Raw genomic sequence first — 48,529 nt, 5'->3', positions numbered from 1 at the left:
CTGGAACGCACCCCGGAGAGGCGCGAACCGACGGACGAACATAGCGTGCGCACGCTAAGATTGGGGTCATGGTGACGGAGACGAGGGGCCGGGATGGAACGCGGATCATCGCCACGTTGGAACGGGCGTGGACGACGATCCAGGGTCACCATCCCGACGTTCCAGATGCTGTGATGATCACTGGAACGGGGCTGACGGGCCGTCGGCAGCGGGGCGGGGAGCCCGCGCCGCTCAAGCGCGGGCACCACGCGGCGGAGAAGTGGCTGAGCGAGGCCGGCCGGGCGCCGGAGGTGTTCATCGCGGGCGAGCTGCTGGCGCTGGGCGGGCGGGAGGTGCTGCAGACCCTGCTGCACGAGGCCGCGCACGCGGTCGGCGCGCGGCGGGGCATCAAGACCACGAGCAGCCAGGGCAACCGCTGGCACAACAAGCGGTTCGCCCAGCTCGCCCGCGAGCTGGGCCTGCAGCCGCCCGAGCGGGCGGAGCCGGTCCGGGGGTTCAGCCGCTGCACGCTGACCGAGGAGACCGTCCGCCGGTACGCGGCGGTGGTCCGCGGACTCGACCAGGCCGGGCTGCCGTTCCTGGACGGCGCCGGCGCGGCGGGGGTGGACGACCCGAAGCCGAAGAAGGACCCGGCCGCCAAGACCGGCGGGAAGCGGCGCGGCGTGGAGTGCGCCTGCGAGCCGCCCCGCCGCCTGCAGCTGACGCCCAAGAGCCTCGCCGACGGGCCGATCGTGTGCGGGCTGTGCGACCAGGCGTTCGCGCCGCCGCCCGGCGACGACGACCAGGCCGTCGAGGGCGGGGCGGACAAGCCGCCCGCCGAGGACTGACCACCCACCACCAGGGCCCTGCCCCCGCGCGAGCGGCGGGCGGGGCCCTCGCGCGTTCCTCGCGTGCACCCGCTAGGCACGGGGCGCGCGGCCGACCGTGGTGGTGGGTGGACTACGGCTCCTGACTGCCCGTGCCCTGCCGCCGGGCGCGCGGCCGACCGTGGTGGTGGGTGGACTACGGCTCCTGACTGCCCGTGCCCTGCCGCCGGTGGCGGCCGACCAGCCCACCCATCGGGGCGAGGCGGGCCGCCGTTCGGCGGGGCGCAGCGTCGCGGTGGGTGACCGGAGGTGGAGCGGGTGCACGCCAGGCCGGGGTGCCGGAGCGGGTGCCCGTGTGCCGCGCGGACAGGTCCGCGCCCGTGGGCGTTCCTAGCGGGTGCACGCTAAGCCGTCCGTGGGCTGCCGCCCGGTGGCTGATCACGAATTGTAACAGTCGCGCGCTCCCGGCGATGGGCTGGTGTTGTGTGTGCAGGTGGCCGCCGGCGCCTTCTGTGGGTGCCGCTGCTGTTGGTGGAGGGTTCTGGTGGGTGCCTGCCGATGGGTTGCTGGCGCCGTGTCGAGTGCCCTCCTGTGGCCGTTCTTCCTGATGGTGCCTCTCCTGCTGTGGCCTGCCTCTGTTCTGATCTTGGTTGGCCTTACTCCCCGTCCGATGTGCTTCCTGTAGCTGTAGCTGTAGCTGTTTCTGTGCCGCCCTTTTTAGGACTACACACCTTTGCCTCAAGAGCCGATGGTCCCGTACCTTGAGATCATGACTGCGACTGTGAGTGCCGGGGCGAGCCCCGAGTACTTCCTGTCGCAGGTGAGCTCCGGCGGGGAGAACTACTACCTCAAGGCCGTTGAGCTGGCCGGCGAACCGGCGGGCGTGTGGATGGGTTCCGGCGCTGCTGATCTTGGTTTGACCGGTGAGGTCGACCCGAAGCTGATGCGCGAGATGTACGCACATGTGACGGACCCTCAGCGCGTCGATGAGCTGCACAGCGTGATGAAGTCGCGGTGGGCTGACTACCGCGCCGAGCACCCCGAGCTGCAGGTGGGCACCGAGGCGTACCGCCAGGCCAAGGCCAAGGTCCACGCCGACACGAGGGCCGAGTTCCGGGTGGGGCCGGCGCTTCGCGACTACTCGAAGTCACGGGAGCGGAAGGTGGCCGAGGCGCAGGAGGAGCTGGGCCCGAACGCCACCCCCGAGCAGCTTCGGGCCGCGGAGGCGAAGGTCCTGCGGACCATGGACAAGAACCGCACCTTCTTCGACACGACCTTCTCGGCGCCGAAGAGCTGGTCGGTGCTGCACGCCTCGCTGCAGGTCGCCGCGATCGAGGCCCGCGAGTCCGGAAACACGGAGATGGCCGAGCTGTACACATGGCAGGCCGACCAGCTGTGGGGCAGCTGGATGGAGGGCGTGCAGGCCGGGCTGGACCACATGCAGGAGCAGGCCGGGTACGCGCGTGAGGGCCGCAACGCGGGCAAGAAGGGCGAGGTGTCCACGGTCCGCCGGGTCGACGCCCACGACTTCACCGCCGCCGCGTTCAGGCAGCACACCAGCCGGGACAACGACCCGCAGCTGCACGTCCACGTCGCCATCTGGAACCGGGTCCAGTACACGACCACCGACAAGGTGACCGGCGAAGAGCGTTCCAAGTGGGGCGCCATCGATTCCAAGCTGATCTACCGCGAGGCGAAGGCCGCCGGGCACATCAGCGAGCGCGTCGCGGAAGAAGCCGCAGTTCGCAGGCTTGGAATCCGGTTTGGAACGCGCCCCGACGGCAAGGCCCGGGAGATCCTGGGCGTCGACCCGGCGCTGATCGACAAGTTTTCCAGCCGCCGGAAGACCGTCACCAAGGGCGTCGCCGAGCTCGCCAAGGCGTACGAGGAGGAGTACGGCCACGCGCCGAAGGCCCACGAGCTGGCGAAGATGGCCGACCGGGTGGCGACCGACCCGAAGCTGCGTCCGAAGAAGGGCGAGTCGATCCCGCGCGAGGAACTGCTGCGGCGCTGGGAGGAGTCGGCCATCGCCGACACCCGGGCCTCGCTCGCCGGGGTGCCGGCGGCAGTCTCGGCGGCCGCCCTCGCGGCTGGAACGGACCGGATGGAATTCGACCCGGCGCAGGTCATCCGGGATTCCATCGCCACGGTCCAGTTGGAGAAGGCTGCGTTCACCCGTTCCAACCTGGTGGTCGAGGTCGCCCGGAACCTGCCCGACTGCCTGGGCGGGCTGGAGGCCCACCAGGTGAAGGCCGTGGTGGACGAGCTCGCCGATGCCGCGCTGACCGGCCGCGAGTACGACGTGGTGATGCTGACCGCGCCAGAGCTGATCCCCGTCCCGAAGAGCCTGCAGCTGGCCAACGGGGAGTCCATCTACAGCGTGCCGCAGGCCGACCAGTACGCCACCCGGCAGCAGCTGGGCCGCGAGGAGCGGATCATCCGCAGCACGACGCTGACGGGCGCCCCGGTGTTCAGCGAGGAGGCCATCGAGCAGGCGCTGGAGGGCCGCGGGCTGAATGCGGGCCAGGAGGCCGCTCTGCGGGGCATTCTGGGCTCTGATCGGCAGGCCGAGGTGCTGGTGGGCCCTGCCGGGTCGGGCAAGTCGAGGCTGAACGCCGCGATCCACGACGCGTGGACTGCCTCCGGCCGGAGCGTTATTGGCCTCACCACCTCTGAGCGGGCCGCCCGGGTCCTCGCGGAGGAAGGCGTGTCGAGTGTGGGCAACCTGGACCGGTTCATCGTGTCGAACCGGTCGCTGGCGGCCGGGCATTCCAACCCCGAGCTGGAACGGTTCCGGCTGCGTCCCAACCAGCTGGTCATCGTGGACGAGGCCGGCATGTCTGCGACGTGGCAGCTGGAGGAGGTCCGGCGCCTGGCGGAGGCCGCCGGGGCGAAGGTCATCTACTCCGGCGACCACCACCAGCTGACCGCCGTCGACGCCGGTGGAATGTTCCAGGAGCTCGCTACCCAGGTGGAACGCCCCTACCAGCTCGACCAGATCATGCGGTTCCACGCCGAGTGGGAGCAGGACGCGAGCCTGCGGCTGCGCGAGGGCGACGCCTCCGTCCTCGCCGAGTACGAGGACCGCGGCCGCCTGATGGGCGGCGACCGCGAGGAGATGATGGAGGCCGCCTACCAGGGCTGGCTGTCCGACACCCTCATGGGCAAGAGCACCCTGCTGATCACCCGCGAACAGAACCAGGCCGACGACCTCGCAGCCCGTGCGCGCGAGGCCCTGGTGCGGTTCGGCCAGGTCGAGCCGGAGGGCATCGAGGTGGCCGGCCGCAGCATCACCCTCGGTGTCGGCGACCAGGTCCAGCTCCGCAAGAACGACCGCGACATCCGCTCCCACTCCGGCGACCGGTTCGCGATCAACCGCGACGTGGTGACCGTGGTGGAACGCGACTCCGCCGCTGGAACTCTGACCGTCCGCTACGACGACGGCGAGCTGATGACCCTCCCCTCCGCCTACGTCCAGGAGAGCGTCGACCTCGCGTACGCGGGCACGGTGCACGCCGCCCAGGGCCGCACGGTGGACCGCTGCCGGGTCCTGCAGGACGGCGTTGGAACGCGCGAGAGCCTGTACGTCGCACTCACCCGTGGCCGCGAGGGCAACTGGGCCTACACCGTGACCGAGGTCGACCCGCGCGAGATGGTCGAGGGCATGGAGGCCCCGGACCACATGGCGGTGCTGACCGAGGCGCTGCAGAACAACACCGCCGAGAAGGCCGCCACGGCGGTCGCGCGGGAGTCGCAGGACGCCTCCGTGCACCTGTCCCGCTGGTCGTTCATCGTGGACGACCTGCAGCGCGAGCAGGCGGAGGCCGACTACGGCCGGGTCATCTTCGACACCCTGGGCGAGGCCGCGTACGCCGAGCTGCGGGACGCCGACTCCTACGGCCCGCTGATCCGCCTCGCCCGGCACACGCACGCCGAGGGCCACGACGCCGAGCAGCTGCTGCGCGAGGCGCTTGACGGCGAGCTGGGCGACGCCCGCGACCCGGGCAGCGTGGTCCACTGGCGACTGGAACGCCGGATCGAGGCCGCCGAGCGGACCCGGGTCCGGGCGGACGAGGCCGACGTGCGCCAGCACGTGCGCGCCCAGGAGCAGGCCGTGCCGGAGCTGTTCGGCGCCCTGCAGCTCGCCCAGGCGGTCGCCGACGAGGCGCCGGCGGCCGCGGTCGAGGAGGAGCCGGAGGCGTGGCTGATCGCCCCGCCGCAGGAGTTCCAGCCGGTGGAACAGCCCGAGTTCCACACCGCCGAACCGTTCCACACCGCCGCCGTGGTCGACGCGCCGCTGGCGGACCCGCAGGCCGAGGCCGCGTGGCTCGACCAGCTGATGCTGACCAACACCGCCGTTGAGGTTCTGCACGCCGGTCAGGAGGACCAGCGCCGGGCCGAGCTCGCCGACCAGCGGCGGGCCGAGGCCGAGGAGCGCGACCGCTGGCAGACCCGGGTCGCCGGTATCGAGGGCGAGAAGGGCGAGTACGCGGCCGCCGCCGCCGAGCTGATGGACCAGCGGCGCCTGCAGCTGGGCCAGGCCCTTGCCGACACCGAAGAGATGCCCGAGTGGGCCCGCCGTCTCGGACCGGTGCCGGGCACCGAGCAGGGCCGCGAGGCGTGGATCGAGCGCGCCGGCACCGTCGCGGCATACCGCGAGGCGCACGGCTACGACAGCGACAGCGACGCGATCGGCCCGCGCCCGGCCCGCGGCGCGGTCGACTTCCGGCAGGACTGGGACCGGGCCTTCCGCGCGCTCGGCGAGCCCGAGGACCGTATGGACCTGGTGGGCGCCAGCGACACCCAGCTGCGCGAGATGGTCGCCCGGTACGAGCGCGAGGAGGCGTGGGCCCCGGCCTACGTCGCCGAGCAGATCCAGGAGACCTACACCGAGCTGGAGGACCTGCACCGGGTCGCCGGTCAGCGCACGCTCGACCTCGCCGCCGCTGACGAGGCCGGCCGCGAGCAGCTGCACGCCCAGGCCGTCGCGGACGACGCGCGGGCCGCCGAGCTGCGGGAGGAGGCCGGGAAGCTGGAGGCGGTCCACACCGCGCGGCAGGCGTGGCACGAGCACACCGAGGAGACCCGCGAGCGCGCCCAGGCCGCCCAGCGGCAGCTCGACCTCCGTCAGCCCGAGGCCGCCGAGCCCGAGTTCCAGCCCGAGCCGGAGGCGTTCCAGGCCGCCGAGCCGGATGCCGAGCTGGACTGGAACATGTCCGAGCCGGACGCCGAGATCGACTGGCAGATGCCGGAGCCGGAGCCCGCGCTGGAACTCGACCACGGCCAGGTCCACACCGAGCCGCAGCCGGAGTTCCAGTACCAGGGGCAGCCGTTCCAGCAGCAGTCTTTCGCCCTGCGCGAGTACGCGGAGCAGGTGCTGAACGGCCCCGTCGGCGAGCACCAGGCCGCCGAGGCGAGCCAGCAGCGTGCCGCTGCCGAGCAGGCCCCGGGCGTCGAGCCGGGCAACGTTCGGCTGCACGGCGAGGCGCTGGACCAGGCGGTTGACGCTGCCCAGGAGGCGCGGGGCGTCATGGACACCCGGTCGCAGGAGCTGGACGATCGAGTTGCCCAGGCCCGTCTGGAGATAAGGGAAATCCAGGAGACACGGACCGCCGCTTTGGCCGCTTCGGAGATCGCGGCGCCCCAGCTGGGGCAGGGTTATGGCATCAGCATGTGATGTGACAGGAGGAGCAACGTCGTGAACGCCAGCCCCGGACCGTGGGAGATCGGACCCGTTCCACCCGGGACGGGCGGAGCGTTCCACCTCCCCCCGCCGACCCCCCGTCAGCCGTACACCGTCCCCGCCGGCGCCCCGCCGATGCCGTCCGCCCCGCCGGTCTACAGCCCCTCGGAACCGGCACCCCGTGATGCTGTTCCAGAAGGCGTCATCAGGACCCGGGCCGAGCTGGAATCCCTGCGCGACGACGCGCTGGAGATGCTGGAGGCCGGGCACAACGACGACTTCCGGATCATGTGGGTTGCCGGTCCGCACGACCTGCGCGAGGCCCTGCGGGGGATCCTGAACGCGGCCCGATGGCTACTCGGCGAGACGACATCGATGCCCATCATGGACGAACGGCCCGAGCGTGAACGGCGTGAGCGCCGCGGGGGCAACGACCCCGACGAGAACGGCCTGCCGACAAAGGGCCAGATCTTCTACGAGCGGCGCGACGCCGAGGAGGCCGAGGAGGGCTTCATCAGGCTCCAGCGGTACTACGCGGGCGGAGTGCGGAAGACCCTCAGCTGGGCCACCTACGAGCACGAGGACGACCCCCGTCCGATCGGACCGCCTCTCACCTGAGTGGAACGCAGAACGGCCCCGGGACCATCAGGTCCCGGGGCCGTTCCACGTTCTGGGGTCAGCCGCCCTGCTGGGGCTGCTGGGCGGCGCGGTGGGCGTCGCGCTGCTGGAGTCGCTGGAACTCCTCATTGAGGAAGGCGGACAGCTCGCCGTCGTCGGGGTGGGAGATGTTGTCCCAGGGGTTCCGGTGGCTGCCGTAGCTGCACTGGGCCATCGAGCTGGTCTCTCCGACCATCCGGGCGACGAGGGAGGGCCGCCAGCGGTCCAGCCACTCCGCCATCCGGATCGGGGTACCGTCTTCGTCTTCGTAGGCCCAGCGCCACGAGAGGTAGAGGCAGCTCATCAGCTCGACCACGTCCGGGTGCCGGAACCAGCAGGCCGTGACCGCGCGGCGGTAGTCGGCCGGCCAGCGGACGTAGAAGACCTCGCGGATCCAGGTCAGCAGCAGGGCCCAGGCGTCGCCCGCTTCTTCAGCGGTCATGGCGTTCCAGTTCCACACCGGCACTTCGGCGCGGGCCCGGCGGACCAGGCCGTCCATGATCCGCGACATCTCGATGATGCGCTCGGGGATGCGCAGTTCGTCGTACCGGTCGAGTCGGGCGCCGTGCTTGCCGACCTCCACGACGAGGGGGTTGACCTTCGCGTTGAGGGCTTCAACGCCGCCCCAGTTCTTGGAGATCTCGCCCTTGAGCCTGAGTTCCAGCTGCCGGAGCGTGTTGGTGTCGACGGGCACGGTGAACGGCGGCCGCGACGGCGGGGTGGTGGGAGTGCTCATGCGCTCTTCCAGACGTCGTTCTGCGCGGCCGGGGCCTGCGCGGGGATCGGCTGCGTGTGGACGGTCGGGTTGTACTCAGGCATCGGCGGGGCCGTCTGCGCGGGCACCGTGTTGACCAGGCCGCGCTTGACCGCCTTGGCGTACGCCTTGTCCTTCTTCTTCTTCTTCGCCTTGGCCATCGCCTTGACGTCCGCGCGGTCCCACACCGCCTGGAATCCCACCAGGACCGGGGTGGTGGAACGGTGGAACACGATGGCGGTACCCGGGTCGAGGGTCCGGACCTTGTCGGGGGTGATGACGCGCTCGCGCTGGGCGGAGATGTGGCGGTTGGTCTTGCCGTCCTCCGTCTCGCTGCGGGAGACGTCCTGCACCTCGCGCTCGCCGACCATGCCGGAGACCATCTCCTGGTCCTCCAGCACGGACAGGCCGGGCAGGACCGCCTTGTTGAGGTTCTGCCAGATGGTCTGGCCGCCCCACCGGCCCCAGCGCTGGTAGAGCTGGGCCAGGCTCTGGACGGACACCAGGATCTGGATCCCCCAGCCGCCGGCGTCCGAGGACCACCGGTCGATCGGCAGCGGGCAGATGATGGCCGCCTCATCGAGGACGAGCCGCAGGAACGGGTCGAGGCGGCCGGAGTCCGATTCCTTGGCCATCTCGCGGGCCACGGTGAACAGCTCGCCGGTCAGGCAGGAGAACAGCGGCGCGACGCTGCCGTACGGCCGGTCCTCGCCCAGCAGGTACAGGGTGCCCTTGGCGTGCAGGAACGCGCGGGGGTCGAACGGGGCGTCACCAGGTCGGGGCTGCACGATGTCGGAGACCTGCGGCAGGGACAGGAACTCGAAGGACATGCCCAGGGTCAGGTAGATCGAGTCGCGGGTGCGGTCCGGGGCGCTGACAGCCTGCTGCAGGTCGTCCGCCCAGCCCGCCGGGACGCGGGCCGCGTTCGCCTGCAGGATCTGCAGCGGCTGTGGGTCGGAGGGGCGGGAGACCCAGCGCCGGACGTCCAGCAGGGTCATGCCGCCGAGGGCCGCCGCCATGAGGTAGGTCCGCAGCACCCGGAAGGAGTTCGAGGTCCAGAAAGTTCCGTTCTCCATGTCGGTGCCGGTGGCGGTGCCAGCCAGGATGTACCCGGCGCGGCGGACCGCGACGTTGGGGTCGGTGCAGCCCTCCACCGGGTTCCAGCGCAGGGTGTTCGCGACGCCGGCGACGTCGCCGTTGAAGACGAGCACCGGGCCGATTTTCGCGCGCATCGCGGCGGTCACGTCGTGGAGGTCGCCACGGGTGGTGGTCACCACGCAAGCGCCGGGGGCGTCGATGACCGGACCGCCGAGGAACGCAGTCTTGCCCGCGCGCGGGGGCGCGAACAGCAGCAGGCCGTCCTCGCAAGAGACGTACAGCTCCCGCTGGTGCATCAGGTCGTTGCCCAGCCGCAGCGAGACCTGCAGCGGGTTGACCTTCCGCCAGGGCGTCTCGGCGAGGGAGGGCTGCAGGGTCGCCGCCCGGCGCTTCACCGCCGTGGCCGACAGGTTCTTGCGCAGTTCCTTCTTCGTTGCCCAGCCGTCCGCGTTCGGGCCCTTCTTGCGGACCGGGCCCACCTTCGGCTTCAGGTCCTTGGCGTACATGACGTACGCACCGAGGCCAGCCGCACTCAGGCCGATGCCGCCGAGGTGCCCGCCCGGCATGGCACCGAGGATGCCCCAGACGAGGTGGCCGAAGGTGCCCATGACCTCGCCGAAGCCCGCACCCGACGACGGGGCCGGGACGGGGTTCTGCTCGCCCGCAGCGAGCGGCAGGCCGGGGACGGCGGCCGCGGCGAAGGCGGGCCAGTTGCGGGCGTTCGTGCTGGTGGGCCAGCTACCGGTGTCCGTGGTGGTGTCGGTAGCCTGGGGGTCGAGCTGGTTCATCGAGGTTTCCTCTCGGTGGTCCAGGCCCCGGGTCGGCGGTTCCAGCGCCGCCCGGGGCGTTCCTGTTTTAGGCGGGGCTGGTGATCGGGACGATCACCGTACGCGTCCGCTCTGACACATTCCAGGTGTTTCCAGTTGCGGGTGGGACGAGAGTTCCACCCGTCCGGGTGGGCATCGTGCGTACCCGCCCCGGCGTCAGGTCAGCCGAGCCGACCGGACTTGATCTGACCGATGTACTTCCGGGTGGTGCCCACGGTGGCCCCGATCTTCGGCGCCAGCTTCTCCGCGAGCTGCAGGTCCGGCAGGGCCAGGTCTTCCGGGGACAACGCCCCGTAGAGCTGGACCAGGTGCAGCTTGTTGCTCAGCTTCGGCCCGTCGACCGGACCGGCCTGCGGCCCTTCCTCCAGCTGTTCCACCCCCGGCTCGGTGGGTTCCAGCACCTCCACCGGCTCGGCCTCCGGGACGGCGTACTCGAGGTCCGCCACCGGCTCGACCGGCTGCGGCTGCTCGACCAGCTCCGGCTGCTGCTGGGGGATCCGGGCGTGGACCTCCGGGCGGTGGAACTCTGCGGCCTGCGGCCGGGAGACCTCAGCCCACGGGTCGAACTGGGGCTGCGGGGCGGGCGCCTGGCCCATCTCCGCGAGGGCCGCCGCGTAGTCGGAGACCGGCTGCGGCTGCTGCGGGGCGCCGCCGAACCATGGCGACGGGGTGGTCGCAGGCTTGGGCGACCGGATACCGAGCGGCACGATGCCCGCGCCCTTGTTCAGCGCGGCCGGGCGGGACGGCTCCACCGCGACCGGCGCGGTGGTGGTCTCCACCCGCTCGACCCGCGTGACGAGGGCGTCCATCCACTCCAGCAGCTCCGCCGGGAGTCCGGCCGGAAGCGCCGGCGCCGCCGGGTCGGTGGGACGGTCGGCCCGTTCCAAGGTCACCTTGGGCGCGTACTTCGCGGAGAACTCCGTCTCCGGGGGTTCCAGCTCCGGAACAGCGCGGCCGTACTTGGCGAGCTTGAGCGGCAGCAGCGCGGCCATCGGAGCCTTCCGGCGCCAGCCGCGGCCGTACTCGTGCTTGAGGATCGCCCGGTAGGCCATGCGGTTCTGCTCCAGGTCCACGATCTCCCGGTAGCTGGTGATCTCCCAGAGCTTCATCCGGCGCCACAGCGAGAACGTCGCCCGCGGCGCGAGGAGCCAGCGGAAGAACCGCACGCCCTCCATCAGCTCGGTGCCGGCCTCCAGCGCCGCCATCCGCGCGATGGTGACCCGGGCGCCCTCCACCACCACGATGAACAGCAGCGGGATCACCGCGTGCAGGGCCATCGGCAGGATCTTCGGGTAGCCGCTGGCCGCGTTGAACGCCACGGTTGCGCCGGTCAGCAGCCACGCGGTCCGCCGCAGCAGCGCGAACTTGATGCCGAGCCAGGTCAGCACCAGGTCGAGTGCGAGCAGGACCACGATGCCGACGTCAACGCCGATCGGGAAGGCGTAGGAGAAGGTGCCGAGGTCGTTGTCCGCGCCGAGCTTCTGCAGTGTGCCGTAGGAGCCGACGAAGCCGATGCCCGCGATCGTCGCGGCGCCCAGGGCGACGACGCCGATCAGCAGGCGCATCCCACGGGTGATATTCGGACGCTTCCGAGCAGCGGGGTTCGCGGTCTGATCACCGCCTTTATCCTGATCGTGATGCACGTTGGTCTCCATTCCGGGGTCGACGTTCTGGGCCTCAGCGGTGGTCGCAACACCGCTGGGGCTGTTCATCAAAAGCCCCTCTGCGCGAGGAACGCGGCCATCGCTTCCTCTACCTGGGTCTTGAGGTCCTGCCCCGACTCGACCTTGTAGCGCGACATGCGCTTGTGCAGATCTCCGTCGATCCAGACCGTCAGCTGCTTGGCGCCGGCGGGTCGGCCCGCGCTGGTGCGGGCCGGGACGGGCGCCGCGGGTGCGGTGGTCATGGGGTCCTTTCCGGAGTCCGGAGACTTGGGGGGAAGTGCGGGTTCGCGCTGTGCGCCGGTGGACGACATGGTCAGTTCTCCTGCAGGTTGAGCCACGCGCCGAGGCGCCGGGCGTGGTTGTTGAGCTGGCGGACGTAGGCGCGGGCGCCGTTGTCCTTGATCTCCTGGACCGGGCGCTTGAGCCCGCGGGCGGTTTTGACGCTGGCCCGCTCGGACACCCACGGCGTCCAGACCTTCTCGCCGTGAGCGGCGATCAGGTCGTTGATGCACCGCTCGTGTTCGCCGACTGAGGGGTCGTAGCGGTTGACGATGACGCCGAGGACGTCGAGCTCCGGATACTGCGTCTCCCGGATGCTCTCCACTGAGGTGATCGCCTTGTCCGCGCCGGTCAGTCCGTCCGGCTCGGGGTCGGTGACGACGAGGACTCCGTGGGCGCCGAGGATCGCGTTCAGCAGCAGCACCCCGGTTCCAGGGGGCGTGTCGATGAGGACCGCCCCAAAGTCGGCCAGGTCGAGGCCGGAGCGCTCGCAGGCCAGGCGAAGCCGAAGGCTGGCCAGGTGCTCGCCCTCACCCTCGCGGTACTTGAGCGCCTCTTCACCGGCCACGACGTAGACGCCGGGCCAGGTGGTCGGGTGGATCGCTGGGCCCAGCCCGAAGGTCGGGTGGGTGAGGGTCCAGCTGTAGACGTCGTTCAGCGTCCGTGCCGGCTCCCCCTCCTTGACCCCCAGTCGGGCCGTGGCGTTGCCCTGCGGGTCGTGGTCGATCACCAAGACTTTGATCTTGTAGATGATCGTCAGCGCGATCGCCAGCTGCACCGTGGTGGTGGTCTTGCCCACGCCCCCCTTGCGGGCGATCACCGCCACCCGGCGGGGAGTCAGCAGAGTGGGAGTCATGAGTGCCACCTCCTGTCTGTAGGTCTGGTCATACGCCCAGTTGTACCGGTGTATGACCTGCCAGCTGTGCATCTGGCACTAATGATAGATCGTTGCCTGTACAGATGCAAAGACAGCTGTACCGCTGTACATCTGTATTGACAGACGTCTGTATCGCTGTACATTGGAAGCGTGCCAGGACGGCACGACGAAGGGGCCAGACCCGGCAAGGTCCAGCCCCTTCTACCCAGGCAGGCGTGCGACCGCCTCCTGGGCCCGACAACCCCTGTATCGGAGGGATCGTCATGTCCAAGTCTCTCAGGCCGCCCCGTGCGGGTCGGCGGGTGGGTGCCCGCCCCGGCCGTAAGAGCCTCCCGTTCGTCGCGTTGCTGGTGGAGCCGGTCCGGCTGCACAGCTGCTTCAACTGCTCCGGGTTCGCCTCGGTGCAGGTCCGGATCGACGGCGTGCTGCACACCGTGACGTGCCCGGCGTGCGACGGCCGCAGCGGGTCCGTGGTGGTGGCGCGATGAGCGACTACAACGTGAACGGCGGCTACGGGAACCAGCCCATCCCGACCCCGCCGCCCGCCCCGCCGGCGCCGCAGCCGCAGCAGGGCGGGGGCAAGTGATGAGCGAGCAGACGAACAGCGGCGGGCAGCAGCACAGCGCGCCCCAGCCGCGGGTCGCCAGCACCAGCGAGCTGATCGGGGCCTCCCACCAGCTCGCCCAGGCGACCCAGGCCCACCTGGGCACCAGCACCCCGTCGCCCGCGCCGGCCAACGGCCAGCAGCGCTGATCACCCGTCACCACGAGCCCGCCGGGCGGTGACGGACAACCGCCGCCCGGCGGGCAGCCCAGGAGGCTGACCCGCCATGCTCCACCCGATCGAGCGCATCCCGTTCCCCGAGCTGGGGATCACCGACCCCGACGCCCTGCGCCGGTGGGCCGCCATCGCGTTGTTCGAGAGCGAGGTCCCCACCGCCGACCTGCCGTGGGCGACCACGTCCCTGCAGATCCGCCCCACCGTCCGCACCGTGGCGTGGAGCCTGACCGAGCACGAGCGCGCCGAGCTGCTGCACACCGAGTACGGCGCCTACCCGACGGAGGCCGCGGCCCGCGCGAAGGCCCGCGCCAAGGCCGTGCAGGACGCCCCCGCGTGGATCCTGATGGACCGCTGGATGGTGGCCCGATGAGCAACAGCGCCTACCGGGCCCAGCTGCCCGAGATCCAGCTGTCCGCCATCGCCGCGCTGCTGTCCGCCGTCCTGGTCCTCACGTTCGCGCTCCGCCACCACCAGGACCTCACGCACGCGCTCCAGTTCGCCGGCATCGCCCACACGGCGGTCGTCGGGGCGGTGCTCTACCGCAAGGCCGAGGCCCGTCCGCTGGCCGTGTGGCTCGCCACCGCCCGGATCCTCGCCCTCACCGCCGCCGCCCGCCGCCCGTTCACCAGCCGCCAGGAGGTCTGGGCATGACCGTCATCTCACTCGACCAGCTGCTGACCCCGCGCCAGGCAGCCCAGCACATCAACCGCGAGGTCGCCCGGGTCATCCTGCTCGACCGGCTGCCGTCCGCCACCGCCTACCGGCTGGTGTGCGAGCGGATCACCGACGGCGACCCCCACGTCCTCGCCGCCGTCGGCCAGACGTGGACCATGCGCCCGGAGTTCAGCTCCCTGTGGGAGTGGCCGCGCGGCCGCGAGCTCCAGGTACACCAGCGCCTGCAGCAGCCCGCCTCCGTGGTCGTCACCGACGAGCACGGCATCACCTCCACCGCCCCGCTGACCGGCCTGCAGCAGATGTACGAGCTGACCGCGTGGCGGTGGACGGAGTGAAGGTCCGGCCGTTCGCCGGGGACCAGCTCGCGCTGTTCGCCCCCGAGGACGTCGCCGTCGAGGAGCGGCCGGCCGCAGGGTCGGCCGCCCCCCGGCGGGCAGCCCGGCGCCGCCGGACCGCCGACCCCGGCACCCAGCTGGCCATCGACACCGACCGGCCGCCGGACGCCGAGGCCGGGCCGTGAGGGAGCGCAAGCCCCCGCCCGCCGGGCCCCGGCTGACCATCGAGCGATCCGGTCACCAGGTCACGGTCGACGCCCGCGGACTGTGCATCGACGGGTGGACCGTCGACCCAACCGAGCTCACCCCGGCCGACGCCGTACCGGTACGGCCCACCGGGATGCCGGACTTCAACACCGCACTGGTCCTGCCCGGCGGAGAGGTGATCTACCGGGGACGGGTCCAGGCCCGCCTTCACCCCTCGCCGCCCGGCACCGCCAACCCCGGCCGGGTCGAGGTCTACCAGGTGGCCGACCAGCGCCCCTGGCCCCCGCCCGCCCGGCAGCCGAACGCCCGCCAGCCCCGGACCCCGGCCAGCCGCCAGCAGCGGCGCGCGGACGAGGAAGCCGACCGCCTCCGCCGCGAGGACCACCTGCTCGCCGAGCAGCGAGCCGAACCCCACCAGAGCCACGAGAGAGAGATCACCCGATGAACCCGCAGAACCTGCCCGTGTGGTCGCTGCCGCCCGCGACTGTTACGCCGCTGGTGCCCGCGACCCCGCCGCAGATCCAGAGCGTCGGCTGGTACCTGACCAGCCGATACGGCGGCCGGGTGCTGCCCGTCACCACCACCACCACCGCGCTGATCCTCGCCCGGGTCTGGAACGCCCAGGGCGCCGCCGGCAGCTGGGGCGACGCCGCGCTGATGATCGCCCTCGCCGCCGGCGCCACGTTCCACGGCGTCGTCTCCGCCGCCAAGCAGCACGGCCACGAGGTCATCACCGCCGTGGCGTTCGCCGCCGCCGGCGCCCTCGCGCTGATCGGCGTCGCCGCCTACACCGCAAGCCTCGCGCTCGCGCTGATCCTGTGGCTGGTCGCCACCGCCCTGGTCTACTCCGTCAGCGCCCGGCACTGGCGGGCCGCCCGCGAGAAGGCCGAAGAGCGGTACCACGAGCTGCAGATGGCCCAGGTCCACCGGATCGCCGACGTGCAGGTCGCGCAGATCCAGGGCACCACCCAGGCCCAGGCCCTCGCCTACGGGCTGCTGTTGGCCCAGGCCATCGAGCAGCGGCAGCAGGTCGACCCCGCGACGTTCCAGCCCGCGCTGCTGGGCGTCCACGCCCTGCCGCAGCTCGCCTCGTATACCGCGGCCGCCACGATCCCCGTGTCGGTGAAGACCAGCGAGCTGGAGTGACCCAGACCTCCCGTTTCCCGTTCCACCGCAGGACCGCACCCGCCCCGGGTACGGTCGAAAGTTCGGCGCCCACGCTGGGCACAACCCCCGAGGAGAACCCCGTGAAGCCCGTACCCAACACCGAGATCGTTGGCACCGTCACCCGGTTCGGTCTGGAGGCCAGCGCGGACGGCACCGCCGTCCTGGTCGCCTACACCGAGAACGACGAGGGGCAGATCGGCCGCAGCTGGCTGCGGTTCGACACCGACGCCGTCAAGTCGTTGAAGCGCCGCGCCGAGCGGCTGCCGATCCCCGCCCAGCACAGCCCGGTCGACATCACGTTCTCCGAGCCGAAGCCGTGGTCGGTCCTGGATTTCAGCGCCTGCACCAACCCGGACACCGCCACCTCGTACGCCGCCCACATCCTGGGCGTCGACACCTCCGGCCAGGACTTCTGGTCTGGGGCCACGCTCCGGATTCTCCGCGGCTACCTGATGGCCGCCGCCATCGTCGGCGCCGACGCCGAAACCCTTCTGCAGTGGATCACCAAGCCGACCGGCCCCGAGCCGCTCTCGATCCTCCGCAGCAACCCGGAGATTGTGCCGACCGGGTGGGACCACGAGGTCGAGCAGATGGACCGCGACGGATACACGCAGGACAGCCTGCGAGTGGCCATCATGGACGCGCTGCGGATCCAGATGATCAGCTGACACCAACTCGGGAGGGCCCGGACACCACCACGGTGTCCGGGCCCTCTTACGTGTCGACAGGTCCTCGACAGACTGTTCTCGTATAGCTGCGGCCAACGGACAAGTAGCTTTCCGTAGCCGATCATTGGCGCTGTCTCTGATTCTGGCTGTATAGACCCACACCTGTGGCGGGAGTCGGGCCGATCAGGCGTCTGGCCCAGCAGCTGCACTCAGGCACGATCACCAGTCTGTCCCAGCACCCACTCACCCCCGAAGCTCTGACAGCCGCACCCAAGCCGGTCTCGCGCAGCTTGCTCTGCATCGGTGCCGGGTGAGCAATGTGCGGCGATAGATCTAAGTACCAACTACTCGCATCATTTCGGGCAAAGCGGACAACTGTGGACGTCAAGGCCGCCGTGCGACATCCGGACCCATCTTTCAGCCTGCCGTCGTTCGGATTTCGCCGCGTTGCGGCGGCCGCACGACCGGGACCTTCAAGTGCAGCCACAGAAGCCCCAGGTCATCAACTCGCTCGCAGCCAATGCAGACAGAATCGAGCAAGCCCGTGGCCATTCACACGTCCAGCCCTGTTGATGCCGCCAAGAAGATGTACGACCTTTTCAATAGTGGCGACATATCTGAAGTTGAGAACGTTTTCTCTCCGGACTTTGTTGACCATGATCCCTTTCCGGGGATTTCCACCGGCTTGCAGGCGATGCGCGATCTGGTCGAGATGGTGGCCGGGGCATTCTCGAACCGCGACCACGAAATTCTTTTCTCTGCCGATCTTGGCGGCGGAGTGGCAGTGACCAACTGGCGGTTCACGGCGGTGCACACAGGGGAATGGCTCGGCATGCCTCCCACCGGGGAGGCGATCAGTTATTGCGGCATCGATATCTCCACGATTCGCGATGGCCGGGTTGCCGAACTCCGGCACGTTGAGCAGATCCACCATGCCAATGTCCAGATTTCTCAAGCGCTGAGTGCACAGAAGTCCAGTCGATCGTCATAGCCAGCCGACGTGTTCGTTGGCCGCCCGGCGTTCTCTGGGCAGAGATTTATCCCGCGAAGAGGCATCATGGTTCAGCTTGCAAACTTTCCGCAGCATGCGTGGAATGAAACTCGCGCGCCGTATCGCCGCGACCTGTGCATTCACCAACTGTTCGAATCTGTGGTGAAGCGGCAGGAGTCGGCTGTCGCTGTGCGCGACGGGAGCCGTCGGCTCTCCTATGGTCAGTTGAATTCCCTGGCCAACCATGTGGCACACGGCCTGCGGGAGCGGGGTGTTTCTCGGGGGGATCGGGTCGGCGTGCTGGGGGGCCGGTCGGTTGAGGCGGTGGCGGCCATGGTCGCCGTACTCAAGGCCGGCGGGGCCTATGTGCCTCTGGACCCGGGCTATCCGGATGCCCGCCTGGCGTACATGGCCGAGGCCGCCGATGTGCGCCATGTGGTGACCTGGGGAGAAGGGGCACATCGGTCGCTGTGGCCGTCTCCGGTGGTAGTCGATCTCTCCGCCGGCGTGTCCTCGGCTGGAAACCTTCATGCAGATGTTTCTGCCGCGGATCCCGCCTATGTGATGTTCACTTCAGGAACTTCGGGGCGCCCGAAGGGTGTAGCGATACCGCACCGCGGAGTCATGCGCCTTGCCGCGGATAGGGAGTTTCTTCCCGTGTTTCCGGGTGATCGCCTGACGCACGGCGCAACGCTGGGATTCGATGCCTCTGTTCTGGAAGTCTGGTGCGGCCTTCTGAATGGAGCCGAGCTCTGCCTGCTGGACAGCGATACCCTGCTCGACCCGGGGCGTTTCCAGGATTTCGTCCAGGCAGAGCGCCCGGCCGTGGTATTTCTGCCGACAGCGGTTTTCCACCACGTGGCAAGCGTTCGTCCTGCGGCATTTCGAGGCGTGCGGGACCTCGTGGTCGGCGGGGAATCGTTGAACCTTGATGTGGCCCATAGGGTCCTCGGGGAAGACGGATCTCCCCGGCTGGTCAACGCCTACGGCCCCACGGAGAACTCGGTGGTATCGTCGTTCCACGAGATCGCCGAAACGGATGCCGCGGGTAAGTCAGTACCGATCGGCAGGCCGATTCGGAATTCGACATGCTATGTGCTCCTGGAAGACGGCTCCATGGCTGCTCCGGGAGAAGTCGGAGAGCTGTGCGTCGGTGGGGACGGTGTCGCCCTCGGGTATGTCAACGATGGGGCATTGACCACCGAAAAGTTCCCGCTCGATCCGTATGGGGAAGATCCAGCGGCGCGAATGTACCGGACCGGAGATCTGGCGGCCTGGCGCGCAGACGGGATCCTGGAATTCCATGGCCGACAGGACCGGCAGGTCAAGATCCGCGGTTTCCGGATAGAGCTGGCCGCACTCGAGCGGGAGCTGGCCGGGCATCCGCGCGTGGCGGACGCGGCAGTCGTCGTACACCAGTCCGGTACAACGAAGCGGATCGTGGCGTATGCGGCCCAGCACGCCGGTGCACGCGCCTCGGAGACCGAGTTGTCCGGCTATCTGCGGGAACGGCTGCCCGGACATGAGGTACCTGCAGCCGTGGTGGCGGTGGACCGGCTGCCGCTGACTCCGAACGGGAAGATCGACTACGGGGCACTGCCCGATCCCTTCCCCTCGGGAACGCAGGGCCGCGCCCAAGCGCCCGGGCGCTCTTCGCGGGCGGAGACCTTGGCCCAGGTCTGCCGGGAAATTCTTGACCGGACAGAAATCGACCGGGAAGCGAGCTTCCTTTCGCTCGGCGGTGACTCGCTGACGGCGGCGCGGCTGGCCGCACGGCTGCCGGAGGTCGGCGGCCGGCCGCTCGCGGTCTCCCGCATCCTTGCCGCCGGCTCTCTTCAAGAGCTGGCCGATGAGATGGAACGGGATGCCTGCGAGGGGGACGAGGGCCTACAGGAGCCCGTCGCGGAGACGGCAGGCACCCTGGCCTCCTACGGCCAAGAAGGTATCTGGCGGGCCTGCCAACTGAACGGCTCGGCCAGTTTCAACGAGGTGGTCGCGCTGCGGATCGCCGGGCCGCTGCAGGCAGATCTCTTGGAAACCTGCCTGCAGGAGGTCGTCGCGCGCCACGACGCGCTGCGCATGACGCTGGAGGCCTCCCCAGACGGTCCGCCGCAGACGAGGGTGCGCCCTTCCCTGCGGATACCGCTCGACCGGCCGGACTACTCATTCCTGCCCCGGTGGTGCCGATGGTCCCGGGCCTGCGAGAAGGCGGCGGAGTTCGCCCGGGTGCCGTTCGACCTGGAATCGGGACCACTGCTGCGGGCATCGCTGAGCGCGCTGGAAGAAGAAGATCACCTACTGACGCTGGTGATGCACCACACGATCACCGACGGGCTCTCGTTCGCTGTCGTGATCGACGAGCTGAGCGCCCTGTATGCGGCCGCCGTCTGTGGCACCGACCGACCGGACCTGCCCACTCCCGTGCCGTACGGGCGGTATGCGGCACGGCAACGCTCCCGGGCCGTCGCCGGAGACTACGAGGAATCGCTGTCTTTCTGGGAACGCCACCTGTCCGGTGCCCCGCCGCGGCTGGATCTGCCGCGTCGCCGTGGCGAATCTCCCCGCGGGGAAGGTGGGATCGTCAGTACCGGCCTGGGCCGGGAGGTCTCCGAGGAGCTGCGCCGGGCCGCCCGGCAGGCCGGGGTCACGCCGTTCATGATGCTGTTCGCCGCGTGGAGTGTGCTGCTGGGACGGCTTGCCGGCACACAGGATGCCGTGGTGGGCACGGTGGCCGGTGGCCGCAGCCGGGCAGAAGAGACGCGCTCGGTCGGCTATTTTGCGAATCTCCTGCCGCTGCGGGTCGACCTGTCCAGGAAGCCGAGCTTCGAGGATCTGGTACAGCGGATCCGAACCGACCTGCTTGACGCCTACACGCATCAGGAAGCGCCGTTCGAACTGGTGCTGGAGCGCCTGGCCACGCGCCGGGATGCGGACAACCGGGGCCTGGTGCAGGTCGTGGTGGTCTCCGACGACGGCATCCCGCGCCACAGCGACTTCGGCAAGGCAACGGGCTCGGTGGTGTGCGTGGACCCGGAAACCGCGAAATTCGACCTACGGATCGGTCTGCGCACCACGGGCGACGCAGTGGAGATGGAAATCCAGTACCGGGCCGAGCTGTTCGACCGTGAGGACATCGAGCGGTGGACGGCCGCGCTGGAGCGGCTGCTGCAAGAGGCCTTCCGGCAGCAGCAGACTCCGATCACGGCACTGCCTGCGATATCCGACGCCGAGCAGCATCGGATGCTGGCACAGTGGGGAGTCACGCTTTTTGACGTCCCGCAGGACGTGTGTGTGCAGGATCTGATCGCGGACCAGGCACGCTGCACGCCACATGCCGTGGCCGTGGAGCTGGATGACCAGCGCCTGTCCTACGCGGAGCTCATCGACCGCTCCGACCGCGCAGCGGCCCGGCTGCGGGCCGCCGGTGTGGAACTCGGGGACCCGGTGGCGGTCTGCGCCAGCCGTTCCCCCCACTTGGTCGCTGTCGTGCTGGGCATTTTGAAGGCCGGGGGCGTCTACGTGCCGCTGGACGCACGCGGTCCGGCGCCGCGCCTGGTCTCGATCCTGGAGGAATCGGCGGCCACGGTGCTGGTCTCCGATGAGGACGCCGTTTTTGTCGAGGCGCCCGGCGTGCAGCGGCTGGATCTGGACCGGATCGTCGAGGAGCCGGCCCAGGAACTGCCGCTGCCCGACGTAGCGGTCCGGCCGAGCGATCTGGCCTATATCGTGCACACGTCGGGATCCACGGGACGCCCCAAGGGTGTGGCTGTGGAACACGGGTCGATGGTGAACATCGTCACCTATCTGACGGGCGCGGTGGGCCTTACGGGGCAGGACCGCTGTGCTGCGGTCAACCCGCCGTCCTTTGATCTGGGTATCTTCGACTTGCTCGGGCCGCTGACGGTGGGCGCCCGCATCGTGCTGTCACCGGCCGATGAGCCGGCCAATGCCGCTGGGCTGGCCGAGCGGCTGCACAGCGGCCGGGTCACGTTCATGCTGGCCACGCCGCTGGCGTGGCGGCTGCTGCTGGCAGCCGGCTGGCAACCGCCGGGCGGGTTCACGGCGATCTCCAGCGGAGAGGTGCTGCCGCGCGATCTGGCGAAGACGCTGCTCTCCAGCGGCCTGACGCTGTTCAACGCCTACGGTCCGGCCGAGACGACGATCTGGTCGACGCTGCACCGGATCACAAGGAGCGACACCGACGGCGACATTCCCATCGGCCGGCCTTGCGGCAACACCACCGTCTATGTGCTCGACGAGCACGGCCAGCCGGTGCCCCGGGGTGTGGTGGGTGAGCTGTACATCGGCGGGGCGGGAGTCTCACGCGGCTACGTCAACCGGCCGGACATCACCGCGGCCAAGTACTTGCCCGATCCTTTCACCTCCGACTGGGGCGGCCGGATGTACCGGACCGGGGACCTCGCCCGGTGGCGGGTCGACGGTGTCCTGGAGCTGCTCGGCCGCATGGACTCCCAGGTCAAGGTGCACGGCTACCGGGTCGAATGCGGCGAGATCGAGGCGTGCCTGCGCTCCCACCCCGGGATCAGTGACGCGGTGGTGCTGCTCGAGGACGGAGAAGAGCGGCACCTGGTCGGCTACTACGTCCCCGCAGACCCCAGCCGGCCCGATCCGCTGGAGGCAATCCGGGGCCACCTGGCCTACGCCCTGCCCTGGTACATGGTCCCCGCCCGGCTCGTCCCGGTCCCGCGTATACCGCAGTCTCCCAACGGCAAGGCCGACCGGGCGGCACTGCGCTCTGTGGCAGCGGCTTCTCCGGCTCCGTCGCAGCAGCCAGGTCACGCTGACAGTGTCGCGGCCCGGGTGCGGGCGATCTGGGAGGCCGTGCTCGGCCGGAGCGATATCGCCGACGACGTGAACGTCTTCGAGCTCGGCGGCCAGTCCCTGCACTTGGCCGAGATCCACGCCCGCGTCGTTGAGGAGTTCGGTCTCGGCGAGGACGTCACCTTGTTCGACCTGTTCCGGTACCCCACGGTGCGTGCCTACACCGAACACATTCGCCGACACCTGGCACCCGCCTCGCAGTCCGCCGGAAGTCCGGTCCAAGGAGAGATCCGATGAAGCCGTCTGACACCGCCGTGGCCCACGACGGCATAGCGATCATCGGCATGGCCGGACGCTTCCCGGGCGACATCGGCGTATTCGGGCTGTGGGATCTGCTGCTGTCCGGTCGGGAAGCCGTCCGGGATTTCACCGACGAGGAACTCCGGGCGGCCGGGCTGGATCCGGCCGCCACCGCCCCCGGTCATGTGCGGCGCGGCGGCGCACTCACCAATATCGAGGACTTCGACGCGGCGTTCTTCGGCATCGGCCCTGACGAAGCGCGCCTGATGGACCCTCAGCACCGGGTGTTCCTGGAGTGCGTCTGGCAGGCGCTGGAGGACGCTAATTGCCCGCCGGCCGTCCATGGCGAGCGCACCGGTGTCTTCGGCGCCTGCAGCCAGAATTCCTACCTGGTACGCAACGTCCTGCGCTCGGAGGAGTTCCACGGCCGGGAGTTCACCTACCCCGTGCTGCTGGGCGGCGACAAGGACTTCCTGTCCACGCGGGTGTCCTACCGGCTGGACCTGCGCGGCCCCAGCATGACGGTGCAGAGTGCCTGCTCGAGTTCCCTCACCGCACTCCACCTGGCGGTCCAGGCCCTGGATCGGCAGGACTGCGATGTGGCGATTGCCGGTGGAGTGAGCATTATGGTGCCGCAGACCGCCGGATACCTTTACCAGGAGGGCGGCAGCTTCTCCCGGGACGGGCACTGCCGGTCCTTCGACGCGGACGCCACCGGCATGGTCCCCGGCAGCGGCTGCGGCGTGGTGGTGCTCAAGCGCCTGCCCGACGCGGTCGCGGACCGCGATCACATCTACGCCGTGATCCGGGCCACCGCGGTCAACAACGACGGCGCCACCAAGCCCGGCTTCACCGCGCCCAGCATCACCGGCCAGGCGCGAGTCATCTCCACCGCCCTGGAACGCTCGTCCGTCGCCGTCGGCGACATCGCCTTCATCGAGGCACACGGCACCGGTACCCGGCTCGGGGACCCCATCGAGTTCATGGCCCTGGCCGAGGCCTACGGCCGGGCGGGCGGCCCGGCCCCGGCCTGCGCGCTGGGCAGCATCAAGGCCAACCTCGGGCACCTCGATGCCGCCGCTGGCATAACCGGCCTCATCAAGACCGCCCTGATCCTGTCCGAGCAGACCATCCCGCCACAGATCAACTACGCCCGGCCCAACCCCGCCCTCAACCTTGCGGCCACCCCATTCACCGTCCACACCCGGCTGCACCGGCCGACGGCACCACTGAAAGCCGCGGCCGTGTCATCGGTGGGCATGGGCGGTACCAATACACACTGCATCCTCTCCCAAGCACCGGCCCAACCCGCGCGGCCGGCACCGCCTTCGGGCCCGTACCCGATCGTCGTGTCGGGCCGCACCGAAGCTGGGCTTCGGCGGCTGGCTCACCAACTCGCCGACCACCTGGAGCGCCACCCCGACATCCGCATCGATGACCTCACCCTGAGCCTGAGCGCCCGGCCTGGTCGCCCCGGGATCGCAGTCGAGTTCCTCGCCGACAGCACCCAGCACCTCAGCGACCAGCTCAGCACCCTTGCCGCCGATCCCGCACCCCTGACAGCCGACGAGCCCCAGCAGACCGGCACGGACCACCGGCCAGGTCGTGGACCCCTCCTGGCCGCAGCCGTCAAGGTTTCGCTTCCCTGCACCGTCTTCGACCGGCACAGGTTCTGGATCGAGCCCACCCCTGCCTCCTCCGTACAGCGGCCTGTCGCGGTCGGCGCTCCCTCGTCCTACGTGCAGGTCCATGCCGCCGTCATGGAAACGATCACGAGTGTGTGGCCCGCACCCGATCTGAAAGACGACGGCGATCTGTGGGAGCAGGGCATCAGCTCCCTGACCATGCTCGAGATTGCCGCCCGCCTGCAGGACCGCCTCCAACGCCCGGTGTCGGTAGATGATCTGGCAAGCCTGCGGACCCCTCGCCGACTGGCCGCACACCTTGGCCGCAAACCGGCCGAGGACCACAGCGGGCAGGACGGCGGACCGCTCGTTGCCATCCGGCCGGACGGGGAGGGACCTGCCATGTTCCTCATCCACCCTGCGGCCGGCACCGTGACCTGCTTTGCCGAACTGGCCCGGCACAGCCAGAGCACCACCCCGCTCTTCGCGCTGCGTTACCGGCCAGGTCCCGGCAGCCCCCCATCTGTTGAACGCCTGGCCGGACATTATGTGGAGCACATACGCAGGCTCCAGCCGCACGGCCCCTACCTCCTGGGCGGCTACTCCTTCGGCGGACTCGTCGCCCTCGAGATGGCCCTGCAACTGCAGCGGGCCGGTGAGAGCGTGGCCCACCTGGTCGCCTTCGACACCGCCACTCCCGGCCAGGGCAGTGCGCTCGGCGCCTTCAACCGATCCGATGCCCAGCGCATCCTCACCGATCCAGCCCTTGCCACCGCAACCGTTGGGGACCCCTCCGCCATCCAGCACTCTGGGGAGACCGCAGCGGCCGGCGCCGTGCTCGAGGGACTCCTGAACGCATGGGAGGACAACCAGCGGCTCGCGGCGCAATACCGCCCCAGCGGCAAACTCACCGGGGCACTGACCCTGGTACAAGCCACCGAACCGTGGGAACCGGCCTTCGGCAGCGCATCCGCGAACGGCACTGTCGGACCGGCACTCGACTACAGCTGGGCAGGGCTGACCACCAGTGCGCCGACTGTGGTGCGCGTGGCCGCCAACCACTTCACCCTGCTGCAGCCGGGCGGGGCCGTCCGTGCCTCGGCGGCGGCGCTCGACCAGGCCCTGACACGCTCCCTCGCCCACACGCGGACCAGGCCGCGGGCAGTCGGCCAGAGCGAAGGCGCCGGTACACACGGCGCCGCCCCTCTTGCCGTCATGTTCTCCGGGCAGGGCATCGCCCGCAAGATCGACTACCGGCAGCTCCGTGACCAGGCACCCGACCTCGTCGCCACGGCAGAAGACGAGCTCGGGCGATCCCTGGACGCGCTTCTCCACGAGCAGTCCCCAGGCGCGTGGCTGGCCAAGACCACCCTGGCCCAGCCGCTGATCTACACCGCGAACGCGGTCGCCTACCGCAGCTGGCTGCGCGAGCACGGCCGCGCCCCGGACGCGCTGCTGGGCCACAGCCTGGGTGAGTTCAACGCACTGCATGCGGCCGGAGTCTTCGACTTCCGCACCGGCCTGCGCATCGTGATCCACCGCGCGCACCTCATGGCCCGGGTCCAAGGAGCCATGCTCGCCGTCCAGGGACTGCCGGCCCACGAACTGCTGGAGGTTCTCCAGCGCACTCGGCTGCACTCCGTCGACGTGGCCTGCTTCAACGCACCCACCCGGTACGTCCTCGCGGGCCACACTCCCCGCATCCGGCAGGCGCAAGCTCTCCTCACTGCACAGACCGGCGCCCGCACCCAGCGCCTGGTCATCGGCGGGCCCTACCACTCCCGTCACATGCACGCCGTAGCACGCCGCTTCAAGGGGTTCCTGAGCACCCAACACCTCGCCCGGCCACGCCTGCCCGTCCTGCTGAACCGCACCGGGCGCCCCCACGACCCGTCCCGTCTGGCCACCGACCTGGCCGAACAGATCGACCACCCGGTCCTGTGGTCCCGGTCCCTGCGATGGCTGCTGGAGCGCCGGTACGCCCTCATCGAGCCAGGAGGAGGCAACGTCCTGGCCCAGATGTCGCAGGAGGTGCGCCAGGCCCTCGGCCAGAGCAGCACGGCCGCAGAAACCAGCAGCCAGGGGAAGTGAGGACCATGAACGCCCAGTACGACGTATTCGCGGCGGACTACACCGCGGCCGAGGAGGGGAACAACCGTCTCTCCTTCCGGCAGGGGATCGTCTTCCCGAGCTATCTCGACGCCATCGGGCCCGTCCGGGGAAAGTCAATTCTGGACGTGGGCTGCGGATACGGCACCTACACCCGGATGTTTCGGCGGGACGGTGCCGCTCGTGTCGTCGGGGTCGACATATCCTCCGGGATGATCGCCCAGGCCCGTGCCCGCACGGCGGAATCCGAAGACATCGAATATCTCGTGCACGCTGCCGCGGAGATGCCCGTGCTGGGCAGATTCGACATCATCAGTGCAGCGTTCCTCCTGCCGTACGCGAAAGATCCGGACGAGCTGCGGGGGATGTGCGAAAGGATGGCCGCCAACGCCGCCCCGGGCGGCCGTATCGCCCTCCTCGTCGATGACTCGCACTACGATCCGACGCTGCCCATTCCTCAGGAATGCGGGCTCGCGATCCGCATTCCGGCGAACCCGAGGGACGGCGATCCCATCGAACTCGACGTCGGAGATCCACCGCCGTGCACCATCCGGTATCAGTACTGGCGCCGCGAGTCCTACGAATGCGCTCTGCGCGCTGCGGGATTCACCGATATCCAGTGGCACCCGCCCACCTGGCAGGACGACGCTGGGGCCGACCCGCCCGAGGCGTTCGCCGCATACCTGCGCAATCCCCACATCGCTGTCCTCACCGCGACCAGGGACAGCACCGACAACCTGCTCCAGACGGCAGAGTCCATCCAGGCTTCACCGCTCTCCGGCCGGCCGGAGGTGGTCGCATGAGGCAGCCACCGGCCGCGCCCGAAACGCGCCCGCTGCACATCGTGTGGGACTGGAACGGCACACTGCTCGACGATGTCCAGCTCGCCGTGCGGGCGACCGCCGCCGCCCTGGCCGGAAAACTGCGCGGCCGGCTGACCGTCGAACGGTTCCGGGGGAATTTCTCCCAGCCGCTGCGGAAGTTCTACGAGAACCTGCTCGGGCGGCCCGTCGACGACGGCGAGCTCAGGCAGATCATCGAACGCTACCGGGCCGTCTACTACGGAAGACATCTTGGATGCCACCTCAGGAGCGGCGCCATCGAAGTACTGGACGAAGTTTCCGGGCAGAGATGCCAAAACTCCCTCCTGTCCCTGGCCGACCACGACCATCTCTCCGCATCGGCCTCCCGCCTGGGCATCGCCGACCGCTTTGTCCTGATCGAAGGAAGCAGGCACCGGATATCAGCCGGAAAATCCCATGCCCTCACCCGTCACCTCGAGCAGCTGAAAATCTCCCCGCAGGACTCCCGCGTCATCGTGGTGGGCGACACCGCCGAAGACGCCGCAGCGGCGGCCGCTCTCGGCCTGGAAGCAATCCTCGTCGAGCACGGCTACGCCGCCCGTGCCGCCTTGAAGAAGGCAGGCACCACCATAGTCTCCGATCTGCGCCACATAGCCCAGAAGATCGAAGAGCTTTCCCACCTGGGGCCCGGCAGGAACAACTCCGGCACTCCGGACGGAATGTAAACCGCCTCCCCGGGGCCCAGTAACACTCCACACGAACGACTACTCCCACCCAAGTAAAGGATGACCGCCATGGTGCGATTCCACGGCAACATCACGCCTCCCTACGAGCTGACCTTCGCCGACGTCTTCCTGCGGCCCCAGCACTTCCCCGGCTGGTCCCGGCAGGACGTCGACATCACCGCGCCCGACCGCCTGGCCCTGCCGACCCCGCTGATCGCCGCGAGCATGGTCACGGTCACCGGCCGGCGCCTGGCCGAGACCCTCACCCGACGCGGCGGCCTGGCGGTCTTCCCCAAGGAACTCACCGTCGAAGACGTCGGCGACACCCTGGAATGGCTCAAGTCCCGGCACGCCGTCTACGACACCCCGGTGACGGTGCCCGCCGACACCACCATGGCCCAGGCCCGGCTCGCCATCATGCAGCGCGCCCACGACGCCCTCGTCGTCGTCGACCCCCAGCAGCGGCCCGTCCGGCTCCTCACCGGCGCAGACCTAGAAGCAGGCCAGCCCACCGACCTGCTCTCCCAGCTGCCCGGCCCCACCGACTTCCTCCAACTGCCCCCCGGCACCGAACCGCGCAAGGCCTTCGACGCCATGGTCGATGCGGACGTCAACGCCGCCGTCATCACCGACGGGGACACGATCGCTGGCATCCTCACCCGCGCCGGGGCGGTGCGGGCCACCCTTTACCGACCCGCCGTCGACGACTCCGGCCGACTGCTCACCGCTGTCGCGGTCGGCATGCTGGCCGACCCCGTGGAACGGGCCACCGCCCTCATCGCCCGCGGCGCCGACGTCATCATCCTGCACGCCGCCAACGCCAGTCAGGACCGGGCCGCCGACACCGTCCGCCGACTGCGCGACGCCATCGGGGACCGCTTCCTGGTCGCCGGCGTTGCCGCGACCGGCGACACCACCAAGGTGCTCCTGGAAGCCGGAGCCGACGCCGTCAAGATCGGAGTCGGCTCGGGAGCGATGTGCACCACCCGCATGGTCACCGGATCCGGCCGCCCCCAGCTGTCCAGTCTCCTGGAATGCGCCGAGGTGGCCCGGGAACTGGGCAAGACCATCTGGTCGGACGGAGGCGTGCGCTACCCCCGCGACGTGGCCCTCGCGCTGGCCGCCGGCGCCTCCACCGTCATGATCGGCTCACTGTTCGGCCGCAGCCTGGAAAGCCCCGCCCCCATCGCCCGCGGCGCCGACGGCCGCTGGTACAAGGAGGTCTTCGGCGTCGCCTCCAGCCGGGCCGTACGCCACCGCTACCGCGACAAGGACCCCTTCTACCTGCAGCAGCGACTCATGTTCGACGAGGGACTCAGCGGCAGCACCCTCTACCTGGACCCCCAGCGCCCCGGCATCGAGGACATCGTCGACCACCTCAGCGGCGGCCTGCGCAGCGCCCTGACCTACAGCGGCGCCACCTCCATCCCCGACTTCCAGAACCGGGCCGTCCTCGCCCTGCAGAGCCCGGCCAGCTTCGAGGAGGGCAAGCCCTCGCCCGGAGGGTGGTGACATCATGACCGCGACCGGCAGCAGCACCCGCACCGAGGAACACGGCCTGTCCCAGGACGTCATCCTCGATGTGGACACCGGATGCGACGACGCCCTCGCCATCCTCTACGCCCTGCGCAGCCCGCGCCTCAACCTGCGCGCCATCACCTGCGTGAACGGCAACGTTGACGTCGACACCGTCGTGTGCAACACCCTGCGCGTCCTGGACGCCGCAGGCGCACCGCACCTGCCGGTCGCCCGTGGGGCGGCCCGGCCCCTGGTCGAGCCGCCCCACGACGCCCGCCACGTCCACGGCAGTGACGGACTCGGCGACCTGCCCGTCCCCGCCCCCGTCCGCACCCCCGACCCCCGGCACGCGGTCGAAGTCATGCGGGACATCGTCGCCACCAACCCCCGGCCCGTCACTCTCGTCCTGCTCGCCCCCCAGACCAACGCCGCGCTCTTCGCCCGCATGTACCCGGAGGTGTTTGCCCGGCTCGGCCGCATCGTGATGATGGCCGGCAGCACATGCGGCGGCAACGCCACCCCGACCGCCGAATTCAATGTGCATGCCGACCCCGAAGCTGCCCACATCGTCCTCGACACCCCGGTACCCGCCCTCATGTACGGACTCGACGTCTACTTCCAGACCCAGGTCGACCCGGGCACCGTCGAAGCCCTCCGCACCTCCGACCTGCCCGCCGCCCGGCTGGCCGGCCTCCTCCTCCACGACCGCTACCGCAAGGCCGGACGCGCCTCACTCGGCGACGCCGGAGCAGTCGCCGCAGCCTCCGACCCCAGCGCCCTGACCACCACACCGCTTCCCACCAGCGTGGAACTCTCCGGCACGTTCAGCCGCGGCACCACCGTGGTCGACCGCCGGGACCCCAACCGGCGGCGGGCCACCTCAGGCCCGCGCCCGCCCATGGTCGAAATCGCCCACGGCATCGACGGGCCGCACTACACCACGCTGTTCCGCGACACGCTCCTGACCGAACCGCTCCACCAGGGGCAGGCCGCGTCCACCTGCCCCATGGAGCAACCCGGGCCGGTGCACGCCCGGAGGGCCGGCCGGTGAACCGCAGGACCGCTGTCATCCTCGGGGCCGGTCACGGCGTCGGCCGGGAGACCGCCCTGGCCATGGCCCAGGCCGGGATGAACGTCGTTGCCGTGTGCGACAACAACGCCACCCCCTCCAAAGCGCCGGCACGGCTTCCCAGGGAGTTCGCCGAGGCCACTTTGGCCTGTGATTTCCTCGACGAGCCGGCGGTCGCCCAAGCCATGCAGCTGGCCGCCGACCGGCACGGCGGCATCGATATCCTGGTCACCGCGGTCGGCGGCGCCACTCCCTGCCCGTTCGACCAGCTCTCCCTCGCCGACTGGGAAACCCAGCTCCACACCGGGCTGACCACGGTCTTCCTTGCCTGCAAACACGCCGTCGGCCACATGCGCAGCGGCGGTCTGATCGTCAACGTCGCCTCGATGGCCGCCAAGGAGCCCTACCCGAACTGGTCGGCCTACGTGGCCGCCCGGCACGGGCTCCTCGGGTTCTCCGCCACCATCCGCGAAGAACTCCGCGGCCGCGGGATCGCGGTCACCGTTATCGCCCCCGGTGCCACCGACGGGCTCCTGGAATTCGGCCAGCCCGACGAGTGGGACACCACTCGCATGCTCTGCTCATGGCAGGTGGCGGACATCATCGTCCACACCGCACGAGTCGCCCCGCACGCCGTGGTCGAGGAAATCCACGTGCGCCACCCTGCTGGCCGTCTGTGACGGGCCATCACACCCTTGGGAAGGAAACCATAGGCATGGTAACCACGACCGGCGAAGTCCCGTTCTTCAACACCTTCGACCCGGAGTTCAGCTTCGAATCCGCCGACCTGCAGCACGCCCGCGAATCCGCCTGGTACGCCACCACCCCGGCTGGCCTGCTCGTCCTGCGGCACGCCGAAGCCTGGGAACTGGCCCGGGATGCGCGCCTGGGCCACGACGGCCAGAAGTACATGGAACTGCACGGGATCACCGACGGTCCGCTGTACGACTGGTTCACCCACATGCTCAGCCAGATCAACCCCACCGACCACGACCGGCTCCGCAAGCTCGTCTCCAAGGCTTTTACCCCGCGCCGGGTGGAGGCCCTGCGCACCTTCGCCCGCACCGCCGCCCAGGACCTGGCCGACCGCATCACGCCCGGACAGACGTGCGAGTTCATCGAGACGTTCGCCAACCCCCTGCCGGCACGCGTCATCTGCGAAGCACTCGGCGTGCCCACCGAAGACCATGAATGGTTCCGCCACTACTCGGACGAAATCGGCCTGGTCTTCAACAGCAACCTCGCCGCCCTCCGGCCCCGTGTCGAAGCCGCCGTCATCCACCTCACCGAATACGTCGACTCCCTGATCACCCGCCGCACCGCCCAGCCGGGCGACGACTTCATCTCCGCACTGCTCGCCGCCCACCAGGACGGACAACTCGGCGAAGACGAACTCCGCAACCTCATCCTCACCCTCATCTTCGCCGGACACGACCAGGTCACCTGCCAACTCGGCAGAGCACTCGCCACCTTCGCCGACCACCCCGACCAGTGGGATCTCCTCGGCCGCAACCCCGCCCTGGCGGCCGGCGCCACCGACGAGGCGATCCGCTGGTGCCCTTCCTCCCAGGCACTCATCCGCTACGCCTTCGAAAACATCACGTTCCGCGGTCTGGACATCCCCGCCGGAACCATGATCATGGTCTGCAACCCGGCCGCCAACCGAGACCCCCGCGCCTACCCGCACGGTGACCGGTTCGACATCACCGCACAACACGAGGCCCACCAACTGGCCTTCGGTGGAGGCCTGCACCGCTGCCTGGGCATCATGCTCACCAAGCTGGAGATCAGCGAAGCACTCACCGTCCTCGCCCAGCGGTTCGGCGCACCCCACATCACCGAACCGGTGCAGTGGCGGCCGCCCGGCGCCATCATCTACGGAGCCGACAGCCTCCCACTCACCTTTCCCGGACGGCCGTGAAAGCTACCCATGGCCACTCGGCAATTCCCACCCGGCACCGCCAAACACCTGCCCTACCCGGCGTCCGACACCCTCGATATCTGGATCCTCCGAGTAGAGTCCGCGCTTCTCCCGCAAGCAGCCGAGCACGTGCTCGACACCGAGGAACGCCGCAGAGCGGCAGCCCTGCAGCGACCGGTCGACCGCTCCCGGTACGTCGCCGCCCACCTCGGCCTGCGCACACTGCTCGGCTCGTATCTGGGGCTGCACCCGGGTGAGGTGGTCCTGCGGCGCGAGCCCTGCCCCCTGTGCGGCGGACCGCACGGACGCCCGGCCACCACCGCCGACCCGGCACTGCACTTTTCCATGTCCCACACCGGCGACATGGTGCTCTACGGGATCGCTGGCACGCCCGTCGGCATGGACATTGAGGCCACAGCCACCCCCCAGGTCGTTGCCGAAGTAACACCCCACCTGCACCCCAACGAGCAAGCCGAAATCCACCTGTTGCCTCCCGGAGAACGCCCGGCCGCCTTCACCCGCTGCTGGACCCGCAAAGAGGCCTACCTCAAAGGCACCGGAACCGGCCTCGCCGTAGCCCCCGACTCCGTCCACCTCGGCACACGGCCAGCCCACGGACCCCACCACACCATCCCGGCCCCACCCGGATGGACCGTGATCGACCTCGACCTCGGGGACAACCACCACGCAGCGGCCGCAGTCGCACACACCACAGGCCACCCCCGCCCGCTGCAGACACGAACAAGGGACCTCCGCTGGGACTGTCTCGAAGGGCACTATCGGGGGTCCAGCCAAGGTACGTGTAAAAGGGGCCATGGTGTGATCTTGGAAGCGTGAAGGTGCTCAGGGCTGGAGCTCGGTATCGGTCTGATCGTCCGTGCTCTCCAGCGTCCCCGGTGCCTGGTCACCGGTGGTCCAGACACCGAACAGGCCGGGCTGGCCGTGCTCGTCGGCGCCGAGCTGGAGGGCGCCGCCCTTGAGTCGGTGCGGTCCGGGGATCACTGGGTACCTCCGTCGATCTGGGCCGGGATGTGGCCGGCGCGCAGTTCCTGCAGGTCGGGGATGTGGTTGTAGAGGGTGCCAGGGCTGACGCCGAGGAGCTTGGCGATCGAGGTGATCGAGTGCTCGGGGTTGGGGAGCATGTCGCGGGCGGCCCGGATGATGTCCGCGTTGACTACGGTGGGCCGGCCGCCGACTCTGCCGCGGGCGCGGGCGGAGGCCAGGCCGGCCCTCGGGGAGGATCGGAACGGCCAGTAGCGGGAGCGGTCAGCTGCCAGTGAGCTGGTTCGGAACGCGGCCGGAGGCGCGGAGCTCCTGCAGGTCGGGGATGTGGTTGTAGAGGGTGCCAGGGCTGACGCCGAGGAGCTTGGCGATCGAGGTGATCGAGTTCTCGGGGTTGGGGAGCATGTCGCGGGCGGCGCGGATGATCTCGGGGGTGGCCACGGTGGGCCGGCCGCCGACGCGGCCGCGGGCGCGGGCGGCGTCCAGGCCTTCGCGGGTACCGGAGACGATCAGCTCGCGGATGAACTCGGCGAGGGCGGCGAAGACGTGGAAGACGAGCCGACCGCCGGGGGTGGTGGTGTCCAGGCGTTCGTGCAGCGAGCAGAAGCCGATCTCACGGCGGCGGAGTTCGCCGACCATGTTGACCAGGTCCTTGAGGGAGCGGCCGTAACGGTCGAGCGCGGGGACCACCAGAGTGTCACCGGCGGTGAGGAAGGCGTGGCAGGCCTTGAGCTCGGGCCGCAGGTCATCCTTGCCGGACTTCTTGTCGGCGAAGATCCTGCGGCAGCCAGCGGCGGTGAGGGCGTCGATCTGGCGGTCGAGCTTCTGTTCGCCGGTGGAGACCCGGGCGTAGCCGATGAGGATCTCGGTGCGGTGGGCGGGTTCGGCGACCAGGAGGTCGGAGGCGTCGGGCTCGAAGGGGTTGCTCACGCCCGGATTCTGTCAGAAAACGGTGTGCCGGAGTTCTTGAACGGCCTCGGTTTTTGAAGGAGTTTTTGAAGGCCTTGAGGGGTCGTCGGGCGGTCCGGCCAGTGGTCTTCAGGAAACGATGGTTTTCTGAAGGGTGGCTGCGGGCAGCGCCGCTCCAACTCCATGATCGCTCCTGCCGATAACCACGGTTCCATTGATCCCCGAGGCCGTATACGAGAACAGGGCACACACCGCCGAGCGCGCGGCCCACGCCCGCCCCGTCGCCCACCCGGCCGACAAGATCGAGTACGCGAAGCTGCTCAAGAACCAGGGCAGCAGCCTCGGCCGGATCGCCGCCAAGACCGGCATCCCGAAAACCTCCCTGCACCGCTATCTGCGCAGGTGACGCACCGACGACGGGCTACGGTGAGTTCCCCGTCTCCCGGCCGCCTCGTGGTGCCTGTGCCAGCTGGCGTAGGAGCGCAAGGGCCGCGGGGCGTCCGGTGGCGGTGAGTGCGGTCGGTTGTCCGGGGCCGCGATCGCGGTGGAGGTAGTCCAGTTCCCGGCCAGTGTGCAGCCACTGCCAAAGGAGCCGGCCGGTGTCGTCGCGGGTGACGGGGGTTCCGTCGGCGTGGCACAGGGAGGCGTCGAGCACGCGGTGCACGGTGTCTTCGAGTTCGTCGTGGGGCAGCGGCCCGGGCCACAGCGCGCACGCCGCGGCTTCCGCGGCCTGGTGCTGGGCACGGCCGGTGCCGAGCCAGGCAAGAACGGCGGTGTTCTGGCGCACTTCGGGGTCGGTGAGGTGCATGCGGCCTGCGGAGCTGAGCTTGACGATGCGGTGGCGCTTGGTCAGCAGCCTGTGACGCCGGGCGAGTTCGTGCAGATGGGCGAGCTGGAACAAGTCGGCCTCGGAACGAGGGCCCTTCCCGATCGGGTACCAGTGCGGATAGCGGGCGAACGCCTCGGTCACGAGCCGGCTGGGCAAGTACCCGACCTGGGTAAGGGTCACACCGTCGCCGATCGCCCCCAGCAGCCAGCGCAACGGTTCGGCAGTATCCGCAGGAGCCGGAAGAGGGTGGTCCAGCACCTCCGGCACGAGCCGGCCCAGCAACCGCGCCACGCGATCGTCCGGCATCTCCGAGGGCGAGCCCTCGCCCCTGGATTCGGGAACCGATCCCACAGGGATTCACCTCGCTCCACAGCAGGCCAGGACGGAACAGGCGAAACCGGTCGGCCCGCTCCTCCAACCAGACCGACGACGCCCGGTCCGGCCGATCCTATCTGCACCAGCTACGGCACGTTTCTGACGTATTCCGGTTGGCGCCCCGCGAAGGCGTCGAGGCGGGTGCCCGTGTCGCTCATGGCGCCCACCCTGGCACAGCCCGCCGCCGCCCGTCGCCTGAACGTCAATCGGGCGTTGACCGGGGCCGGCTGAGAACCCGCAGCGAGGTCAGCATGGCGTCCCACAGCTCACGGGACGTCTCGGACGCCAGGTCGTCGCCCCAGCACACCACGTTGGCCAGCAGCGCGGCATGCTCCCAGCGCTGACGCTCCGCCGGGGTCAGCGCGGCTGCGGCCGCCCGCAGGCCCTGCAGATACGCCCGGTCCTCAGCGTCCACCCGCCCAGCCTGGCACGCCTGCCCGGCCCGGACCGTACGCGACATCAACTCCGTGCACCAGCAGGTCAAAGAGATGCCTCCGGCGGGCCACCCTGCGGAGGGGGTGCCCCAAGATCCGTGCCGGGACCGACCCACCGTCGGGGTGAGAAGTGGTGCCGGGGGGGGGGGGGGGGGGGGGGCTGGTCGGCCCCCTCGTCGGACGGCAGCCCAAGGGGAGCAGAGCCGCCGCCAGGCCGCAACCCCCGGGAAAAGCGCCCGGGGGTTGCACCCCGACGACGCCCCCGCTCGGCGGAGCCCTGCCGCCCAACGAGGGAACCACCCAGCTCAGGAGGGGAATTGCTGGCAGCGCCGGGGGCGCACACCCACGGAGAACACGCCCCGCAATGTCAGAGAATTGCTGACAGATAGTTCATGTCAGGAGTAGAATGACACTATGGCGAAGACGGAGACTCAGCCCAACCCCGACGACCGGTACGGCTACTCGCGCCAGGCGCTGGCCCGACTGGTCCTGTCCCACGACGCCGCCGAACTCGCGAAGTCCGCGATCAGCTTCGTCCCGCCGCGCAACGACGACGACCCGTACGAGGTGATCAGCAGCGCGCTGAACCTGGTGGAGTCCGCCCAGGACGTGCTGCGGGCCGCCGTCCTCTGGGCCCGCGAGCGCCACACCAGCTGGGAGGAGATCGGCGAGGCAGTCGGCGGGATCACCCGGCAGTCCGCGCACACCCGGTACGCCGAGGCCGAGGCCGAGTGGAAGCTGGGCCTGGTGGAGCCGATCGTGCCGCCGCCGGCGGACCGCCCCAAGGCACTGGCGTGGCAGCGTCTGCACGAGGCCGCGTACGAGCCCACCGCCACCGCCAAGCGGCTGGACCAGTGGGCGGCCGAGCACGGGCTGGGAGAGCAGGCGGTCAGCCGCAACCTGCCCACGCTGTCGACCGCGGACGAGCTGAACAACCTGCTCGACGCGATCAACCACGCGACGAAGAACCTCAGCAACTACAAGGGCGAGGAGCGGGCCAGGCTGCTGGACCGCAAGGCCGCACTGCTGGACCGCATCGCCATCGAGCAGGACCGGCCGGAGTCCGCCGAGCTCGCCGCCGGCGCCCGAGCGAAGGCCGCCGAGATCCGAGCCGAAGCCGCCACGCACGAGTGACCGAAGCGGAGCCGGGCCCCCAGCGCCGGATCCCGCCGTGCGGGATCCGGCCGGGGACGAATCAGGATGATCTACGCACGATTCGATGAGTGCGTGTCATCACCGGCACGGACGGTCAGAGTTGTGAAATGCTGCCCGATGGCTTAAACACACCGACCTTGGAGCCGCCTACACAGGCCGGAAAAGCAGAAGCGCCCCATCCGGGATTCCCGTCCCAGTGAGGCGCACGCCACGTACAACCACATATTCGCTTCTTGTCCTTCAGCCCCACCCAGGTCGCCAAACTTGCCGGGGTCGAAGGTCGGGAGGCCCGCGCTCTTGCACGCCTATCCGGGAGATGACTATAGCTGTCAGCTCGCCGGTCTGCACAGCACTGCCCCGATCTGACACGCCGCGTTCCAACCCGGTTTCCACCGGCTCAGTTCCGCGTTCCACGTCGAGCACGCAGACCGACTCCGCCCGTTCCATCCTGCGGTTCCCCCGCACCAACCGGACCACCTGGTACCGGCTGACCTGCCTCGCCCACTACCGGGGCGAGCACGGGGACGCCCTGCAGACCTTCCTGCAGCACGCCACCTACGAGGCCGGCCCCCGCGGTCGACTCGCTGACGTGCCCCGCCTGATCAACACCTACAAGGCCGCCCGGAACATCTCCGAGCGGTCCGCCTGGCGTGCCCTGAAAGCGGCCTGCCAGCGCGGGTGGATCCGCTGCACCCAGCACGCCGCCCCCGGCTACCCGGCCCGCTACGAGCTCCAGGTCCCCGTCGACCTGGTGGTGAACGACCTCCCCGACGACCTCGCCCAGGAACTCGAGCTCTGGAACGAGGAGGCCCTACCGGAGCCCGACCACGCCGACACCTACGCCGGGCACCTCTCCCAGGCGCCCATCACCCCGGTGTGCCTGGTCCCGCCGGCGGACCCGTTCCCCGAGCCCCGCACCGCCCCTGACGTCACACCAGACAACAGCTCTGATGTTGAGTGTCAGACGTCTCCTTATACCGCGACGGCGTTTTATCCCCTGTTGGATGAAACGTTCACCATCCCAGGGGCGATCAGCGAGCCCATCCCGGAACCCGCGCGGCGACCGTCCCACCGTCGGCACAAGCCGACCGCCCAGGAGCTGGCCGACGCGCGGCAGGTGCTCGCCCGGTGCGAGCGCTGGTGGAAGCACCAGCGGGGAGGGTCCGGGCTGCTGTCCGCGCGCGAGCTGGCCGGTCTGGTGGAGCCCGCCGCGCTGGCCCTGCGGCGGGCAACGCGGACCGAGGTCATCGAGGCCGCGACGTTCCAGACCCGTTCCGCCCGGTCCCTCGCCGAGCTGGTCGGGTTCCGGCTCTGGCGGATCATCAAGACCCGCCCCGAGTGGGGTCAGGCCAGGCCGACGCTGCCCGACGGGTACCGCGCCGACGACCAGGGCGTGGAGTACGCCCGGCTGGTGGCCCGCAACGTCCGCGAACGCGAGCCCATGACGGCCGGCCTCGCCGTGGCCCGCGCCGCCCTGCGGCAGAGCCAACAGCAGGCCGTCGAGGTAGGCCGCGCCGCCGAGGCACCGGCGAGGCGCTGGCAGCGCGAGGACGAAGCGGACTTCCTCGCCGCCCAGGCTGCGGTCGAGGACGTCGGCCAGCCCAGCCCATTGGAGATCTACCGGGCCCGCACGTGGCGGTCCCAGCAGGACCGGTAACAGTCGCTCCGTATCCGAACCCCCTCATTCGAGGGCCGAGATCTAGAACCACACATCATCCGGGCCGCCCGCGACATGCTCCCCAACCCCGAACACTCGATCACCTCGATCGCCAAGCTGCTCGGCGTCAGGTTGCGTCCAGGGAAGTGGTGTAACGGGCAGAGGGCCCTGTGATGGGCGTGTTGTCCGGGCATGAGAGCGGTCACCGGCTGATCCTTCGAGAACGCATTACTGATCTTGAAGGAGAACCGATGACCGCACTTGAGAGTGTGCCGTTCGCCGCCTGGCTGGAGGAGAACCTGGCCTCGGCGAGTCCCGATCTGCTGCGGCAGATGGTGAAGACGTTCGCCGAGGCGATGATGTCCGCGGACGTGGACGCCGTCTGCGGGGCCGAGTACGGCCGGCCGAGCGCGGACCGGGTCACCCACCGCAACGGCTACCGGCACCGGGAGTGGGACACCCGGGTCGGCACCATCGACCTGGCCGTGCCCAAGGTCCGGTCCGGCTCGTACTTCCCGGCCTGGCTGCTGGAACGCCGGCGCCGCTCCGGACAGGCCCTGATCAGCGTGGTGGCCACCTGCTACCTGCTCGGGGTCTCCACCCGCCGGGTGGAGACGCTCGCCGAGGCCCTGGGGGTGACCCGGCTGTCGAAGTCCCAGGTCTCCGGGATGGCCCAGACCCTGGATGTGCGGGTGGCCGAGTTCCGCGACCGGCCCCTGGACGCCGGCCCGTACACCTTCGTGTGGGTCGACGCGCTGACCCAGAAGGTCCGCGAGGGCGGCCGGGTGGTGAACGTGCACTGCCTGATCGCGGTCGGTGTGAACGCCGAGGGCCGCCGCGAGATCCTCGGCATCGACATCGCCACGGCCGAGGACGGCGCCGGCTGGCTGGCCTTCCTGCGCTCCCTGACCGCCCGCGGCCTGACCGGGGTGCAGCTGGTGGTCTCCGACGCGCACACCGGCCTGGTGGCCGCGGTCGGCGCCACCCTGCCCGGCGCCGCCTGGCAGCGCTGCCGCACCCGCTACGCCCGGAACTTGATCAACCAGGCGCCGAAGTCCGCCCAGCCCTGGGTCGCCACCCTGCTGCGGACCGTCTTCGAACAGCCCGACGCGGATGCGGTGCGCACCCAGATGGCCCAGGTCATCACCGCACTCGACGAGAAGTTCCCCGCCGCGGCCCAGCACCTGGACGCCGCCCGCGAGGACCTGCTGGCCTTCACCGCCTTCCCCCGCGAGGTGTGGAAGCAGATCTGGTCCAACAACCCGCAGGAACGCCTGAACAAGGAGATCCGCCGCCGCACCGACGTCGTCGGGATCTTTCCCGACCGCACCGCCGTCATCCGCCTGATCGGCGCGGTCCTGGCCGAGCAGAACGACGAGTGGACCGAGCAGCGCCGCTACATGGGCCCCGAGATCCTCGCCCGCTGCCGCCTCCGCCCCCTGGAGACCACCGCCCCCGCCGACACCGACAACTCCGCCCAAGCCCTGACCGCATAGCCTGACCCCGGATCACCGAGTGACCGCGGCTTCGTTACACCACTCCGCCGGACGTGACCCGGCGTCAGCCCCGGCACCCTCTACAACCACATCTCCGACCTGCAGGAGCTGCGGGCCCGCCACATCCCGGCCCAGATCGACGGAGGTACCCGATGATCCCCGGACCGCACCGACTCAAGGGCGGTGCCCTCCAGCTCGGCGTCGGCGAGCACGGCCTGCCCGGCCCGTTCGGCGCCTGGACCGATCAGGACGGCCGGGAAGACGAGCGCAACCCGGCCGAGAACGCCCTCCCCGAGCCGCACTGCTGATTCACCAGGATCATCCCATGGCGGCTTTGGGGCTCACCTTGGCTGGACCCGCACAGCATTACCGGCGAGACCCCAGGTCAGCCCAAAGATCAACGCGCACTTGTTGAGTATCAACTACTCATGCTTGGCGGCGCCCCTTCGCGACGGTAGATATGTCCGATTTGCCAGTTATTTCCGAATGAGTGACGCGCCCGGCGGAAGGCAAATCTGTCTGCCGGAGGCAATTGAAGATTGAGGGGGCTCTGGCAAGCGCTATTTTCGGGGGAGTGGGGAAAGAAACAAATTGTCAGTCATCTGTCGCCCCAGTGTCCGGACCCCTGATTATTGGGTGTCAACGGAGATTCTTGTTAAATTCCTTGCGGATGAATACCGAGATCATCCGAGGATTGAGTATGCGCTGAAAACCATTCAGGCGACAACGGTGCAGACGCGGCCGTTCTCTCGGCCGCTGGAGGAAATCGCCCGCCCGGCCGTGTCAATGGGTGAGCGTATGCGGGCGCATTTCCAGGATGCCTGCAGTCTGGCGGAGGAAGCCGCGCGGGATGCGCTCGCGTCGGCTCAGGTCCGGCCCCAGGACATCAGTGCTCTCGTCTGCGCTACGTCGACCGGCTATGCCATGCCCGGAGTGGACATCCACCTGATCGGCCGGCTCGGGCTCCCGGCGACCGTCCACCGCACGCCCGTCACCCAACTGGGCTGCGCTGGCGGGGCCTATGGCTTGGCGAAGGCCGCAGAGCATACCGCCGTCCATCCGGGCAGCAATGTGCTGGTTGTCTGTGCGGATGTCTTTACTCCGTTCCTGCACCATGCTGACGCGGGCATGGATGCGATGATTTTCAGAGGGATTCTCGGGGACGCCGCCGGCGCGTGTGTTGTCCGCGGTGGCACAGACGGGCCCGGGCCGGTCATGACCCAGTCATGGCAGTACGTGGTGCCGGACAGTTCCGACATCGTGGGTATCCGGCTGGAAGACGACGGCTTCCATGGCTACAACTCCTTCCGGCTGATCAATGCTGTCGGTTCGGCACTGCCGCACCTGGTCGAATGGCTCAACCGGACCTGCCCTCCGGCGGCCGAAGCGAGTCCGGATTTCATCGTCGCGCACCCCGGAAGCCCTCGGGTGATGGACACACTGATCTCTGGCCTCCAGTGCAACGCCGAACTTCTGGCGCTATCCCGGGAGAGTCTTCGGGAAATGGGAAACATAGGATCCGTCTCGCTTCTCGATGTACTGACGCGCACTTTCGCCGACCCGCCCCCAACCGGCACCCACGGCCTCATGGTCGGCGTGGGACCAGGAGTGACCCTCGTAGCCAGCCGGGTCGACTGGCTCTAGAAGGGGAAGGCTCATGACCGAGTTCTCCCACCTGCCGGCCTCACGGGCGGCGGTGGCCACCGGGATCGGCTGCTACCTGCCGCCGGACCTGGTGACCAACGAAGACCTGGCGGCCCGTCTGGACACCTCGGACGACTGGATCCGTACCCGTACCGGCATCGCCACCCGCCACGTGGTCTCCCCCGGCATGGCCACCTCCGACTTGGCCGTGGAGGCCGGGCGGCGGGCGCTGGAGTCCGCGGGGGAGCCCCGGGTGGACGCGGTGGTGCTGGCCACCACCACCCCCGACCGCCCCTGCCCGGCGACCGCACCGGAAGTGGCGGCCAGGCTCGGGCAGAGCGGCGTGGCGGCGTTCGACGTCTCGGCGGTGTGCAGCGGCTTCCTGTACGCGCTGGCGACCGCCGCGGGCCTGATCGCCGCCGGCACCGCCGAGCGGGTTCTACTGATCGCGGCCGACGCCTTCACCACCCTCGTCGACCCGGACGACCGCTCCACCGCCGTGATCTTCGCGGACGGGGCCGGGGCGATGGTCCTGCGCGCCGGTGACGCCGGCGAGCAGGGTGCGGTCGGGCCGGTGGTGCTGGGCAGCGACGGCGAGCTCAGCGACCTGATCGAGGTGCCGGCCGGCGGATCCCGGCAGCGCTCCTCCGGCCGCCCACCGGGGCCCGGCGACGAGCACTTCAAGATGCGCGGCCGGGACATCTACCGGCACGCCGTGGAACGGATGACCAACGCCTCCCGGCAGGCCATCGCCGCGGCCGGCTGGGCCATCGACGACGTGGACCGGTTCGCCGCCCACCAGGCCAACGCCCGAATCCTCACGTCCGTGGCCGAACGGCTCGGCCTGCCGACCGAGAAGCAGCTCTCCAACATCGAGCGAGTCGGCAACACCGGAGCCGCCTCCATCCCGCTCCTCCTCGCCGAGGCAGCCACAGACGGCGGCCTGGCCGCTGGGCAGCACGTGCTGCTCACCGCCTTCGGCGGCGGCCTCACCTGGGGCGCCACCACCCTCATCTGGCCCGAGCTCAAGACCTGAACACGACACAGGAACACAGCCACCCCTGTCACCCCACCAACACCGCAAGGAACCACCACCGTGTTCGAGACCCTCAAGGAAATCCTCGTCAGCAAGCTCAAGCTGTCGCCGGAACAGATCACTCCGGAAGCCACCAAAGAGGACATCGAGCTCGACTCGCTCGCCGTCGTCGAACTGTCTCTAACCCTTGAGAACGAACTCGGCATCACCATCAGCGACGACGAACTGCTGCACGCCGAAACCGTCGAAGAGATAGCCAAGCTGATCGAGAGCCGGAGCACGAAGACCTGATGGGCCATCACAACATCGCCGTTACAGGGCTCGGCCTGGTCACCCCGGGCGGCATCGGAGTCGGACCGAGCTGGGCGGCGGTCTGCGAGGGCCAGCCCAGCGCCGCCCACGACCCCCTCCTGGAGGACAACCCCGTACACATCTCCTGCCGGGTGCCCGACTTCGACCCCGCACAACTGCTTGGCGGCCGCCGCGCCCACCGCCTCGACCGCTTCACCCAATTCGCACTGGTCGCAGCCCAGGAAGCGATCGCCGACGCCGGACTCGACCCAGCAACCTGGGACGGCGCCCGAGTAGGCGTAGTCCTAGGCTGCGCCGACGGCGGGCCCGGAACCGTCGAGGACCAGCACCGAGTACTAGTCAAGAAGGGCGCCGCCCAGGTCTCACCGCTGCTGCTCCCGATGCAGCTGCCCAATATGCTGGCTGGTCAGACTGCCATTGAGTTCGGTGCCACCGGCCCCAACCTGGTGGTTGCCACTGCCTGCGCCTCCGGCGCGACCGCGATCGGCACCGCGCGCGACCTGCTTGCGCTGGATCGCTGCGACATCGTGCTGACCGGGGGCAGCGAGGCCATGATCACCCCGCTGGTCATGGCAGGCTTCGCCCAGATGGGTGCACTCTCCAGGCGCGAGGACGATCCTTCCTCGGCCTCCCGCCCCTTCGACGCCGACCGCGACGGCTTCGTCGCGGGGGAAGGGGCCGGGGTACTCGTCCTGGAACGCGCCACCGACGCGCGGGCGCGCGGCGCCCGCATCCGGGCCCGCGTGGTGGGCTATGGGGCGAGCGCCGACGCCCACCACATGACCACCCCGCACCCGGAAGGGACCGGAGTGGAGGCAGCTATCCGGGCCGCGCTGGCCGATGCCGGCGCGACCGCGCACGACGTCGGGCACGTCAACGCGCACGGCACCTCGACTCCACTGAACGACCTGGCCGAGGCCAGGGTAATCCGGCATGTCCTGCCCGACTCCCCGCTAGTGACCTCTACCAAGGGATCGACCGGACACCTGCTGGGTGCAGCCGGAGCAGTGGAAGCGGTGTTCGGCGTCCTCACCGTCGAGCAAGGCCTGATCCCGCCCACCGCCAACCTCAAGACCCCCGACCCCCGGATCGACATCGCCCTCGCCACCACGGCCACCGCCCGCCCGGTCGACCTCACCCTGAGCAACTCCTTCGGATTCGGCGGCCAGAACGCCGTCCTAGCGATTGCCGCTTCCTAATGTCGTTGTCAAGCGGTCTCGGTCACTGGGGGTGTGACGTGGTAGCACCGTCGGTCACGGATCAGGGCCCACAGGACGTTGACGCGTCGTCGGGCCAGGGCCATCACGGCCTGGACGTGCCGCTTCCCTTCCGCGCGCTTGCGGTCGTAGAACGCCCGCGAGTTCGGGTCGCACCGGATGCTGACCAGCGCGGAGGTGTAGAAGACGCGTTGGAGCCTGCGGTGGTACTGGCTGGGGCGGCGGAGGTTGCCGCTGACCTTCCCCGAGTCGCGGGGCGCGGGAGCGACGCCGGCGAACGCCGCGAGGGCGTCCGGGGAGGCGAAGCTGTCCAGGCTCCCGCCGACGGCGGCCAGGAACTCGGCGCCGAGCACGGTGCCGATACCGGGGACGCTCTCGACTATCTCGGCGAGTTCGTGCTCGCGAAACCGGCCCTCGATGAGCTTGTCCATCTCGGCGATCTGCTCGTTGAGGGCCATCACCCCCTCGGCCAGGGTGTGGACCAGCCTGGCGATGGTCTTCTCCCCGGGGACGGCGGTGTGCTGACGCTGGGCGGCCTCAACGGCCGTCTCGGCCAGGGCCCTGGCGTTGCGGATCTTGCGGTTGGCCAGCCACTTGGCCAGCCGCGCGACGCCGACGCGGCGGATCGCGGCCGGGGTCTGGTAACCCGTCAGCAGCTTGAGCGGACCGGTGTTGGCCAGGTCCAGGGCCCGTTCCAGGGCTGGGAACATGCTCAGCAGGGTGCCGCGCAGGCGGTTGACGGCGCGGGTGCGGTCCTCGACCAGGTCGGCGCGTCGGCCGGTCAGCAGCCTGAGTTCGATCGCGGCCTCGTCGCCGGGGCGGACGGGCTGCAGATCGCGGCGCATCCTGGCCTGGTCGGCGATCACGTAGGCGTCGCGGGCATCGGTCTTGCCCTCACCGCGGTAGCCGTCGGACGCCCGGTTCACCAGGCGGCCGGGGATGTACAGGACCTCCTGGCCGTGGGCGACGAGCAGACTCAGCAGCAGGGCCGGCTCGCCGCCGGTCATGTCGATCGCCCAGGTCACCCGGCCGCCGTCGGCCAGGGCGAGGACGTCGCCGATCAGCTGCAGCAACTCGGGCTCGTCGTTGGCCACCCGCCGCGACAGCAGGGTCTTGCCCTCGGGGTCCAGGGCCAGGCCGTGGTGGTGGCCCTTGCCGCTGTCGATCCCCGCCCATATCCGGCTCATCATGCTCCTGACGTGCGTGTTCGCGCTGTTCGTACCACGGACGACCTCGCCGGCATTGCTCTACACAGCGACTTGCTCGTACTTCCTAATCGGCGGCCGAGTCGTCGTGGGGTGCCGGGCGGCCAAGCGGCGGGAGCCACGAGACGGCAGCGGCCTGATAGCCACACCCAGCACCCCTGGGGGACCCAACCTTACGAATGGCCCGATCAACCCGTTCAAGAAGGTAGAGCGGCCTGACACCCCGCCCCCGCGTTCGAGGTATGCCGTCTATTGCTGACTATGAACGGCCTCGGCCCGATAGCTGCATGGGATGTCTGACCTCTTTCACTTCCGGCCCCGCCTGGACAGCAGGGGCCGGCAGCCCGGCCCCGGGTCGTGGGGACCCAGGATCGGGGAAGGTCCGCCCACGCGGCCACGGGCGGGCGGGACCGGGCCGGGGTGAGGCCCGGGCACGGGAGAGAGCGCCCCGGGCCCCACCCCGGCCCAGGACATCGCCCGCAGAGACGACGCCCTCAGCCTCCAGGCCACCGGGAGATGGCAGCCGAGTCTCCGGGCAGAAGGAGAGAAACCGATGAGCAGACCGCAGCACCCGACAACAACCGTCACCATCACCGTCGGGCGGGCAGTCCTGGGCCTGTGGCACCGGGCGCATCGCATGGCATACACGCTCATCGAACGCCTGGCGGGATGGGCCGGCCACGTCGACACCGGCTTCATGCTGACCGACTGAGCCAGCGGCGCGCCACGACGATAGCGGTCGCATCCGGCCCGCGATGTGGAAAGGGAGTACGAGTTCCACCCAAGATCAATCAGTTGGCGCTTTTGTCCTGGTATGGGGCCGCTTCTGCTGCCGTGGAGGAGGAAGGCGACAGGCACTACGCAGCCGCGGTCGGGGTCGCGGACGCCGTAGAGCTGGTCGGCGGTCAGTCCTATGGCGTCCGCGACCCCCCGCCACAAGTCAGCTGACCCGCCGGCCGGGCACGATGCCGAGCAACTGGTTGATCCGTTCGCCCGCCGCCCACCTCCGCAGCAGGTTGCCGTTGACCAGGTGCAGGCCCTGCCGGGAGGCCCACAGCACGTCGCCGCGCGGGAACGTGCCGAGGGTGACCAGCAGCCGTACGGTCCCGTCGCGCACCGCGTTGCCGGCCGCGCGGAGAGCCGGGGCGGGCCCGGTCTCGTCGTCCTCCTTCCAGTCCACCGGGCGGAACGTCACGTCGATCGGCCGCTGGCCCGAGCAGTCGGTGCCCACTATCCGCGGCCGACCCTGGTACGGCTGCCAGGCGACCAGCCAGCCGTCGCGCCGCAGCAGCGCGAGCACGACCCGGTGCACCTGGGCGTCGGTCAGCGCCTCCGCCTCCGCCGCCGTGAAGCGGCCGCGCCGACGGCGAACGACCGCTCCGCGCCACAGCACCAGGCGGGCCAGCAGCGCGAGGTAGAGGGAGCCGCCGAGCGCAAGACCGAGGCCACCGAGCAGCCGCCAGCACCACACCAGCCAGAAGATCGCGACCACTGCGGCGACCGCGAGGGCGATCAGCGCGGGGCGGAGCTCGCGGGTCGTCAACGGGCCGAGGCCGGCCGCCCGCAGTTCCAGGCGGCGCTGCAGGCGCATCCGTTGCCGCCAGGCCCGGCGGGAGCCCGGTGCCGCGTACCGCCGCCACAACACCGGGGACCACCGACTCTCATGTTCGACCAGCTGACGCCCTTACAGATACCCGCTCCGCGCCCGCGGCCGCCAGCAGGCGCAGGACGATCCGGCCAGCTCAGCACCGATTCCGGGGGCCGCTGACCCACTTCCGGCCAACTGTGACAAGTTAGTTGTCATGGGGAACGTGAAGCGATTCGACGGATCGCTGCCGACGGGCGTGCGGGTGCGAGAGGTGACCGACGAGCGGCTGCCGCCGCAGCCCGACCGGGAGGCGATCGAGCGGTTTTGAATAACCTTCCTGGTCCACCTCGCCGAGCGCGAGCAGCGCGCCGGGACCGAGGACGACGTGCTGCTGGTTGGCTACGTCGAGGCCCTGCGCGAGGTCCGGGCGAAGACCCGGGCGCAGCTGGTCGCCGAGCTCGGCGCGGTGCTGGGCCGCGCCGGGTCGAGGCGAAGAAGGCCGCCAAGCTCGCGGAGGCCGCGGTGAACGCCAGGCTCGACCAGATCCTGGCGTGGGACGATCCGGCCCACGACAACTACTCGGTGCTCGGCGCGGCCGCCGGGATGAGCCGCCAGGCCGTCCAGGCACGAGCGGCGAAGCTGCTCGGCGACGCCTCCGGCGACGAGCTGGCCGAGGACGAGCCGGAGGGGGTCCGGTGAGGCAGCGAACTGCAAGCACTGCACACTGGAACGGTTCTAGCTGTGGCCCGTGATGACGTGCCGTGGGCGACGCTGCTGGCCGACCCGGCCACCCGGCGCCGGTACGAGGCGAAGATCCTCCGGCGCGGGCCGGGCCGGTGTGAGTGGTGGCTGGGCGGCATCAGCGACTCCGGCCACGGGAAGATGCGCGCCGGGTCGGGGCCGGCCAGCAGGGTGGTCAGCGTCCACGTGCTCGGGTTCGGCCTCGCGTACGGACTGGAGGCGCTGCAGGCCGCCGAGCTGGTCCGGCACCGGTGCGACTCCCCGAGCTGCCAGCAGCCGGCGCACTGGCTGCCCGGCACCCGGGCGGACAACGTGCTCGACTACGCCAGCCGGAGCCGACTCGCCGGGCACGCGCTCGCCGACACCCGCGGCGCCGCCGGCCGGGCCGTGGCGATCCGGGACGCCATCAAGGCAGCCCTCGCCGCCGACGAGGACGTCGAGGCCGCGATCGAGCGGGCCATCATCGCGGGCCAGCCCGGCGGGGCGTGGCAGGACGGCCTGTGGTGACCCACCCTGTAACAGTCGAAGCCCCCGGGGAGCAGCGCCGGGGGCTTCGGCGTTCCGGGACGGCGGGGCGTTCCACCCCGGGACCGGAGGTGGAACAGGGCA

General features: G+C 70.0%; 47 protein-coding genes. 35 read left to right on the top strand and 12 right to left on the bottom strand.

Features of this window, described 5'->3' with window-relative positions; translation table 11 throughout:
* Window positions 1-173: 173 nt before the first annotated feature.
* From ACQ614_RS38840 to ACQ614_RS38830, 3 genes are all read left to right on the top strand, one after another.
* The gene (locus tag ACQ614_RS38840) at window positions 174-827 is read left to right on the top strand and encodes a hypothetical protein (RefSeq protein WP_431684160.1); all 654 of its coding nucleotides are present in this window, start codon (window positions 174-176) and stop codon (window positions 825-827) included.
* A 748-nt stretch (window positions 828-1,575) separates the two neighbouring features.
* Window positions 1,576-6,483 carry a MobF family relaxase gene (gene mobF, locus ACQ614_RS38835; RefSeq protein WP_431684159.1) on the top strand — a complete coding sequence of 1,636 codons (4,908 nt, stop codon included), beginning with the start codon at window positions 1,576-1,578 and terminating at the stop codon, window positions 6,481-6,483.
* Between the two features lie 21 nt (window positions 6,484-6,504).
* Entirely contained in the window at window positions 6,505-7,107 is a 603-nt protein-coding gene (locus ACQ614_RS38830; protein ID WP_431684158.1) for a hypothetical protein, read from the top strand.
* A 58-nt stretch (window positions 7,108-7,165) separates the two neighbouring features.
* On the opposite strand, the gene ACQ614_RS38825 is transcribed toward ACQ614_RS38830, so the two are convergent.
* The 5 genes from ACQ614_RS38825 to ACQ614_RS38805 all read right to left on the bottom strand — a co-directional run bounded on the left by ACQ614_RS38825 (window position 7,166) and on the right by ACQ614_RS38805 (window position 12,624).
* Window positions 7,166-7,882: a hypothetical protein gene (locus tag ACQ614_RS38825; RefSeq protein ID WP_431684157.1), complete on the bottom strand. Its 717-nt coding sequence runs from the start codon at window positions 7,880-7,882 to the stop codon at window positions 7,166-7,168.
* A complete protein-coding gene (locus tag ACQ614_RS38820) occupies window positions 7,879-9,786 on the bottom strand; it encodes a type IV secretory system conjugative DNA transfer family protein (protein ID WP_431684156.1) in 1,908 nt (635 codons plus the stop codon). Before ACQ614_RS38820 ends, ACQ614_RS38825 begins: the two co-directional genes overlap by 4 nt.
* 200 nt (window positions 9,787-9,986) lie before the next feature.
* On the bottom strand, window positions 9,987-11,390 hold the full coding sequence (locus ACQ614_RS38815) for a DUF2637 domain-containing protein (protein ID WP_431684155.1): 1,404 nt from the start codon (window positions 11,388-11,390) through the stop codon (window positions 9,987-9,989).
* Window positions 11,391-11,536: 146 nt separating this feature from the next.
* Window positions 11,537-11,731, bottom strand: a complete 195-nt coding sequence (locus ACQ614_RS38810; RefSeq protein WP_431684154.1) for a hypothetical protein — start codon at window positions 11,729-11,731, stop codon at window positions 11,537-11,539.
* A 71-nt stretch (window positions 11,732-11,802) separates the two neighbouring features.
* Window positions 11,803-12,624: a ParA family protein gene (locus ACQ614_RS38805; RefSeq protein ID WP_431684153.1), complete on the bottom strand. Its 822-nt coding sequence runs from the start codon at window positions 12,622-12,624 to the stop codon at window positions 11,803-11,805.
* A 284-nt stretch (window positions 12,625-12,908) separates the two neighbouring features.
* Between ACQ614_RS38805 and ACQ614_RS38800 the strand changes: the two genes are divergently transcribed.
* The 19 genes from ACQ614_RS38800 to ACQ614_RS38710 all read left to right on the top strand — a co-directional run bounded on the left by ACQ614_RS38800 (window position 12,909) and on the right by ACQ614_RS38710 (window position 33,157).
* The gene (locus ACQ614_RS38800) at window positions 12,909-13,133 is read left to right on the top strand and encodes a hypothetical protein (protein ID WP_431684152.1); all 225 of its coding nucleotides are present in this window, start codon (window positions 12,909-12,911) and stop codon (window positions 13,131-13,133) included.
* Between the two features lie 97 nt (window positions 13,134-13,230).
* Window positions 13,231-13,398 (top strand): hypothetical protein, encoded by a 168-nt coding sequence (locus tag ACQ614_RS38795; RefSeq protein ID WP_431684151.1) that lies wholly within the window; start codon window positions 13,231-13,233, stop codon window positions 13,396-13,398.
* Window positions 13,399-13,474: 76 nt separating this feature from the next.
* The gene (locus tag ACQ614_RS38790) at window positions 13,475-13,795 is read left to right on the top strand and encodes a hypothetical protein (protein ID WP_431684150.1); all 321 of its coding nucleotides are present in this window, start codon (window positions 13,475-13,477) and stop codon (window positions 13,793-13,795) included.
* Window positions 13,792-14,076: a hypothetical protein gene (locus tag ACQ614_RS38785; RefSeq protein ID WP_431684149.1), complete on the top strand. Its 285-nt coding sequence runs from the start codon at window positions 13,792-13,794 to the stop codon at window positions 14,074-14,076. Before ACQ614_RS38790 ends, ACQ614_RS38785 begins: the two co-directional genes overlap by 4 nt.
* Window positions 14,073-14,435: a hypothetical protein gene (locus tag ACQ614_RS38780; protein WP_431684148.1), complete on the top strand. Its 363-nt coding sequence runs from the start codon at window positions 14,073-14,075 to the stop codon at window positions 14,433-14,435. The genes ACQ614_RS38785 and ACQ614_RS38780 overlap by 4 nt, the downstream gene beginning before the upstream one ends.
* On the top strand, window positions 14,417-14,620 hold the full coding sequence (locus ACQ614_RS38775; protein ID WP_431684147.1) for a hypothetical protein: 204 nt from the start codon (window positions 14,417-14,419) through the stop codon (window positions 14,618-14,620). Before ACQ614_RS38780 ends, ACQ614_RS38775 begins: the two co-directional genes overlap by 19 nt.
* Window positions 14,617-15,087: a hypothetical protein gene (locus ACQ614_RS38770; RefSeq protein ID WP_431684146.1), complete on the top strand. Its 471-nt coding sequence runs from the start codon at window positions 14,617-14,619 to the stop codon at window positions 15,085-15,087. Before ACQ614_RS38775 ends, ACQ614_RS38770 begins: the two co-directional genes overlap by 4 nt.
* Window positions 15,084-15,788 (top strand): hypothetical protein, encoded by a 705-nt coding sequence (locus ACQ614_RS38765; protein WP_431684145.1) that lies wholly within the window; start codon window positions 15,084-15,086, stop codon window positions 15,786-15,788. The genes ACQ614_RS38770 and ACQ614_RS38765 overlap by 4 nt, the downstream gene beginning before the upstream one ends.
* A 101-nt stretch (window positions 15,789-15,889) precedes the next feature.
* Window positions 15,890-16,477, top strand: coding sequence for a hypothetical protein (locus ACQ614_RS38760; RefSeq protein ID WP_431684144.1), 588 nt, complete (start codon window positions 15,890-15,892; stop codon window positions 16,475-16,477).
* Window positions 16,478-17,021: 544 nt separating this feature from the next.
* Entirely contained in the window at window positions 17,022-17,468 is a 447-nt protein-coding gene (locus tag ACQ614_RS38755) for an ester cyclase (RefSeq protein ID WP_431684143.1), read from the top strand.
* 66 nt (window positions 17,469-17,534) lie between these two features.
* Window positions 17,535-22,547 carry an amino acid adenylation domain-containing protein gene (locus ACQ614_RS38750; protein ID WP_431684142.1) on the top strand — a complete coding sequence of 1,671 codons (5,013 nt, stop codon included), beginning with the start codon at window positions 17,535-17,537 and terminating at the stop codon, window positions 22,545-22,547.
* Complete coding sequence (locus ACQ614_RS38745; RefSeq protein ID WP_431684189.1) at window positions 22,544-26,266, top strand: beta-ketoacyl synthase N-terminal-like domain-containing protein; 3,723 nt, start codon at window positions 22,544-22,546, stop codon at window positions 26,264-26,266. Before ACQ614_RS38750 ends, ACQ614_RS38745 begins: the two co-directional genes overlap by 4 nt.
* A 5-nt stretch (window positions 26,267-26,271) precedes the next feature.
* On the top strand, window positions 26,272-27,087 hold the full coding sequence (locus ACQ614_RS38740) for a class I SAM-dependent methyltransferase (RefSeq protein WP_431684188.1): 816 nt from the start codon (window positions 26,272-26,274) through the stop codon (window positions 27,085-27,087).
* The gene (locus tag ACQ614_RS38735; RefSeq protein WP_431684186.1) at window positions 27,084-27,812 is read left to right on the top strand and encodes an HAD family hydrolase; all 729 of its coding nucleotides are present in this window, start codon (window positions 27,084-27,086) and stop codon (window positions 27,810-27,812) included. Before ACQ614_RS38740 ends, ACQ614_RS38735 begins: the two co-directional genes overlap by 4 nt.
* Window positions 27,813-27,881: 69 nt before the next feature.
* Window positions 27,882-29,324, top strand: coding sequence for a GuaB1 family IMP dehydrogenase-related protein (locus ACQ614_RS38730; RefSeq protein WP_431684185.1), 1,443 nt, complete (start codon window positions 27,882-27,884; stop codon window positions 29,322-29,324).
* A 4-nt stretch (window positions 29,325-29,328) separates the two neighbouring features.
* Entirely contained in the window at window positions 29,329-30,381 is a 1,053-nt protein-coding gene (locus tag ACQ614_RS38725; protein WP_431684184.1) for a nucleoside hydrolase, read from the top strand.
* On the top strand, window positions 30,378-31,079 hold the full coding sequence (locus ACQ614_RS38720) for an SDR family oxidoreductase (RefSeq protein ID WP_431684183.1): 702 nt from the start codon (window positions 30,378-30,380) through the stop codon (window positions 31,077-31,079). The genes ACQ614_RS38725 and ACQ614_RS38720 overlap by 4 nt, the downstream gene beginning before the upstream one ends.
* Window positions 31,080-31,114: 35 nt before the next feature.
* On the top strand, window positions 31,115-32,320 hold the full coding sequence (locus tag ACQ614_RS38715; protein WP_431684182.1) for a cytochrome P450: 1,206 nt from the start codon (window positions 31,115-31,117) through the stop codon (window positions 32,318-32,320).
* 129 nt (window positions 32,321-32,449) lie between these two features.
* Window positions 32,450-33,157 (top strand): 4'-phosphopantetheinyl transferase family protein, encoded by a 708-nt coding sequence (locus ACQ614_RS38710; RefSeq protein WP_431684181.1) that lies wholly within the window; start codon window positions 32,450-32,452, stop codon window positions 33,155-33,157.
* A 6-nt stretch (window positions 33,158-33,163) separates the two neighbouring features.
* On the opposite strand, the gene ACQ614_RS38705 is transcribed toward ACQ614_RS38710, so the two are convergent.
* The 3 genes from ACQ614_RS38705 to ACQ614_RS38695 all read right to left on the bottom strand — a co-directional run bounded on the left by ACQ614_RS38705 (window position 33,164) and on the right by ACQ614_RS38695 (window position 34,252).
* A complete protein-coding gene (locus ACQ614_RS38705) occupies window positions 33,164-33,322 on the bottom strand; it encodes a hypothetical protein (protein ID WP_431684180.1) in 159 nt (52 codons plus the stop codon).
* Window positions 33,319-33,462 carry a hypothetical protein gene (locus tag ACQ614_RS38700; RefSeq protein WP_431684179.1) on the bottom strand — a complete coding sequence of 48 codons (144 nt, stop codon included), beginning with the start codon at window positions 33,460-33,462 and terminating at the stop codon, window positions 33,319-33,321. Before ACQ614_RS38700 ends, ACQ614_RS38705 begins: the two co-directional genes overlap by 4 nt.
* 124 nt (window positions 33,463-33,586) lie before the next feature.
* The gene (locus ACQ614_RS38695) at window positions 33,587-34,252 is read right to left on the bottom strand and encodes a recombinase family protein (RefSeq protein ID WP_431684178.1); all 666 of its coding nucleotides are present in this window, start codon (window positions 34,250-34,252) and stop codon (window positions 33,587-33,589) included.
* A gap of 193 nt (window positions 34,253-34,445) precedes the next feature.
* Here ACQ614_RS38695 and ACQ614_RS38690 point away from each other — a divergent pair, with 193 nt between their 5' ends.
* The gene (locus tag ACQ614_RS38690; RefSeq protein WP_431684177.1) at window positions 34,446-34,637 is read left to right on the top strand and encodes a helix-turn-helix domain-containing protein; all 192 of its coding nucleotides are present in this window, start codon (window positions 34,446-34,448) and stop codon (window positions 34,635-34,637) included.
* A gap of 15 nt (window positions 34,638-34,652) precedes the next feature.
* Here ACQ614_RS38690 and ACQ614_RS38685 read toward each other — a convergent pair whose 3' ends face one another.
* On the bottom strand, window positions 34,653-35,366 hold the full coding sequence (locus tag ACQ614_RS38685) for a hypothetical protein (RefSeq protein ID WP_431684176.1): 714 nt from the start codon (window positions 35,364-35,366) through the stop codon (window positions 34,653-34,655).
* Between the two features lie 271 nt (window positions 35,367-35,637).
* Window positions 35,638-35,850, bottom strand: a complete 213-nt coding sequence (locus ACQ614_RS38680; RefSeq protein ID WP_431684175.1) for a hypothetical protein — start codon at window positions 35,848-35,850, stop codon at window positions 35,638-35,640.
* 433 nt (window positions 35,851-36,283) lie between these two features.
* On the opposite strand from ACQ614_RS38680, the gene ACQ614_RS38675 reads away from it, so the two are divergent.
* The 8 genes from ACQ614_RS38675 (at window position 36,284) to ACQ614_RS38640 (ending at window position 44,368) form a co-directional block, all read left to right on the top strand.
* Window positions 36,284-37,003 (top strand): hypothetical protein, encoded by a 720-nt coding sequence (locus tag ACQ614_RS38675; RefSeq protein ID WP_431684174.1) that lies wholly within the window; start codon window positions 36,284-36,286, stop codon window positions 37,001-37,003.
* Window positions 37,004-37,340: 337 nt separating this feature from the next.
* On the top strand, window positions 37,341-38,681 hold the full coding sequence (locus tag ACQ614_RS38670) for a hypothetical protein (protein ID WP_431684173.1): 1,341 nt from the start codon (window positions 37,341-37,343) through the stop codon (window positions 38,679-38,681).
* Between the two features lie 251 nt (window positions 38,682-38,932).
* A complete protein-coding gene (locus ACQ614_RS38665; protein ID WP_431684172.1) occupies window positions 38,933-40,177 on the top strand; it encodes an IS256 family transposase in 1,245 nt (414 codons plus the stop codon).
* A 152-nt stretch (window positions 40,178-40,329) separates the two neighbouring features.
* A complete protein-coding gene (locus ACQ614_RS38660) occupies window positions 40,330-40,485 on the top strand; it encodes a hypothetical protein (protein ID WP_431684171.1) in 156 nt (51 codons plus the stop codon).
* Window positions 40,486-40,813: 328 nt separating this feature from the next.
* The gene (locus tag ACQ614_RS38655; RefSeq protein WP_431684170.1) at window positions 40,814-41,821 is read left to right on the top strand and encodes a PhlD; all 1,008 of its coding nucleotides are present in this window, start codon (window positions 40,814-40,816) and stop codon (window positions 41,819-41,821) included.
* Between the two features lie 13 nt (window positions 41,822-41,834).
* Window positions 41,835-42,857, top strand: coding sequence for a beta-ketoacyl-ACP synthase III (locus tag ACQ614_RS38650; protein ID WP_431684169.1), 1,023 nt, complete (start codon window positions 41,835-41,837; stop codon window positions 42,855-42,857).
* Window positions 42,858-42,917: 60 nt separating this feature from the next.
* Window positions 42,918-43,148: an acyl carrier protein gene (locus ACQ614_RS38645; RefSeq protein WP_431684168.1), complete on the top strand. Its 231-nt coding sequence runs from the start codon at window positions 42,918-42,920 to the stop codon at window positions 43,146-43,148.
* Entirely contained in the window at window positions 43,148-44,368 is a 1,221-nt protein-coding gene (locus ACQ614_RS38640) for a beta-ketoacyl-[acyl-carrier-protein] synthase family protein (protein WP_431684167.1), read from the top strand. Before ACQ614_RS38645 ends, ACQ614_RS38640 begins: the two co-directional genes overlap by 1 nt.
* A gap of 8 nt (window positions 44,369-44,376) precedes the next feature.
* Here ACQ614_RS38640 and ACQ614_RS38635 read toward each other — a convergent pair whose 3' ends face one another.
* Entirely contained in the window at window positions 44,377-45,573 is a 1,197-nt protein-coding gene (locus ACQ614_RS38635) for an IS110 family transposase (RefSeq protein ID WP_431684166.1), read from the bottom strand.
* Window positions 45,574-46,144: 571 nt separating this feature from the next.
* Between ACQ614_RS38635 and ACQ614_RS38630 the strand changes: the two genes are divergently transcribed.
* A complete protein-coding gene (locus ACQ614_RS38630; RefSeq protein ID WP_431684165.1) occupies window positions 46,145-46,303 on the top strand; it encodes a hypothetical protein in 159 nt (52 codons plus the stop codon).
* Between the two features lie 228 nt (window positions 46,304-46,531).
* Here ACQ614_RS38630 and ACQ614_RS38625 read toward each other — a convergent pair whose 3' ends face one another.
* On the bottom strand, window positions 46,532-47,182 hold the full coding sequence (locus ACQ614_RS38625; protein WP_431684164.1) for a hypothetical protein: 651 nt from the start codon (window positions 47,180-47,182) through the stop codon (window positions 46,532-46,534).
* Between the two features lie 382 nt (window positions 47,183-47,564).
* Between ACQ614_RS38625 and ACQ614_RS38620 the strand changes: the two genes are divergently transcribed.
* From ACQ614_RS38620 to ACQ614_RS38610, 3 genes are read left to right on the top strand one after another with little or no spacing between them, the layout of a single operon-like run.
* Window positions 47,565-47,705, top strand: a complete 141-nt coding sequence (locus tag ACQ614_RS38620; RefSeq protein WP_431684163.1) for a hypothetical protein — start codon at window positions 47,565-47,567, stop codon at window positions 47,703-47,705.
* Window positions 47,702-47,878: a hypothetical protein gene (locus ACQ614_RS38615; RefSeq protein WP_431684162.1), complete on the top strand. Its 177-nt coding sequence runs from the start codon at window positions 47,702-47,704 to the stop codon at window positions 47,876-47,878. The genes ACQ614_RS38620 and ACQ614_RS38615 overlap by 4 nt, the downstream gene beginning before the upstream one ends.
* A 42-nt stretch (window positions 47,879-47,920) precedes the next feature.
* On the top strand, window positions 47,921-48,427 hold the full coding sequence (locus tag ACQ614_RS38610; RefSeq protein ID WP_431684161.1) for a hypothetical protein: 507 nt from the start codon (window positions 47,921-47,923) through the stop codon (window positions 48,425-48,427).
* Window positions 48,428-48,529 lie beyond the last annotated feature (102 nt).

Origin of the sequence: Kitasatospora dryopteridis (genome assembly GCF_050749075.1) — a bacterium.
Lineage (GTDB): Bacteria > Actinomycetota > Actinomycetes > Streptomycetales > Streptomycetaceae > Kitasatospora.
This window is presented reverse-complemented; position numbering and strand designations above follow the sequence as displayed.

What these genes read in the sequence shown, in the direction of transcription:
- ACQ614_RS38840 (WP_431684160.1), top strand. Translation starts at nt 174, where the DNA reads ATGATCACTGGAACGGGGCTGACGGGCCGTCGGCAGCGGGGCGGGGAG.
- mobF (WP_431684159.1), top strand. Translation starts at nt 1,576, where the DNA reads ATGACTGCGACTGTGAGTGCCGGGGCGAGCCCCGAGTACTTCCTGTCG.
- ACQ614_RS38825 (WP_431684157.1), bottom strand. Translation starts at nt 7,882, where the DNA reads ATGAGCACTCCCACCACCCCGCCGTCGCGGCCGCCGTTCACCGTGCCC.
- ACQ614_RS38820 (WP_431684156.1), bottom strand. Translation starts at nt 9,786, where the DNA reads ATGAACCAGCTCGACCCCCAGGCTACCGACACCACCACGGACACCGGT.
- ACQ614_RS38815 (WP_431684155.1), bottom strand. Translation starts at nt 11,390, where the DNA reads ATGCGCCTGCTGATCGGCGTCGTCGCCCTGGGCGCCGCGACGATCGCG.
- ACQ614_RS38810 (WP_431684154.1), bottom strand. Translation starts at nt 11,731, where the DNA reads ATGACCACCGCACCCGCGGCGCCCGTCCCGGCCCGCACCAGCGCGGGC.
- ACQ614_RS38805 (WP_431684153.1), bottom strand. Translation starts at nt 12,624, where the DNA reads ATGACTCCCACTCTGCTGACTCCCCGCCGGGTGGCGGTGATCGCCCGC.
- ACQ614_RS38800 (WP_431684152.1), top strand. Translation starts at nt 12,909, where the DNA reads ATGTCCAAGTCTCTCAGGCCGCCCCGTGCGGGTCGGCGGGTGGGTGCC.
- ACQ614_RS38795 (WP_431684151.1), top strand. Translation starts at nt 13,231, where the DNA reads ATGAGCGAGCAGACGAACAGCGGCGGGCAGCAGCACAGCGCGCCCCAG.
- ACQ614_RS38790 (WP_431684150.1), top strand. Translation starts at nt 13,475, where the DNA reads ATGCTCCACCCGATCGAGCGCATCCCGTTCCCCGAGCTGGGGATCACC.
- ACQ614_RS38785 (WP_431684149.1), top strand. Translation starts at nt 13,792, where the DNA reads ATGAGCAACAGCGCCTACCGGGCCCAGCTGCCCGAGATCCAGCTGTCC.
- ACQ614_RS38780 (WP_431684148.1), top strand. Translation starts at nt 14,073, where the DNA reads ATGACCGTCATCTCACTCGACCAGCTGCTGACCCCGCGCCAGGCAGCC.
- ACQ614_RS38765 (WP_431684145.1), top strand. Translation starts at nt 15,084, where the DNA reads ATGAACCCGCAGAACCTGCCCGTGTGGTCGCTGCCGCCCGCGACTGTT.
- ACQ614_RS38750 (WP_431684142.1), top strand. Translation starts at nt 17,535, where the DNA reads ATGGTTCAGCTTGCAAACTTTCCGCAGCATGCGTGGAATGAAACTCGC.
- ACQ614_RS38745 (WP_431684189.1), top strand. Translation starts at nt 22,544, where the DNA reads ATGAAGCCGTCTGACACCGCCGTGGCCCACGACGGCATAGCGATCATC.
- ACQ614_RS38740 (WP_431684188.1), top strand. Translation starts at nt 26,272, where the DNA reads ATGAACGCCCAGTACGACGTATTCGCGGCGGACTACACCGCGGCCGAG.
- ACQ614_RS38735 (WP_431684186.1), top strand. Translation starts at nt 27,084, where the DNA reads ATGAGGCAGCCACCGGCCGCGCCCGAAACGCGCCCGCTGCACATCGTG.
- ACQ614_RS38730 (WP_431684185.1), top strand. Translation starts at nt 27,882, where the DNA reads ATGGTGCGATTCCACGGCAACATCACGCCTCCCTACGAGCTGACCTTC.
- ACQ614_RS38725 (WP_431684184.1), top strand. Translation starts at nt 29,329, where the DNA reads ATGACCGCGACCGGCAGCAGCACCCGCACCGAGGAACACGGCCTGTCC.
- ACQ614_RS38715 (WP_431684182.1), top strand. Translation starts at nt 31,115, where the DNA reads ATGGTAACCACGACCGGCGAAGTCCCGTTCTTCAACACCTTCGACCCG.
- ACQ614_RS38700 (WP_431684179.1), bottom strand. Translation starts at nt 33,462, where the DNA reads ATGCTCCCCAACCCCGAGCACTCGATCACCTCGATCGCCAAGCTCCTC.
- ACQ614_RS38685 (WP_431684176.1), bottom strand. Translation starts at nt 35,366, where the DNA reads ATGCCGGACGATCGCGTGGCGCGGTTGCTGGGCCGGCTCGTGCCGGAG.
- ACQ614_RS38675 (WP_431684174.1), top strand. Translation starts at nt 36,284, where the DNA reads ATGGCGAAGACGGAGACTCAGCCCAACCCCGACGACCGGTACGGCTAC.
- ACQ614_RS38670 (WP_431684173.1), top strand. Translation starts at nt 37,341, where the DNA reads ATGACTATAGCTGTCAGCTCGCCGGTCTGCACAGCACTGCCCCGATCT.
- ACQ614_RS38665 (WP_431684172.1), top strand. Translation starts at nt 38,933, where the DNA reads ATGACCGCACTTGAGAGTGTGCCGTTCGCCGCCTGGCTGGAGGAGAAC.
- ACQ614_RS38660 (WP_431684171.1), top strand. Translation starts at nt 40,330, where the DNA reads ATGATCCCCGGACCGCACCGACTCAAGGGCGGTGCCCTCCAGCTCGGC.
- ACQ614_RS38650 (WP_431684169.1), top strand. Translation starts at nt 41,835, where the DNA reads ATGACCGAGTTCTCCCACCTGCCGGCCTCACGGGCGGCGGTGGCCACC.
- ACQ614_RS38640 (WP_431684167.1), top strand. Translation starts at nt 43,148, where the DNA reads ATGGGCCATCACAACATCGCCGTTACAGGGCTCGGCCTGGTCACCCCG.
- ACQ614_RS38635 (WP_431684166.1), bottom strand. Translation starts at nt 45,573, where the DNA reads ATGAGCCGGATATGGGCGGGGATCGACAGCGGCAAGGGCCACCACCAC.
- ACQ614_RS38630 (WP_431684165.1), top strand. Translation starts at nt 46,145, where the DNA reads ATGAGCAGACCGCAGCACCCGACAACAACCGTCACCATCACCGTCGGG.
- ACQ614_RS38625 (WP_431684164.1), bottom strand. Translation starts at nt 47,182, where the DNA reads ATGCGCCTGCAGCGCCGCCTGGAACTGCGGGCGGCCGGCCTCGGCCCG.